This window comes from Amycolatopsis orientalis DSM 40040 = KCTC 9412 (genome assembly GCF_000478275.1).
In the GTDB taxonomy this organism is placed as follows: domain Bacteria; phylum Actinomycetota; class Actinomycetes; order Mycobacteriales; family Pseudonocardiaceae; genus Amycolatopsis; species Amycolatopsis orientalis.
In genome coordinates this window covers 115,344-171,750 of the sequence record NZ_ASJB01000062.1, presented here as the reverse complement: position 1 = coordinate 171,750, position 56,407 = coordinate 115,344, and the positions used below count along the sequence as shown (strand labels likewise).

The 56,407-nt window shown below is 68.9% G+C and carries 53 protein-coding genes (2 of these 53 only partly in view); 21 read left to right on the top strand and 32 right to left on the bottom strand.

The genetic code is table 11. The features are described from left to right. A protein-coding gene (locus L324_RS21195; protein ID WP_037311151.1) for a hypothetical protein crosses the window boundary here: on the bottom strand, positions 1 to 833 show its 5' portion. 16 nt of this gene lie to the left of the window's left edge; only the first 833 of its 849 coding nucleotides appear in the window; it begins with the start codon at positions 831 to 833; its stop codon lies off the left edge, out of view. Positions 834 to 844: 11 nt separating this feature from the next. After that, positions 845 to 1,339, bottom strand: a complete 495-nt coding sequence (locus tag L324_RS21190; RefSeq protein WP_037311148.1) for a SigE family RNA polymerase sigma factor — start codon at positions 1,337 to 1,339, stop codon at positions 845 to 847. A 105-nt stretch (positions 1,340 to 1,444) separates the two neighbouring features. Between L324_RS21190 and L324_RS21185 the strand changes: the two genes are divergently transcribed. Both L324_RS21185 and L324_RS21180 read left to right on the top strand, forming a co-directional pair. Then, positions 1,445 to 1,873, top strand: coding sequence for a GNAT family N-acetyltransferase (locus L324_RS21185; RefSeq protein WP_051174012.1), 429 nt, complete (start codon positions 1,445 to 1,447; stop codon positions 1,871 to 1,873). A gap of 24 nt (positions 1,874 to 1,897) precedes the next feature. After that, positions 1,898 to 2,569, top strand: a complete 672-nt coding sequence (locus L324_RS21180) for an NAD(P)H-binding protein (RefSeq protein ID WP_037311145.1) — start codon at positions 1,898 to 1,900, stop codon at positions 2,567 to 2,569. Between the two features lie 15 nt (positions 2,570 to 2,584). On the opposite strand, the gene L324_RS21175 is transcribed toward L324_RS21180, so the two are convergent. Beyond that, positions 2,585 to 3,412 carry an alpha/beta fold hydrolase gene (locus tag L324_RS21175; protein WP_037311142.1) on the bottom strand — a complete coding sequence of 276 codons (828 nt, stop codon included), beginning with the start codon at positions 3,410 to 3,412 and terminating at the stop codon, positions 2,585 to 2,587. Positions 3,413 to 3,626: 214 nt separating this feature from the next. Here L324_RS21175 and L324_RS21170 point away from each other — a divergent pair, with 214 nt between their 5' ends. From L324_RS21170 to L324_RS21155, 4 genes are all read left to right on the top strand, one after another. Further along, positions 3,627 to 4,367, top strand: a complete 741-nt coding sequence (locus L324_RS21170; RefSeq protein ID WP_037311140.1) for a lipase family protein — start codon at positions 3,627 to 3,629, stop codon at positions 4,365 to 4,367. Between the two features lie 263 nt (positions 4,368 to 4,630). Then, entirely contained in the window at positions 4,631 to 5,473 is an 843-nt protein-coding gene (locus tag L324_RS21165; protein ID WP_037311138.1) for a hypothetical protein, read from the top strand. A gap of 428 nt (positions 5,474 to 5,901) precedes the next feature. Beyond that, on the top strand, positions 5,902 to 7,113 hold the full coding sequence (locus tag L324_RS21160) for an amidohydrolase family protein (RefSeq protein ID WP_037311332.1): 1,212 nt from the start codon (positions 5,902 to 5,904) through the stop codon (positions 7,111 to 7,113). 152 nt (positions 7,114 to 7,265) lie between these two features. Then, on the top strand, positions 7,266 to 11,825 hold the full coding sequence (locus tag L324_RS21155) for a DUF6531 domain-containing protein (RefSeq protein WP_051174011.1): 4,560 nt from the start codon (positions 7,266 to 7,268) through the stop codon (positions 11,823 to 11,825). A gap of 20 nt (positions 11,826 to 11,845) precedes the next feature. On the opposite strand, the gene L324_RS21150 is transcribed toward L324_RS21155, so the two are convergent. The 4 genes from L324_RS21150 to L324_RS21135 all read right to left on the bottom strand — a co-directional run bounded on the left by L324_RS21150 (position 11,846) and on the right by L324_RS21135 (position 14,298). Continuing rightward, on the bottom strand, positions 11,846 to 12,313 hold the full coding sequence (locus L324_RS21150) for a DsrE/DsrF/DrsH-like family protein (protein WP_037311135.1): 468 nt from the start codon (positions 12,311 to 12,313) through the stop codon (positions 11,846 to 11,848). A gap of 13 nt (positions 12,314 to 12,326) precedes the next feature. Continuing rightward, positions 12,327 to 12,644 carry a TusE/DsrC/DsvC family sulfur relay protein gene (locus L324_RS21145; RefSeq protein ID WP_037311132.1) on the bottom strand — a complete coding sequence of 106 codons (318 nt, stop codon included), beginning with the start codon at positions 12,642 to 12,644 and terminating at the stop codon, positions 12,327 to 12,329. A 21-nt stretch (positions 12,645 to 12,665) separates the two neighbouring features. Further along, positions 12,666 to 13,913: a type III sulfide quinone reductase, selenoprotein subtype gene (gene sqr / locus L324_RS21140; protein ID WP_037311326.1), complete on the bottom strand. Its 1,248-nt coding sequence runs from the start codon at positions 13,911 to 13,913 to the stop codon at positions 12,666 to 12,668. Positions 13,914 to 14,031: 118 nt separating this feature from the next. Further along, a complete protein-coding gene (locus tag L324_RS21135; protein ID WP_037311323.1) occupies positions 14,032 to 14,298 on the bottom strand; it encodes a DUF1876 domain-containing protein in 267 nt (88 codons plus the stop codon). A 192-nt stretch (positions 14,299 to 14,490) separates the two neighbouring features. Here L324_RS21135 and L324_RS21130 point away from each other — a divergent pair, with 192 nt between their 5' ends. The 4 genes from L324_RS21130 (at position 14,491) to L324_RS21115 (ending at position 17,735) form a co-directional block, all read left to right on the top strand. After that, on the top strand, positions 14,491 to 15,666 hold the full coding sequence (locus L324_RS21130; protein ID WP_037311130.1) for a site-2 protease family protein: 1,176 nt from the start codon (positions 14,491 to 14,493) through the stop codon (positions 15,664 to 15,666). Between the two features lie 138 nt (positions 15,667 to 15,804). Further along, complete coding sequence (locus L324_RS21125; protein WP_063624606.1) at positions 15,805 to 16,518, top strand: phosphoribosyltransferase; 714 nt, start codon at positions 15,805 to 15,807, stop codon at positions 16,516 to 16,518. Continuing rightward, positions 16,515 to 17,147, top strand: coding sequence for a DUF2267 domain-containing protein (locus L324_RS21120; RefSeq protein ID WP_037311127.1), 633 nt, complete (start codon positions 16,515 to 16,517; stop codon positions 17,145 to 17,147). Before L324_RS21125 ends, L324_RS21120 begins: the two co-directional genes overlap by 4 nt. Before the next feature lie 42 nt (positions 17,148 to 17,189). Further along, entirely contained in the window at positions 17,190 to 17,735 is a 546-nt protein-coding gene (locus L324_RS21115) for a nitroreductase/quinone reductase family protein (RefSeq protein WP_051174010.1), read from the top strand. Between the two features lie 15 nt (positions 17,736 to 17,750). Here L324_RS21115 and L324_RS21110 read toward each other — a convergent pair whose 3' ends face one another. Continuing rightward, positions 17,751 to 18,065: a hypothetical protein gene (locus L324_RS21110; protein ID WP_152546940.1), complete on the bottom strand. Its 315-nt coding sequence runs from the start codon at positions 18,063 to 18,065 to the stop codon at positions 17,751 to 17,753. 347 nt (positions 18,066 to 18,412) lie between these two features. Between L324_RS21110 and L324_RS21105 the strand changes: the two genes are divergently transcribed. Then, entirely contained in the window at positions 18,413 to 18,841 is a 429-nt protein-coding gene (locus L324_RS21105) for a nitroreductase/quinone reductase family protein (RefSeq protein WP_037311122.1), read from the top strand. A 143-nt stretch (positions 18,842 to 18,984) separates the two neighbouring features. After that, positions 18,985 to 19,965 carry a universal stress protein gene (locus L324_RS21100; RefSeq protein WP_161780871.1) on the top strand — a complete coding sequence of 327 codons (981 nt, stop codon included), beginning with the start codon at positions 18,985 to 18,987 and terminating at the stop codon, positions 19,963 to 19,965. A 71-nt stretch (positions 19,966 to 20,036) separates the two neighbouring features. On the opposite strand, the gene L324_RS21095 is transcribed toward L324_RS21100, so the two are convergent. Further along, positions 20,037 to 20,429: an Hsp20/alpha crystallin family protein gene (locus L324_RS21095; RefSeq protein ID WP_037311116.1), complete on the bottom strand. Its 393-nt coding sequence runs from the start codon at positions 20,427 to 20,429 to the stop codon at positions 20,037 to 20,039. Positions 20,430 to 20,700: 271 nt separating this feature from the next. Here L324_RS21095 and L324_RS21090 point away from each other — a divergent pair, with 271 nt between their 5' ends. The 7 genes from L324_RS21090 (at position 20,701) to L324_RS21060 (ending at position 27,688) form a co-directional block, all read left to right on the top strand. Then, a complete protein-coding gene (locus L324_RS21090) occupies positions 20,701 to 22,029 on the top strand; it encodes a nicotinate phosphoribosyltransferase (RefSeq protein ID WP_037311113.1) in 1,329 nt (442 codons plus the stop codon). Positions 22,030 to 22,132: 103 nt separating this feature from the next. Continuing rightward, complete coding sequence (locus L324_RS21085) at positions 22,133 to 22,420, top strand: DUF4342 domain-containing protein (RefSeq protein WP_037311110.1); 288 nt, start codon at positions 22,133 to 22,135, stop codon at positions 22,418 to 22,420. Next, complete coding sequence (locus tag L324_RS21080; protein WP_037311108.1) at positions 22,417 to 23,067, top strand: LiaF transmembrane domain-containing protein; 651 nt, start codon at positions 22,417 to 22,419, stop codon at positions 23,065 to 23,067. Before L324_RS21085 ends, L324_RS21080 begins: the two co-directional genes overlap by 4 nt. Further along, positions 23,067 to 24,554 (top strand): GyrI-like domain-containing protein, encoded by a 1,488-nt coding sequence (locus tag L324_RS41010; RefSeq protein ID WP_051174008.1) that lies wholly within the window; start codon positions 23,067 to 23,069, stop codon positions 24,552 to 24,554. The genes L324_RS21080 and L324_RS41010 overlap by 1 nt, the downstream gene beginning before the upstream one ends. A gap of 130 nt (positions 24,555 to 24,684) precedes the next feature. Next, positions 24,685 to 25,323 carry an MFS transporter gene (locus tag L324_RS42455; RefSeq protein WP_152546939.1) on the top strand — a complete coding sequence of 213 codons (639 nt, stop codon included), beginning with the start codon at positions 24,685 to 24,687 and terminating at the stop codon, positions 25,321 to 25,323. Next, a complete protein-coding gene (locus tag L324_RS21065) occupies positions 25,314 to 25,613 on the top strand; it encodes an MFS transporter (RefSeq protein ID WP_161780870.1) in 300 nt (99 codons plus the stop codon). Before L324_RS42455 ends, L324_RS21065 begins: the two co-directional genes overlap by 10 nt. A 614-nt stretch (positions 25,614 to 26,227) precedes the next feature. Further along, positions 26,228 to 27,688 carry a trypsin-like serine protease gene (locus tag L324_RS21060; RefSeq protein ID WP_173426385.1) on the top strand — a complete coding sequence of 487 codons (1,461 nt, stop codon included), beginning with the start codon at positions 26,228 to 26,230 and terminating at the stop codon, positions 27,686 to 27,688. A 62-nt stretch (positions 27,689 to 27,750) separates the two neighbouring features. Here the strand turns inward: L324_RS21060 and L324_RS21055 are convergent, their stop codons facing one another. Next, positions 27,751 to 28,428 carry a response regulator transcription factor gene (locus L324_RS21055; RefSeq protein ID WP_051174007.1) on the bottom strand — a complete coding sequence of 226 codons (678 nt, stop codon included), beginning with the start codon at positions 28,426 to 28,428 and terminating at the stop codon, positions 27,751 to 27,753. A 94-nt stretch (positions 28,429 to 28,522) separates the two neighbouring features. On the opposite strand from L324_RS21055, the gene L324_RS21050 reads away from it, so the two are divergent. Continuing rightward, positions 28,523 to 29,440, top strand: coding sequence for an oxidoreductase (locus tag L324_RS21050; protein WP_037311102.1), 918 nt, complete (start codon positions 28,523 to 28,525; stop codon positions 29,438 to 29,440). Between the two features lie 6 nt (positions 29,441 to 29,446). On the opposite strand, the gene L324_RS21045 is transcribed toward L324_RS21050, so the two are convergent. The 15 genes from L324_RS21045 to L324_RS20975 all read right to left on the bottom strand — a co-directional run bounded on the left by L324_RS21045 (position 29,447) and on the right by L324_RS20975 (position 46,795). Then, a complete protein-coding gene (locus tag L324_RS21045; protein ID WP_152546938.1) occupies positions 29,447 to 30,538 on the bottom strand; it encodes a 3-deoxy-7-phosphoheptulonate synthase in 1,092 nt (363 codons plus the stop codon). A gap of 298 nt (positions 30,539 to 30,836) precedes the next feature. After that, complete coding sequence (gene dpgD / locus L324_RS21040) at positions 30,837 to 31,634, bottom strand: enoyl-CoA-hydratase DpgD (RefSeq protein WP_037311097.1); 798 nt, start codon at positions 31,632 to 31,634, stop codon at positions 30,837 to 30,839. After that, positions 31,631 to 32,935, bottom strand: coding sequence for a (3,5-dihydroxyphenyl)acetyl-CoA 1,2-dioxygenase DpgC (dpgC, locus tag L324_RS21035; RefSeq protein WP_037311095.1), 1,305 nt, complete (start codon positions 32,933 to 32,935; stop codon positions 31,631 to 31,633). The genes dpgD and dpgC overlap by 4 nt, the downstream gene beginning before the upstream one ends. Beyond that, positions 32,932 to 33,585 carry an enoyl-CoA-hydratase DpgB gene (dpgB, locus tag L324_RS21030; protein ID WP_235783600.1) on the bottom strand — a complete coding sequence of 218 codons (654 nt, stop codon included), beginning with the start codon at positions 33,583 to 33,585 and terminating at the stop codon, positions 32,932 to 32,934. Before dpgB ends, dpgC begins: the two co-directional genes overlap by 4 nt. An 11-nt stretch (positions 33,586 to 33,596) precedes the next feature. Then, positions 33,597 to 34,697, bottom strand: coding sequence for a 3,5-dihydroxyphenylacetyl-CoA synthase DpgA (dpgA, locus tag L324_RS21025; protein ID WP_037311089.1), 1,101 nt, complete (start codon positions 34,695 to 34,697; stop codon positions 33,597 to 33,599). 107 nt (positions 34,698 to 34,804) lie between these two features. Next, on the bottom strand, positions 34,805 to 35,422 hold the full coding sequence (locus L324_RS21020; protein ID WP_037311086.1) for a dTDP-4-dehydrorhamnose 3,5-epimerase family protein: 618 nt from the start codon (positions 35,420 to 35,422) through the stop codon (positions 34,805 to 34,807). A 23-nt stretch (positions 35,423 to 35,445) separates the two neighbouring features. Continuing rightward, positions 35,446 to 36,555: a DegT/DnrJ/EryC1/StrS family aminotransferase gene (locus tag L324_RS21015; RefSeq protein ID WP_037311083.1), complete on the bottom strand. Its 1,110-nt coding sequence runs from the start codon at positions 36,553 to 36,555 to the stop codon at positions 35,446 to 35,448. Continuing rightward, complete coding sequence (locus L324_RS21010; RefSeq protein ID WP_037311081.1) at positions 36,552 to 37,529, bottom strand: NAD-dependent epimerase/dehydratase family protein; 978 nt, start codon at positions 37,527 to 37,529, stop codon at positions 36,552 to 36,554. The genes L324_RS21015 and L324_RS21010 overlap by 4 nt, the downstream gene beginning before the upstream one ends. Before the next feature lies 1 nt (position 37,530). Further along, entirely contained in the window at positions 37,531 to 38,943 is a 1,413-nt protein-coding gene (locus tag L324_RS21005; RefSeq protein WP_037311078.1) for an NDP-hexose 2,3-dehydratase family protein, read from the bottom strand. Positions 38,944 to 39,374: 431 nt separating this feature from the next. After that, on the bottom strand, positions 39,375 to 40,727 hold the full coding sequence (locus L324_RS21000; protein WP_037311075.1) for a cation:proton antiporter: 1,353 nt from the start codon (positions 40,725 to 40,727) through the stop codon (positions 39,375 to 39,377). A gap of 30 nt (positions 40,728 to 40,757) precedes the next feature. Continuing rightward, positions 40,758 to 41,834, bottom strand: a complete 1,077-nt coding sequence (locus tag L324_RS20995; protein ID WP_037311072.1) for an alpha-hydroxy acid oxidase — start codon at positions 41,832 to 41,834, stop codon at positions 40,758 to 40,760. Continuing rightward, positions 41,831 to 42,889, bottom strand: coding sequence for a 4-hydroxyphenylpyruvate dioxygenase (gene hppD / locus L324_RS20990; RefSeq protein ID WP_173426384.1), 1,059 nt, complete (start codon positions 42,887 to 42,889; stop codon positions 41,831 to 41,833). Before hppD ends, L324_RS20995 begins: the two co-directional genes overlap by 4 nt. Positions 42,890 to 42,999: 110 nt before the next feature. Further along, positions 43,000 to 44,190: a cytochrome P450 gene (locus L324_RS20985; protein ID WP_037311066.1), complete on the bottom strand. Its 1,191-nt coding sequence runs from the start codon at positions 44,188 to 44,190 to the stop codon at positions 43,000 to 43,002. A gap of 14 nt (positions 44,191 to 44,204) precedes the next feature. Continuing rightward, positions 44,205 to 45,968: an amino acid adenylation domain-containing protein gene (locus L324_RS20980; RefSeq protein WP_235783599.1), complete on the bottom strand. Its 1,764-nt coding sequence runs from the start codon at positions 45,966 to 45,968 to the stop codon at positions 44,205 to 44,207. Further along, positions 45,965 to 46,795 (bottom strand): alpha/beta fold hydrolase, encoded by an 831-nt coding sequence (locus tag L324_RS20975; protein WP_037311064.1) that lies wholly within the window; start codon positions 46,793 to 46,795, stop codon positions 45,965 to 45,967. Before L324_RS20975 ends, L324_RS20980 begins: the two co-directional genes overlap by 4 nt. A gap of 361 nt (positions 46,796 to 47,156) precedes the next feature. Here L324_RS20975 and L324_RS20970 point away from each other — a divergent pair, with 361 nt between their 5' ends. Next, complete coding sequence (locus L324_RS20970) at positions 47,157 to 48,443, top strand: aminotransferase-like domain-containing protein (protein WP_037311061.1); 1,287 nt, start codon at positions 47,157 to 47,159, stop codon at positions 48,441 to 48,443. Here the strand turns inward: L324_RS20970 and mpaM are convergent. The 7 genes from mpaM to L324_RS20935 form a co-directional block, all read right to left on the bottom strand. Beyond that, complete coding sequence (gene mpaM / locus L324_RS20965; RefSeq protein WP_081736414.1) at positions 48,424 to 49,272, bottom strand: daptide-type RiPP biosynthesis methyltransferase; 849 nt, start codon at positions 49,270 to 49,272, stop codon at positions 48,424 to 48,426. The two genes, L324_RS20970 and mpaM, sit on opposite strands and share 20 nt — an antisense overlap. Before the next feature lie 52 nt (positions 49,273 to 49,324). Beyond that, positions 49,325 to 50,137: a PIG-L deacetylase family protein gene (locus L324_RS20960; protein WP_037311303.1), complete on the bottom strand. Its 813-nt coding sequence runs from the start codon at positions 50,135 to 50,137 to the stop codon at positions 49,325 to 49,327. Between the two features lie 5 nt (positions 50,138 to 50,142). Next, positions 50,143 to 51,369 (bottom strand): class I SAM-dependent methyltransferase, encoded by a 1,227-nt coding sequence (locus L324_RS20955; RefSeq protein WP_037311054.1) that lies wholly within the window; start codon positions 51,367 to 51,369, stop codon positions 50,143 to 50,145. Positions 51,370 to 51,411: 42 nt separating this feature from the next. Continuing rightward, on the bottom strand, positions 51,412 to 52,641 hold the full coding sequence (locus L324_RS20950; protein ID WP_037311052.1) for a glycosyltransferase: 1,230 nt from the start codon (positions 52,639 to 52,641) through the stop codon (positions 51,412 to 51,414). Between the two features lie 67 nt (positions 52,642 to 52,708). Continuing rightward, complete coding sequence (locus L324_RS20945) at positions 52,709 to 53,935, bottom strand: glycosyltransferase (protein WP_037311049.1); 1,227 nt, start codon at positions 53,933 to 53,935, stop codon at positions 52,709 to 52,711. Between the two features lie 31 nt (positions 53,936 to 53,966). After that, a complete protein-coding gene (locus tag L324_RS20940) occupies positions 53,967 to 55,442 on the bottom strand; it encodes a tryptophan 7-halogenase (protein WP_037311046.1) in 1,476 nt (491 codons plus the stop codon). Positions 55,443 to 55,486: 44 nt separating this feature from the next. After that, positions 55,487 to 56,407, bottom strand: partial view of a cytochrome P450 gene (locus L324_RS20935; protein WP_037311043.1) — the 3' portion only. The gene runs 300 nt beyond the window's last position; the window shows 921 of its 1,221 coding nt (coding positions 301-1,221); its start codon lies beyond the right edge, outside the window; the stop codon is at positions 55,487 to 55,489.

The following is a 56,407-nucleotide window of genomic DNA, read 5'->3' as shown; positions in this document are numbered from 1 at the left end:
ATCCCGGGATCGAGCGCGATCTCGGTCAGCTGCTCCAGGGTGAGGGGCGGCACCGGGCTGTCCGGTTTCCGGTCCCGCTTGGCGTCGACGGTGTTCGCGGCCTCGAGGACCACCCCGATCTTGTCGGCGCGGGCGACGTCGACCCGATGGATCGTCGGCCCGCCGCGCACGGTCAAGGTGGCCGCCACGATGACCTCACCCTTCGGCCCGAACGACCGCCGGCACACCTGTTCCATATCCACGGGTGCCTGGTCCGCACAGTCGGCGGGCAGGTTCAGGCGGCCGCCCATCCGCCCCAGAATCGCTTGGACACTCCCCTTTTTGCCCGACCGGACGGTGGCCGCCCCCGCGAGGAACTCGTCCTCGCCACCACTGCACACGCCACCGCCGTCGTTGCTCACCGGCCTCGCCGAATGGACGACCTGCAGCGGTCCGCGCCCGGGGTCTCCCACGGGGTAGGCCACCGCGTTGGGCGCCAGTGTCGTGCCCGCCGCGAGCCGGGCGGTCACCGCCGCGGACAGCACCCCGGTGAGCCGCGTCGTCGCGTCGGCCGGTTTCTCCGCCGGCACCGGGCCCATCAGGGTGGGGATCTTGCAGGGTTCCGGCAGTTCCGGCGCCGAGGACGGTGGAGCCGCCGCACGCACCGTGCCGGATGATCCGGGGGCGAGGACGAAAGCCGCCCCGACGGCGACGGCGGCCACGCCCGCGGCCGTCACCACCCAGGGATTCGGCCGGAGCCAGGCCGTCTTCCGCTCCCGCGCCACGATCGCGTCGACGTCCACAGTGGACGGAGGAGTCGCGCCGATGATCTCGTCGATCCGTTCCTTGGTCATCTCGATCTCCTTCAGCTCAGGGTGGTTTCGGCCAGCCGCGCACGCAACGTGACGAGGCCCCGGGCGGTCTGGCTCTTCACCGTTCCCGCCGAACAGCCGAGGATCGCGGCCGTCTCCTCGACCGAGAGGTCGCAGTAGATCCGCAGTACGACAGCGGCGCGGCGGCGCGGCGGCAGGGCTTCGAGCAGGGCGAACAGCTGCGCCCGGTCCAGTACCTCCGAATTCGGCTCCATCGCCGGTTCGGGCAGATCGCCCGACAGCTCTTCCCGCCGCCACGGCCTGCCGCGCTCGTCGAGCCAGGTGCGCACCAGGATCCGGCGCACGTAGGCGTCGAGGTGGTCGACGCCGCTCGCCCGCTTCCAATGCCGGTAGAGCTTGGCGATCGTGATCGACACCAAGTCGTCCGCGAGATGCCAGTCGCGGCAGAGCAGATAGCCCGTCCGCCGCAACACCTCCATCCGGGACGTGACGTACTCCCGGTACGCCGTTTCGTCGGACCGCTTCACCCAGGCCTCCCATGGTTTTCGCTCACACCTCCTACAACCGGGGGTGAGCGCGCCGGGGTTGCCCGAAATGGCCCGGAACCTCGGAGAGTGCCATAGAGTCGGGCGATGCCTGTGTCGTTGATGCCGCTGTCCCGTGAGAACGTCCGCGCGGTCTGCGAACTTCGCTTGGCCGAGGACCAACGCCATCTCGTCGCTCCTGCCGCCTACACCGTCGCCGAAGGCAATTACGAGCCCGGCGCGGTCCTGCGGGCCATCCACCACGACGACACACCGGTCGGCGTCCTGCTCGTCGAGGTCGAGAACGGAACCCCGCACCTGGTCAGGTTCATGGTGGACGCGGACCACCAAGGCCGCGGGATCGGCGGCCGCGCCGTCGAACTACTGGTGGACGAACTGCGCGCGAGTGGCTGGAAGACGCTGGAGACCAGCGTCGTACCGGTCAAGGGCGGCGCCGAAGGCTTCTGGCGCCGCTGCGGTTTCCAGGGCACTGACCGCACCCACTACGGCGAACCGGTCTTCGTTCGACCGCTGTAGCCCCGGAACCCGATCGGGAACACCATGAAGATCGTCATCGCCGGCGGCCACGGCAAGATCGCCCTGCGGCTGACCCGGCTCCTCACCGCACGCGGCGACTCCGTCGTGGGCATCGTGCGCAACCCGCGCCACGTCGACGACATCGAACGCGCGGGCGGGGAAGCCGTCGTGCTCGATCTCGAACAGGCCACGGTGGACGAGGTGGCGGCGGCCCTCGCCGGCGCGGACGCCGCCGTCTTCTCGGCGGGCTCGGGCAACAGCGCCGCCTCCGCCCGCCGGGACAAGATGGACCGGGCCGCCGTCGTGCTGGTTATGGACGCGGCCGAAAAGACCGGTGTGCGGCGGTTCCTGCACGTCAGCTCCATCAACGTCGGCGGTGCCGACGACAGCGGCATCGGCGAGGGGTACGCCACCTACCTGCGGGCCAAGCGCGCCGCCGAGGAGCACATCTTCGCCCGCGAGAACCTCGACTGGACAGTACTGCGGCCCGGCGTGCTCACCGACGAAGACGGCGACGGCACCGTCGAGCTCACCGCCGGGGAGAGGATCGGATCGAAACGGGTCCGGTACGACCAGGTCGCCAGGGACGACGTCGCCGCCGTGCTCGTGGCCCTGCTCGACCGGCCCGGCACCGTCGGCCGTATCTACGTCGTGGTCGGCGGCGAGACCCCTATCGAAAAGGCGATCGACGGTTAGCTCGGCCTTCGCTCATCAAGTCGTGAAGAAGTCGATGAGTGCGCGGGCGATCCGGCCGGGAGCGTTCTCGGTGGGAATGTGGTCCGCTTCCGAAATCCGGATGAGCGTGGTGTGCGGGATCTCCCGAGCGAACTTCTCGGCGTACTCCACCGTCTCGAATTCGTCGTCCTCGCCCCAGATCAGCAACTTGGGTGTCGTGGACCGCTTCAGCGCGGGAATGAGTTCGAGGGTGTAGCGGCTTTCCGCCGCAGCCGCCAGAGCCACCCAGGAGCGGCGGACCCGCGGGTCGGTCCACGGGTCCAGATACTCGGCGATCAGCTGTTCGGTGGCGGCCCCGGCCAGCGCCGACGCCACGGCCCGCCGCCGGGCGGCGAGGAGATCGTCGCCGGTGGCCGCCGGGTCGCGGAACCGGGCCACGTGGGGCGCGGGCCATGAGTCGTAGGTGACCGAGTTGACCAAGGCCAGCCGGGACACCTCCAGCTGCCCGTGGACGAGGAGACGCTGGGCGATGGCGCCGCCGATGTCATGCGCCGCCACGGCGACCGGCCCGGAGATCTCCATCGCGGACGCGAAGCGCGCCACCCACTCCGCGAGGGCGGGGACGGTCGCCGTTTCCCGGGTGAGCTCGCCTCCCGAGCGCCCCAGTCCGGGGAGGTCGACCGCGATGGGCCGCAGGCCCGCCTCCGCGAGCCGGCCCAGCACCGGAAGCCAGACCCGGCTCCAATACGTTCCGTGCAGCAACAGCACGACCGGGCCGTCCCGGCCCGCGGTCAGGTAGCTGGCCGATTCGCCGTCGACCTGGACTTCGCTCCTCCGCACGCTTGTTTCGGTGGTTCCGCTCATAGGCCCACTGTGACCGGAGTCCGGCCCACGGCCGAGAGTCTGAAAAGACATCTTTGGGTACTATTCTGCCACGGGTTTGTCTGGTTTGTCCATGAAGGAATCGGGACATCGAATGTCCCGATCCCTTCCGACCTGCGCGAATCCTTCTATTTCATCGGTATTTCATCGGCCCTCATTACCGTTCATCCGGGAATTCGACAGCGGGGAGAAACCGATGAAAAAAGGCAGAGCACGCTTACTCGCGACGGCCGTCCTGTCCGTCGTCACCCTGGCAGGCGCGATCGCCGGTGCGGGGGCGGCGCAGGCGGCCGCGGCCCGGCCGGACGGTCCGTGCGGGCCGGTCATGTTCGTCGTGCCGGGGTATCAGGACGGCGGCGCCCAGAAGCTGCTGGACCCGGCGCTGGCGCCTGGTGGCGCCGATCCGGTGCGCATCCCGTACCCGAACGGCGCGGGTGACATCAATCTGTACGCCGATGTCGACGCCGGTGTCGCGAACCTCAGGACCGCGCTTTACAACCTCTACGTCACCTTCGGCTGCGACCTCGACACCAAGGTGTACATCGTCGGGTTCAGCCTCGGCGCGCTCGTGGCGGGGACCGTGCTGGAGACCGAGCCGCCCGGACGCAACATCCAGGGTGTCCTGTTCGCCGACGGGCGGCGGCAGCCCGTGGAGTCGAACTGGCCGGGTGATCCCGGCGGCCTGATCGGGCATCTGCCCGTACCCGGGCCCGGCGGCGCCGGTTTCCGGCCGCTGGACTCGTTCCGCTATCCGACGCTGAGCCTGTGCAACGGCCCCAATTCGGGTGGCGGGGCGGATCTGATCTGCTTCGGCGGCACCAATCTGGACAGCTATTTCACGTCGCACCCGTATTACAGTTTCGAAGTGGGCAACGAGCTGAACATCCACGGCGAAGGCCCGTACCCGAACAACCTGCGCAACCGCGTCATTCCGTAACCCGTCGCGGCGAGATCCACACCGTCGCCGGTGCGTCGCCCGGACTCCCGGGCGGCGCACCGGCTGCTCGTCGCAGGTTACGAGCGACTGGATTGTGTCTTCCACCAGGGGGTTGCTCGGCCAGTCGAGGTCCTGCCCGAGTGGACAGGCCGGATCGAACCTTCGGGCAAGTCTGTGGCGAGACGACTCCGCAGAGCAACCCGATTCCATTCCCGGCGTCTTCCGGACAAAGCTTCACCAAAGTCTGCGAGAGGGGCGCTGAAATGGAATTCACCGCGAAGAAGACGATCAAAACGCTCATTGTCGGCGGGGCTGTCGCGGCCACCGCACTCCTTTCCGCGTGCAGCGGAAACAATGTCGCCGGAAATGGTTCGCCGGTGAAGAACGCGGCGGCCGCCGGACAGGCATCGGTGGGCGGCGCCCAGGGTGCGGCCACCGGCGGAACCGGCGGCGCGGCGGAGGGCGACGTCAACTGCAGTGAGCACGGTGGCCAGGTCGGTGCGCCGGGGCGGCCGAAGATGGACCTGATCGCGGTGGCCGCCACCGACGGCACCACACCGGGCTGCACCGAGGCGTTCAACGTGATCACCGAGTACTACGAGAAGCTTCCACAGGCCGAGGGGCCCGGCGAGCGGGTGCTGGACGTCCAGGGGAGGTGGACCTGTGCCCGGCAGGCGGGGTCCGCGGGCGGCCAGGGTGCGGTGGTCTGCGGCGTGCCCAACGATTCCCTGCAGCTGGAGACCAGGCCCTCGGGCGGTGCCGGGAAGGCACCCGACCGGCAGGCCCGCAAGTTCCCGAACTCCACGCAGCGGGTGCAGTTCAGCGGGTACGACGCCGTGGTGCGGATGGTGCGCTTCCAGCTGATCGACGACGCGCGGAGCGGCCAGACCTACCGGCTTCCGCTGCAGGAGGGCGGCCAGGTGTTCAGCGCGGCCACGCTGTGCCCTGGCGACTCGGTCACCATCGATGACGAAGGCTACGGCGACCTGCCTTGCGGTCAGGACCAGCTGATCCAGCAGCTGAGGGACGGCAACCCGGTGCTCGCGCGGATCAGCGTGAACGGCGACGACGAGATCACCATGGTCAAGGAGATCTACCACCCCTGACCCGAGGGGGTGAGTTCGTCGGCGGTCGCGCGTGAAGGCCCCTTCCCCAGTACATGATGGCCCCCTTCCTTGCGCCTGGCGCAAGGAAGGGGGCCATCATGTACTTCACCGCGAGCAAAGCCGCAGGCTACGAGTAGGTCCCCAAGTGAGGGTTGGTTATTGAGGGGTGAGGCAAAGTTGTCGTGACCGACACCCCAACTCCGCGTTCTCCCGAAGCCGCAGCTGCCGATCATGTCGGTAAAGACTCCGGGAGCCGGGCATGTCTCCAATGTGGCATTGGGGACACTGAGTGCCCCCAATGCCACATTGGAGACATCAGACCGCGGCACGAGCCGATAGCGCGCGCAACACGCCACCTTTGCCTTACCTCTCAACAGAACCATCATTACCACTCACGAGACCTGGCCCCGTCGAGAAAGGTGCTCTCCGTGTTGATCCGTGACGTCCGCCCGTGGGGTGGACAGCGCAGTGACGTCGAGGTGGCCGACGGCCGGATCACCGCGGTGCGGCCGCACGATCCCGCCGTCACCCCCGCGCCGGACACGGTCGAGGGGCGCGGGCGGCTGCTGTTCCCGTCGTTCAGCGACGTGCACGTCCATCTCGACTCCACCCGCATCGGCCTCCCGTTCCGGCCGCACACGGGCGCGCCGGGCGTCTGGGCGATGATGCTCAACGACCGCGAGAACTGGCGCGACGCCGAGGTTCCGCTGCCCGAGCGCGTCGCCGGGACGCTGGAGCGCATGATCGCCAACGGGACCACGCGGGTGCGCAGCTACGCGCAGGTGGACGTCGACTGCCGGCTGGAGCGGCTCGACGCCGTGCTCGCCGCGAAGGAACGGTTCGCCGGGCACGCGGACGTCGACGTGATCGCGTTCCCGCAGGCCGGGATCCTGCGCGAGCCCGGCTCCGCGGACGTGCTGGAGGCCGCGCTGCGTTCGGGTGCCGCGGTCGTCGGCGGGATCGACCCGTGCTCGCTGGACAGGGATCCCAAGGGACATCTCGACGTCGTGTTCGGGCTCGCGGAGAAATACGGCGTGGAGGTGGACATCCACCTGCACGAGCCGGGGCACTTGGGCGTGTTCTCGACGGATCTGGTGATCGAGCGGGTGCGTGCCCTGGACATGCGCGGCAAGGTGACCCTGTCGCACGCGTACGGGCTGGGTTCGGTCTCGGAGTCGGTGAGCCGCCGCCTGATCGACACGTTCGCGGAGCTGGACATCGCGATGGCGACCGTCGCGCCGTCCGTCGACGGCCAGCTGTCCCTGGCGGACCTCACGACGGCCGGTGTGCGTGTCGGCCTGGGGGAAGACGGCCAGCGGGACTACTGGAGCCCGTACGGCAACTGCGACCTGCTCGACCGCACCTGGCAGCTGGCCTTCACGCACGGTTTCCGCCGCGACGACCTGATCGAAATGGCGCTGGCCGTCGCGACGACCGGGGGCGCGTCGATCATGAGCCACGACGTCCCGCGGCTCGCGGGTATCGCCGACCGTCCCGGCGTGGACGTGGGTGACCGCGCCGATCTGCTGCTGGTGGACGGCGAAACGCCGACGAGCGCGGTGATGGACCGCGGCAAGGATCGCACGGTGCTGCACGACGGCGTCGTCGTGGCGGACGGCCTGTCGGTCGTGAGCTTCTGAGCGACCCACCCGGCCAGGCGTGATCCTCGGGCGTTGCCCTTCAGTTCCATCCTCCCCGGTGAAGGGGCATGATCTTCTCAGGGTCGTGGGGAAGCGCTCCCGGAGATGGTATGGATGGCGGTCAAGGATCCCGAGGAAGAAGACGACACCGCATGGCGAACCCCCTGATCGCTGAACGCCAGGATTCCACCAAGGGCTACTCCGGCATGCCCTTGCTCGAGTCGGCGAACGACCTCAAGGAAGGCATCGAGAAGGGCGACTGGGCGTCGGTCGCGATGGGGGCCGTCGGCACGGCCCTCGACGCGCTGTCGATGGCCATGGACCCGTTCGGCTCGATCCTCGCCGCGGGTGTCGGCTGGTTGCTGGAGCACGTCGGCCCGCTCTCCGACGCGCTCGACGCCCTGACCGGCGACGCGGACCAGATCAGGGCACAGGCCGAAACCTGGGCCAACGCCGCCAAGGAACTCGGCACCATCGGCACGGACCTGACCGGCATGGTCGAGGCCGATCTGCAGTCGTGGACGGGCACCGCCGCGGATCAGTACCGGCAGCGGACCACGGACATGACCGACGTCCTCACGGCCGCGCAGAAGGGCTGCGAAGGGGCGTCCAGCGGGGTCAAGACCGCGGGTGAGGTCGTCGCCGCCGTCCGCACCCTCGTCCGCGACATCATCGCCGAACTCGTCGGCCACCTCATCAGCTGGGCGCTGCAAGTGCTGTTCACCCTGGGCATCGGGCTGACCTGGGTGGTGCCGCAGGTCGTGACCGCGGTCGCCAAGACCGCCTCGAAGATCGCCGACATCACCACCAAGCTCGTCAAGGCGCTCAAGGGCCTGATGCCGCTGCTGAAGCGGGCCGACACGCTCTTCGACGACGCCGCCAAGGCCATGCGCAAGCTCCAGGGCGGCAAGGTGGACACCCCTCCCCCGGTCAAGACCAGGGACCGCGGGCTCGACAACGGCAAGGACAAGCACGACGAGAGCACCACCTCCTCCGGCGCCGACCACAACGGCAAGGGCGACGGCGGCGGCAGGAACGACGGCGGTGGCAACACCGGCGACAAGGGCAACACCAAGCAGGACAACGACCAGACGAACGCCAGCGGTAGCGGCAACGGTGGCAATGGTGGCAGCGGCGATCGGGGCGGCAACCGCGACGACTCCACCAAGAAGGACGGCAACAGCGACCGCTCGATTCCGTCCGATTCCAAGAACTACTGCGGCGACCCTGTCGATGTCGCGACCGGCGAGGTCGTCATGACCCAGGTCGACGTGACGTTGCCTGGCGACGCGGCGGATCTGGAGCTGTCCCGCACGCATCTGTCGTCCTACACCGCGGGCCGCTGGTTCGGTCCATCATGGACGTCCACAGTGGACCAGCGACTGGAACTCGGCGGCGACCTGATCCGGTTCCACGCCGAAGACGGCATGGTGCTGGACTTTCCCGTCCCCGCGGGCGAACCTGTGCTGCCGCGGCAAGGCCCACGCCACCGGCTGCACCGCACACCGGACGGCTACCGCCTCTCGGCCGGCGATCGTGAGCTGCATTTCGCCGGTACCGCCGGCATCCTGCCGCTCACGGCCATCGAGCAGGACGGCGCCCGCACGGAATTCGACTACGCCGCCGACGGCACGCCTGTGAAGCTCCGGCGTGACGACGGTGTCGAATTCGTGATCAGCACCGCGAACGGGCGGATCGTCGCTTTCGGCGCGCCGGAACAGGTACCGCTGGTGCGCTTCTCGTACAACCGGCACGGCCAGCTGAGCGCCGTCCTGGACTTCGCCGGCCGTCCGATGACCCTCGACTACGACTTCGGGCACCGGCTCGTCGGCTGGCGGGATCGCACGGGCACCTGGTACCGGTACGTCTACGACGACGCCGGGCGCTGCGTCCGTGCCGTGGGGGCGAACGGTTACTACAACGCCACGTTCGCCTACGAGCCCGGCGTGACCCGGCACACCGACGCCGTCGGTCACACGTGGACCTACCGCCTCAACGACGCCAACCAGCTGATCGAGCGCATCGACCCACTGGGCAATTCCCGGCGCTACCGGTGGAACCACCGCGACGAACTACTGTCCCAAGTGGACGAACTCGGCCGGGAAACCGGCTACGAGTACGACGAGGACGGCGAGCTGGTGGCCGTCAACCGTCCCGGGGGTTCCACCGTGCGGCTGGCGCCCGCCGACGGCGGCGAGGTCCGGCTGCGGGCGGACGACGGGGAGACCGAACGGGTGGTCCCGGCGTTCGACCCGGCCACCACACTCGTCGGCGCCGGGTTGCCGGTGGCCGTCCCCGACGCGCCCGATCCGCTCGGCGACGCCCCCGTGACGGACCGCTCGGTCCGCCCCGGCGATCGCGATCCGTACGGCCGCCCTCGCGTGGTGCACACGGCCTCCGGCGGCACGGTGAAACTCGGCTGGACCATCGACGGCCGTCGTGCCTGGCGGCTCGGGCCGCACGGCGAGCGCGAGACGTGGGTGCACGACGCGGAGGGCCAGGTCGTCGAGTACCGCGACGCGACGGGTGCCGCGCGGCGCCGGAAGTACGGTCCGTTCGGCCTCGTGCTGGAGGAGACCGACGCCGCGGGCGGCCGCACGCTCTACGGCTACGACGGGGAGCTGCGGCTCAGCTCGGTGACCAATCCGAACGGCCTCGTCTGGCGGTATGTCCGTGACGCCGCGGGCAGGCTCGTGGAGGAGGTCGACTACGACGGCCGCCGGATCGGCTACGCCTACGACGCGGCGGGGCAGCTGCGCCGCATGACCACCGGCCTTGGCCAGGTGACCGAGTACGACTACGACCTCCTCGGCAACGTCGTGGCACGACGTACCCCGGACGACGTCACGCGGTACGAATACGACGCGCTCGGCAGGCTGACCGTCGCCGAGAACGCCGAGTCGCGGGTCGAAATCCGCCGTGACGGCACGGACTCCGTCGTCGTCGACACCATCAACGGGCTCGGCGTGTGCTGGCGCTACGACGGTGAGACGCTCGTCCGCCGGACATCGTCCGGAGTGGACAGTGAGTGGCGCTTCCACGATTCGGGGCTGCCGCGGTCGCTGCGGATCGCCGGGCACGAGGTCGCCTTCACCTACGACGACGCCGGACGCGAGATCAGGCGTGACGTCGACGGCTCCGCGGTACTGCGGCGGCGATTCGACGCGGAGGACCGGCTCGCCGAGGAAGACGTCGCGGGCGTCGGGACCCGCACCTACGGCTACCGCCCGGACGGCAGGCTCGCCGCGGTCGGCGACGCGATCCGGCCGTGGCGGTTCTCCTTCGACAGCGCCGGAAGGGTCAGCGAGGCGCGCGGCCCCGCCGGTGTGGAGCGGTTCACCCACGACGCGGCGGGCAACATCACTTCGGCGGTGACGCCGTCGCTGCCGGGACCGCGGATCTACGACCGCAACCTGCTCGTCTCCGCCGGCGAAACCCGCTACGGCGCCGACGAACAGGGCAGGGTCACCGGTTGGCAGCACGCCGACGGGTCCTGCGTCCTCACCTGGGACCACCTCGACCGGCTGCGCTCCGCCCGGACGTCCGACGGCGCGCTCTGGACCTACCACTACGACCCGCTGGGGCGGCGGTTCGCCAAACGCCGCTGGACGACCGGCCCGGACGGCGAGCCCGAGCTCACCGTGGACGTCCGGTTCCTGTGGAGCGAGATGACCCTCGTCGAGCGGGTGGAACACCGTCCCGCCGACGGGTCCTATCGGTTCCTCACCTGGGAGCGGTATGACGACGATCGCCCCGTCGTGCAGGTCGAGCACACCGGCGACGTCGGCGAGGCGCGGTTCCGGGCGGTGATCACGTCGCCCGCGGGAACACCGACCGAACTGCTCGACGAGCGGGGCACCCTGGTCTGGCGGGATCACAGCAGTTTCTGGGGCGCGCCGGTGCCCGGCGCCGATCCCGCGGCGATGCCGCTGGCGTTCCCCGGCCAGTACCGCGACGAGGAAACCGGGCTGCACTACAACGTCTTCCGGTACTACGACCCGCGGACCGCGCGTTACCTCAGCCAGGATCCGCTCGGGCTCGCGGCCGCGCCGAACCCCGTCGGCTATGTCGGCCAGCCGCTGCTCGCCGGCGACCCGCTCGGCCTCGTCGGCTCCTGCGGCAAGAACGGGCCGGGCAGCCAGTCGCGGCCACAGCCGGTCGGTTCCGGCGGGCAGCCCCAGCCGCCGAGAAGGAGCCCGCGGGGCCACGTCCGCGTCGACAAGATGTCCAAAGAGGAATTCGAGAAGTTCAAGCCGGAACTCGACAAGATGCTGAAAGCCGACAAGCACTTCTTCTGGTCCGGTGGCCACAAGAAGCGCAAGCGCGGGGAAGAGGACGAGTACCTCGGCTCGGTCGAGGAGAAGGCCACCAAGATCGCGAAGCAGAACGGCGGCAACACGCTCGAAGGGACTCTCAAGGACAACGGCGTGAGGATGCCCGGGTGGATCAACGATCCGAACGACCCGAGGAAGCCGCTCGTCCAGGAGAAATGGGACTACGTCTCCGAGACCTTCGCCAAGAACTCCAACAAGGACACGCACGTGGTGTTCCCCAGCTGGCCGGGCAAGGGACACGACATCTACCCGCACCGCCGCGACGACAACGTGTTCAAGGTGACCGAGTACCCGCGGCTCGAGGCGAGCGGGATCGATCACATCACCAAGCACAACGCCGAAACCGGCCACACACGGCCGTACCGGCACACGAAGTGACGGAGAGCGGACGCGCTCGCTCAGGTGAAGATGATCTGACCGCCCGCGGCCCGCTCGTAGAACTCTCCGACGGTGATGATGTCCTGCACCTGCTCGATCAGGTCGTCTTTGTCCAGCCCGAACAGATCGACCGACGCTTTGCAGGCGAAGAGCCCCGCACCGGTGTCGGAGATCATTTCGACGAACTCCGGGATGGACGGGATGTCCAGCTTCTCCATCTTGTGCGCCATGAACCGGGTCATCACCGAAGCTACGCCGGGGAAGCCGCCCGCCCACGTGGCCAGGTGCAGTCCGGGATTGCCGACGGTGGCGAGCTTGATGTGCTCGTGGTGGGCCTTGTGCACGGCGTCCAGGCCGAAGAAGGTGAAGAACAGATTGGCTTCGATGCCCTCGGCGCGGGCGCCGTTGGCCATGATCAGCCCGGGGTAGATGGCCTCCAAGGAGCCCTTGGAGATGATGATGGAGACCTTTTCGATCTTGTCGCTCATGATGTGCCGCCTGTCAGATACAGCCGCGAGGCTTCGGGATGCCGGCGATCTTCGCCGCGATCTTGGCCGGGCCCTTCGGAAAGAGCCGGTAGAGCTGCTTGATGGTGACCCCGGACGTCCGGCCCAGGGCTCGTACGGTCGGCCCCGTGCCCTTCTCGGCGTACTCGCGCCGCATGTGTTTGATCACCTGCCAATGCTCATCGGTCAGCGCCTCGATGCCGGCTTCGCGGGCGATCTCTGGGGCCATCTCTTCGGTCCAGCTCCGCGGGTCGGTGAAGAACCCCTCGTCGTTCACAGGCACCGCGGTACCCGCGTAGGTCGCCGTGGGCATGTCTGCGTCCTCCTTGGCTTGTCAGTGGTCGGCGGTGACGGGAAAGTGCTTGCCCGCGCGGGGCATCCGCGTGGAGATGCCGGGAATGTCACGACCGGGCAGCAGACTGTGCCAATACAGCCAGGAGAACATCAGCTTCCCCCAGTGATTGAGCCGCGACTCCTTCAGCAACGGCAGGCCCACCGCCGCCGGGAAGTGTCCGGTCAGCGGCTCGGTGTCATAGTCGAAGTCGATGAGCATCGCCTTGCGGAATCCGCTTTCGATGAAGCAGTTCGTGTGCCCGTCGAAGCCGGTGTCCAGTGGCCGCCCCGCCAGGTACCGCAGGACATTGCGGGTCAGCACCGTTCCTTCGAAGTGGGTGACCGAACCGGCTTTCGACGTCGGCAATGCCGCGGCGTCCCCGATGACGAAGATGTCCGGCCGAGCCTTGGCCTGGAGGGTGTGCGGGTCCGCGGGGACGAAACCGAGTTCGTCTCCCAGCCCCGGCGAACGATCCACATAGGACTGTCCACTGTGCAGCGGGACCAGGACGGCGAGATCGAACGGGACCTCGCGGCCGTCATAGGAGACCAGGCGCCCGCCCGCACCGTCGACCTCGCCGGTGTTGAACTCCGTCACGAGCTCGATGCCCTTCTCCGCCAGCAGGCCGGCGAGGGCCGCCGCGGCGACGGGTTTGGTGAACGCCGCGTCCAACGGCGTGACGTAGGTCAGCCGCACCCGGTCACGGATACCTCGCTCGGTGAAGTACCAGTCGGCGAGGAAGCAGAACTCCAGCGGCGCGACCGGGCATTTGATCGGCAGATCGACCACGTTCACGACCAGCCGGCCGCCGGTGAACCCGTCGAGCGCGGCCTCCAGTGCCATCGCCCCGTCGTAGTCGTAGAAGGTGTGCACCGTGTCGCGCCAGCCCGCACCCGTCAGCCCCTCGGTCTCCTCGGGCACCAGCCGGGCGCCGGTCGCGACGACCAGCGCGTCATAGGCCAGTACCGTCCCGTCCCGCAAGTACACCCGTGCGGCGTCGGGGTCGACCCGGTCGACGTCGCCGCGGTGGTACTCGATGCCTCGGCGCAGCTGGCGAGGCCGCGAGCGGACAAGGTCTTCGGGGGCGGCCAGGCCGAACGGCACGAACAGCAACCCGGGCTGGTACACGTGGTCGTCGTCGCGGTCCACGACGGTGATCTTGACCTGCTCACCCGATGCCCGCCGGAGCCGGTTGGCCGCCAGCGTACCGCCGGTACCACTGCCGAGGATCACGATGCGTTTCGTCACCCTCTCAGTCTTCTGGCGGCGCACCGGCGTCCGTAGGGTCTTCCGTCCCCCGCCCGGGCGGCGAAGGGCCGCGATGATCAGTCCCTCGCGACCTGGTCGGGCGGCGTCCCTGACCGGGTCAGCGAGTGAGACGTGCCGGTTCGCGGGTGACTCCTTCGATATCCGACGCGGCGGCTTCGAGCAGCCGATGCGCGAGTTCACTCAACGCGCGCGAGGTGGCCAGTTCGTCGCCGATCTCCGGAACATCGGCATCGACGGGGTTCAGCCGCGCGAGCCCGGTCCCGGTCAACCCGGTCTCGTCCCGGTTGTGCAACCGCGCCGTCGCCCGCGTCCGTCCTTCGTGCTCGTCGATGAAGATCTCCACAGTCCACTGCTTCTCTTGCATTCCGGCCTCCTTGACCATGCGACGTTCCGACCCTCCCACCGTCTTCCCGCCGTGGTGACCGCGGAAAGTGCCGAAGGTCCCGTGGGCGGCGAACGGCCTGCCGATCGAGGCTGTTCGGCCCTGGTCACTCATTTCCCGCGGCCCGAACGTGGATCAGGTCCGTTGCACAGCAGGGCCGAAGGAAGGATTCCGATGTTCCGTACCGCCATCCCCCTCGGCCACTGGGCGGGAATCCGCGTGGGCGCCCACTGGTCGGTCTTCGTCGTGCTCGTCCTGATCGCCGATCTCCTGGCGTCCACGGTCCTCCCGCAAGCCGCCCCCGGCGAAACGACCACGTCGTACTGGGTCGCGGCGGGACTGACCGCCATCGGGTTCCTGATCTCGCTCCTGCTGCATGAGCTGTCCCACGCCCTCGTGGCGCGACGGTACGGGGTGGGCGTCAAACGGATCACGCTGTGGATGCTCGGCGGTGCGGCCGAGCTCGAGGACGAGCCGCCGAGCCCGCGAGCGGATCTGCGGATCGCGGTCGCGGGGCCGGTTGCCAGCCTGGTGATCGGCGGGACAGCACTCGGCACGGCGATGCTGGCCGCTCGCACCCTGCCCCCGCTTCCGGTCGGCGGCCTGGTCTGGCTCGGCGTCAGCAACCTCGTGCTCGCCGTCTTCAACCTCCTGCCGGGCGCCCCGCTCGACGGCGGCCGGATCCTCCGGGCGCTGGTCTGGCAGTGGCGCGGCGACCGGGTCAAGGCGGTCGCGGTGTCGGCGAAGGCGGGGCAGGTCCTCGGCGCCCTCCTCGGCGCGGCAGGTCTCGCGCAACTGATCCTGCTCCGGCAGTTCGGCGGTCTCTGGCTCATGCTGCTCGGCTGGTTCCTGGTCTTCGCCGCCCAGGCCGAGCTCACCACCGGACTGCTCCGTGAACGACTCGAAGGACTGCGGGTCGGCGACATCATGAATCCGGCACCGGTGATCGCACCCGGCTGGTGGACGGTGGACGCTTTCGCCACCTACGCCGCGGGCAAGAGCCGCGACCGCGTCTACCCCGTACTGTCGTTCGACGGCGTCCCCATCGGCATCGTCAGTCTCGGCGACCTGGCCCATCTGTCCGAAAAGGACCGAAGGGTGACCAGGGTCGCCGACGTCGCGCGAAAAGAGCCGACGGTCACCGTCGCCGATGTCGACGCCCCAGTCACCGAGCTGATGTCCGGCGCCTTCGTCGGGCACGGCCGCGACCTCGTCCTGGTCACCAAGGCCGCGGGCTTGGCCGGAGTGGTCAGCGCCGAAGACCTCGCGCGCGCGGTCGAACTGGCCGCACTCGGCCATGCGCCGCGCGCCGCGAACCCGGACTCCGCCGGCGACGTCATCGCGGGGTGAGGCTTCGCTGAGGACGAAAAGGCCGGTTCGGAAGGACCTACGCCCCTCGCCGCCACCCGGATCCGTCGGCGATGCTCGTTCTCCGGTCAGGGTTCGGCTGATCCCGGCCGCCGTCGAGTAGCCGCGTGAGGAGCCGTTATGCGTTTCCGGGACCGTCGAGAAGCCGGCCGAGCCCTCGGCGAGCGACTCCGGTATCTCCAGGGCCGCCACGTCATCGTGCTCGGCCTGCCCCGAGGTGGCGTCGTCGTCGCCAGGGAGATCGCCGACATCCTCCGGGTTCCGATGGACATCCTGCCGGTCCGCAAGGTGGGAGTCCCCGGCCGGCCCGAACTCGCCATGGGCGCGCTGGGGGAGGGCGGTGTCCTGGTCACCGACCACGATGTCGTCGGCGCATGCGGGATAAGCCCGGATGAGCTGGCCGCCGCCGCCCGCACCGAACGTACGGAGCTGGCCCGCCGCATCGCCGTCTACCGGCATGGCCGCCCGCCGCTCCCGGTGGCCGGGCAGACCGTGGTGCTCGCCGACGACGGAGTCGCCACCGGCAGTACCGCGCACGCGGCCGTCCGGGTGCTACGCGGCCGACGAGCAGGCAAGATCATCCTCGCGGTCCCGGTCGGTCCGGAACGCGTCCTCGACCGGCTCAGGAACGAGGTCGACCAAGTGGTCTGTCCATACTCGCCGCGCTCGATCCCCTCGATCGGCCAGTGCTACGACGCCTTCCCTCAGCTCCACGACGAGGAGGTGCTCGACTTGCTGGACGACACGTATACGGTCCCGCGGCGAGACAACGCTTTGCCGTCCACAGTGGACGAAACGGACCGGATCGCGAACAGAACGGGAGATATCTTGTGACACACCAACCAAACCCATTCGCCCCCGCGGAGCAGAAAGCGCATGATTGGCTGGCGGCCGTCGCACGCGGCCTCGGTACCGAGGACCGCCGCCATGCCTTCCGCGTGCTGCGCACGTGGCTCCGCCTCGTGCGCGATCGGCTCACCGTCGACAGTGCGGTGCATTTCGGCGCTCAGCTTCCCGAGTTGTTACGCGGCGTCTATTACGACGGGTGGACTCCCAGCCGGGTGCCCGTGCGGTACGACCGCACCTGGTTCATCGACCACTTCGCCGAGGAAGCCGGCATCTCCCCCGCCGATGTGCCCGCGGTCGCGGGCGCCGTATCCGCGAGCCTGGGCGCCTTGTGTTCACCCGGACAGCTCGAACATGTCCTCACGCTCATGCCCGCCGGGCTGCGCGGCGAACTCGAGGGAGCGGCGACCGCCCCGTCCGGTCGGCCCGAGCTGGCCGGGGAACAAGTGCGGATCGACGAACTGGAGGGCAAGGTCCAGGCACTCACCGAAGCCGTCAGCGCACTCGCCCACGGCCTCGAGTGTCTCCCCGCCGGTGAACCCGCACCGGACCACACCGGCAAGGCCGCGCAGGAAGCCCATCGCATCCTGTTGGAGCACAACGCCGTCAAACGGTGATCCTCGTTCGGACCACCACAGATACCCGTAAGGAGGTCACGCATGCCAGGCGCGGACGAACACCGGATCGTCGAAGGCATCATCGGGCCGGTCGACTACACCGCATCTGTTCGGTACCGCCGGACGCCCTGGCTGTACCGACGGCTGCAACCACTGGGTTGGTGGTTGATCGGCCATGGGCTCAGCCCGGCGTACGCGGTGGTTCTGGAGGTACCAGGACGCCGGAGCTCGGTGATCCACCGGACATCGCTGGTGCGGGTCACGCTCGACGGACAGCACTATCTCGTGTCACTGGCCGGTGAATCGGACTGGGTCCGCAACGTCCGCGCCGCCGGCGGCCATGCGGTGCTCGGCCGCCGGGAACGCCGCGCGGTGACGTTGCTGGAGGTCCCTGCCGAGGAACGGCCGCCGGTGATCCAGGCTTACCTCGGCCGGGCCGGGCGATCCGGCCGCTCATGGGGACGAGCGTCCGAGGCGCGACACTACTTCGGTGTCAGCGCGGAACCGTCAAGGGACGAGCTCGCCACCGTGGCCGCGCGGTATCCGGTCTTCCGGATCGTCGAGCACCGTCCGGAATCCGGCCGGTGACAGCAGAAGGTCTGATCACGACCGGCCGTCACGCTGCCGGGGAACGGCGGGTTCACCCGTGGTGCGATGGCCGGTGAGGCGGGCGACCCGGACCCGCAGACCGTTCTCGAAGACCGTGGCATTCCGCTGACGGGTGGCGACGGGCATGACGGGTACGCGGTGATCCGGGTACGTCATCGGGTACGCGATCCCCATGCCCGTGATGGTCCAGCCGCCTGCCCCGTGGCGATCGAAGTGAGAGAATTCGGCGGTGACGGGCCGGAGCGCGGCGGCATGGAAGATCGCCGAGGAGTCTCCGCCGGGCATGAGCAGATCCCCGTCGTCGAGCATGAAGCAAGGCAAAACCACCTGAGCACGTCCGTCGACCGCGACGAGCGCGTTCCGGCGTCGTCCGGGTGATCGGAGCAGCTTGACGCATTCGGAATGGGTCAAGCGCACCAGCCCCATCTGTCTCTTCCTCTCGCCTGGCCGATTCCGGGAACAGAGGACGGAGCACTGTCCATTATGGACACGGGGACGGACCGAGCCACGTCATCTTCGCCGTGGTTCCCACTGTCCGATCCAGGGTGGGTCCCGGCTGCGGCCGGAGGACCCACCGACGAAGGTCTTTCGTCCCTCACCCGCTCCGGGTGCCGGCCGGGACCATCGCATGGTGCACCCGAACCCAGGAGGCAGGAATGGTGACAGGGAACCACATCCGCACCGGACGCGACCGTGGAAGAGACGTCGTGCGCACCTTCAACAAGCGTGTCCTGAATCCGGTGATGCTGCGGCTGGCCGGCAAGCGATACTGGTACGCCGCCGTACTCCGGCACACCGGCCGCCGTTCCGGGAAACGGTATGCCACCCCCGTGGTGGTGGAGCGCACCGCGAACGGCTTCATCATCCCCTTGCCGTACGGCACGCGGGTCGACTGGTTGAGGAACATGCTCGCCACGGGCGGGGCCACCATCGAGACGAAGGGCGAAAGCCATGAGGTCATGGCTCCCACGGTCATCGACGCGGACGCCGCTCTCCCGCAGCTTTCCCGCAGCCGGGCCCGCGCGTGGCGGTTCTTCGGCATCCGGAACTACGTCCAGGTGCGCGACCGCGTCGCACGGTCTTGAGCCGCGGCGGAACCGGTTCTCGGGCGAACGGTCACCGCGCCGCAGGGGCGAACATCAGACCACGGTGAAGGGAGACGATGGTGTCAAGACAGGAATCGGCCACGATGACCTCGACCGGCGAACCGCCGGCCGGGTGGAATCCCATGCCCCGGCACACCCACACCCCGCTGTGCGGCAGCCGCGATCGGATCGTCGTGGGAGTCGACGAGTCACCGGAATCGGTTTCCGCGCTCCGGTGGGCGGCTGCAGAGGCCCGGCTCCGTCACACTCACCTGCACGTCGTGCACAGCCATCCCGAAGGCACCGAAGGCGTCGATCTGGACAAAGTGCTGAAGCTGGCGTTCACCTCGCCACCGCCGGTGGAAATCGAATCCCTCTCCGTGGCCGCGAAGGCGCCTGAAACTCTCGTCGCCGCCTCGCATGGCGCGGCATTGCTCGTCGTGGGATCGCACGCACACGGCGCGTTCGCCGAGGTGTTCAGGTCGGTGGCCTGGCGGAGTGTCGCGTTCGCGACCTGCCCGGTCGCGGTGGTGCCCAGCGGAGACACTTTCCCGGAACAGACGCACGGTCGTGTCGTCGTCGGCGTCGAAGACAGCTTCAGCGCGAGGGACGCCCTGTGGTGGGCCGCCAACGAAACCCTGTTCCGGAGTATCGGAGGCGGCCGATGTGTCCTGCATGTCGTCCACGTCGCCGCACCGACTGTCCTGATCCCCCGCCGTCTTCCGCCCGCCGAGTTGATCATGGATGCGACCGCCACGGCCGGGGAACTGACCGGTCCCGAACGGCTCCTTCGGTCCCTGGCGACGGAAATCCTCACCGGTCCGCTCGCCAAGGTCGAGGTCCTGTTCGAGATCCGGCAGGGAGACAGCCACGAACGAACGGGCACGGTGACCGGAACGCTGGGAAAGCTCGCCCGCGAGGCCGATCTCCTTGTCGTGGGCGCCCGCGGCTACGGCGTCTTCAGCGACGCGCTCTCCATGTCGATCACGAGTGGTGCCCTGCACGGCGCTCGTTGCCCTGTCGTCGTCGCCCCGGACACGCGGGAGGACTCCCGAGGTCGCATCCGGACCGCCACCTTGGCCATGGAGCACGAGCTCGCCCGTGGCGGAGCGGTGCGCTGGTGACCCCGCCGTCGACGTGAGGTGACCACGCTCCGGCCACCTCGACGATATCGCCGAGGTGGCCGGAGCCGTCGTCAACCGGCTTTGACGGGGATGGTGTGCGTCTTCCCGACGCCTACCATCGGCACCGAAATCTCCAGGATCCCGGCGTGGTAGCGGGCTTCGATCCCGGCGAGGTCGGCCTCCACCGGCAGTTCGACGTCGCGGGAACGCTCGCCATGACGGAATTCGCCGGCGCCTTCGGCCTTCTCCTCCTTACGGCGCTCGGCCACGATGGAGAGGTTGCGGCCGGTCGCCGAGACCTTGATGTCGCGCTGGGGATCCAGCCCCGGTAGCTCGGCTCGAAGCACGTAACGGTCATCGGCGACGAAGTCCTCCAGCGGGATGGAAGGACGACCTCCGATACGTGGCTTGAGCCAGTGGAAGACCGCGGGCAAGCGTGAGGTTCTGGGCAGCAAGGATGCCATCGTCGTTCCTTCCTCTCGCGGAATCGGGTATGCCACCCAACGTCACGTACCGAGGTCCCGCCGGGCCAGAGTCCGCCTTCTCTCCTTACCGGGACGAAGGTCCCGTCGTGACGGTGTCCGCGAACACGGGTGACCAGCGAAGACCCAGCGGGGCCGGCAAGGGACCAAGGACGCCGGCAGGAGAGACCTAGGGACCTGGCTCGACGCGGCGACCCAGGTTTCCCTTGACACGGGAGGTGGTTCGGGTGTCCCCGCAGCCGAGGATCAGGCCATGACCGGATCGCACACCGATCTGTACGAGATCAGGATGGCGGCGAGCTACCTGCGCCGGGGGATGACGCAGCCCGCGACCTTCAGCCTGTTCGCCCGGCGACTTCCCCCCGAGCGGGGCTTCCTCGTCGCCGCCGGGCTCGCCGATTGCCTCGACTTCCTGGAGACGTTCAGCTTCGACGAGTCCGAATTGGACTATCTGCGGACGAGCGCCGGCCTGGTGGATCGAGATCGTGAAGCGCTGGCACGGTTGCGCTTCACCGGTGACGTCATGGCGGTTCCCGAGGGGCGGGTCGTCCTCGCCGACGAGCCGCTCCTGGAGATCACCGCCCCGCTCCCTGAGGCACAGCTGGTCGAAACCGCGATGCTCAACTTCGTCACCTCCGCCACCGCGGTGGCCACGAAGGCCGCCAGATGCCGGATCGCCGCCGGGAACGCCCGGTTGATCGACTTCGGCGCCCGCCGCACGCACGGGCGTGACGCCGCCTTCACCGCCGCGAGGGTTTCGGCGATCGCGGGATTCGACGCGACCAGCCATGTCGCCGCCGCTCAGCGATACGGGCTGACAACGGCGGGCACGATGGCCCACTCCTATGTCCAGGCCTTCCCTCGCGAGTCGGACGCGTTCCGGGCCTTCGCCGAGGATTTCCCCGCCGACCCGATCTTCCTGGTCGACACCTACGACACCGTGGGCGGAATCCGCGCGGCCGTCGAAGTCGCCGAGGGCCTCGGTATCCCCGACCGTCATCTCGGCGTCCGGCTGGATTCCGGCGATCTCGGCGCGTTGGCCGGTACGGCGCGGGTCATGCTCGATCGGGCCGGGCTGACGAAGGCCCGGATCGTGGCGAGCGGCGGGCTGGACGAATACGAACTCTCCCGGCTCACCGCTGCGAAAGCACCCATAGACGCTTACGGCGTCGGCACGAAGATGGGCGTTTCCGCCGACGCGCCGTCTCTCGACACCGCATACAAACTCGTCGAGTACGCGCAGAGGCCGGTACTGAAGCTGTCGGAGGGCAAGGCCACCGCGCCAGGCGCGAAACAGGTCCACCGGGGCGCCGTCGACCTGCTCGCGCTCAGGACGGAGCCGGCTCCCGACGACACGGAAACGCTGTTGTACCCGGTAATGCGGGCGGGCAGGCGGCTCGATGGACCCGACACCATCGACGCGGCGAGGCAGCGGTGCCGACGGGATCTGGCCCGGTTGCCTTCGGCGGCGCTGACGATCTCCGCGCCTCGGCCACCGACGGTCGTCCGCTCCGCACGGTTGCTGAGCCTTACCGAGCGGCTGACTCAGGACGCCGCACGGGTGATCGCCGGGCCACGGTGATCCCGCGTGCGCACTGACGACTCTGTGCCCACCGTGAAGGACCGAAGGTCACTGCCGCCCGGCACGGCGAACGGCTCATTGTGGTGAGGGAAGGGAGAAAACCATGCCTGTGCACCAGGAAAACGATCGGACGGCAGAGCCGGCACGTACCCGGAACGAGGTCCTCGCGGAGAAGGCGAAGCACCTTCTCCGTGAAGGCAACGTCCGGCGCATAGTGGTCAGGGACAGCCGTGAACGCACCGTCCTCGACATCCCGGTGAACGCGGGTCTCGTCGCCGCGGTCCTGGCCCCGGCCGTCGCCGCGGCCGGCGCGATCGCGGCCATCGTGGGACCGTGGTCGATCGAGGTCGAGCACCGCGACGACAACACGCCGGAAGAGCGGGCGTCATGAAACCCGTCCGTTTCTGGGTCGGACTCGTCCTGGTCACGCTCGGCGTACTCGGCATCCTCGACGCGACCGGTGTCCTCGAATCCGGAGACGTGATCGCGAGCTGGTGGCCGGCCGCCCTCGCCGGCCTCGGAGTCGTCGCCATGCTCTCGCAACGCCGCGTCTCGATCGGGCCCGCCATGGTCACGGTGATCGGCCTCGTTCTGCTCGCGGGCACCCTCGACCTCACCACCGGGGACCTGTGGTGGCCGACGATCCTGGCCATCGCCGGTCTCGCCGTGCTCACCGGGCTACGCCGTCAGCACAGCAGCCGGACCCCGCTCGTCATGTTCGGCGGAGCGACCACAAGGGAACAGTCCAGCCACCTACGCCACACCGACGTCTCGGCGATCTTCGGCGGCTCGACCCTCGATCTCCGCCAAGCGCGGATCGACCCGGGTGCGACCGTCGACGCGTTCGCGTTGTTCGGCGGGGTGAAGGTGCTGGTGCCTCCCGGCTGGCGGATCGAACTCGGCGGCCTGCCGTTCATGGGCGGCCTCGAAGACAAGACCAACGGCTCCGGGAAAACACCCGAAGACGCCCCCGTCCTCACCGTGAACGGCACCGCGATCTTCGGCGGCGTCGAGGTCACGAACACTCCGGACGAGTAATGGCACTCACGACCCGCCAGAAGCACGCGCTGCGGCACCTCACGATGACGGGAACGCTGTCTCCAGCACAGGAACAGGCCGTCCGCGAGGCGTTTGACGAGCCCGGCCCAGCACGTGCCACGTCGCCCCGGCTCCTTGAGGTCGCGGGTTACCTCGGCGGAAGTCTTCTGCTCGGCGGCGCGGCCCTGCTCATCGGCACCTCATGGGAGCAGCTGCCGCGCGCCGGGCGGCTGGCCCTGCTGGGGGCCGCCACGGCGACGCTCGTCGTGACGGGTCTGGTCTTCGCGGGCGGCCCTGCCGCGGTGCACGGGCTCACGCACTGGCGGCGGCGCGTCGTCAGCGCCCTGTTCTCGCTGTCGGCGGTGACCGCGGCCTTCGCCGCCGGTACCGCCGTGGGAAGCCACGAGTTCCTCGCCGCCACGACGACCTGCCTGGTGATCGCGGTCCTCGGGCAGCTCCTGCTGCCGACCCCCGTCGGGCATCTGCTCCTGGTCGTGGCGGGCGCGGCCACGGCGGGCGTGTGGACCAGCGATCTCATCTCCGACACTCCCGTCGCGGTAGGTGCCGCGCTCTTCATCGTCGGCGGTGTCGAGATCGTCCTGGCCGCGGGAGGCCTGCTCCAGCAGGCGGAGTTCGGGCTGGCGCTGGGGTCGGCCGTGGCGTTGCTGGGCGCGCAGCAGGCACTGGGCAAGCCAGAAACCGCGTGGATGGCATACGCGCTCACCGCCGCGCTGGCCGTCTCGGGTTTCGTGCTTCATTGGCGGACACGCCGGATCGTGCCGCTGATCACCGGGATCGTGTCGACCACCATCGTTGTTCCCGAAGCGATCGGCGACTGGACGGACGGGGCCGTGAGCGGCGGTGTACTGCTCCTCACCGCCGGCGCCGTCCTGCTCGCGACGGTCGGCGTGGCGCTGCGGTTCCGTCGCCGATCTCCCTCGGGGGCACCAGGTCCCGGCCCTCCGGGCCATTCGGCACTGCCTGTCGCCGAGACGGCGGCAGATGCTCATTCCATGAGCTATCAAGTGAATCTCACCGACGTCGAACCCGTGACCACCGCCCATCTGCACCGGCACACCACGACCGAGGAGATCGGAAAGACAGTGGGTGCCGGTTTCGAGGAGCTCTACACCTTCGTGACCGGTGCGGGCGCGATACCGGCCGGGCCGCCCCAGGCCGCCTATCCGGGCGATTTCCAGCCGGGCGGCGAGGTCGACGTCGACCTCTACGTGCCCATCGACGGCGCTCCCCCGGCACAGGGCGGCATCGACTTCGTCACGTTGCCCGGTGGCCCGGTCGCGAAGACCTCGCACCGTGGACCTTACGACCGGGTCGGTGCCGCGTACGAGGCCCTGTTCACCTGGGTCCGCGAACACGGACGCACTCCGGCCGGGCCGCCGCGTGAGCTGTACTTGACCGGTCCGGACACGGTGACGGAACCGGCGGATTACCTCACCGACGTGATCTTGCCACTGCGCGCGGAATGAACGCCGGCGTCCTGGAAGGCGGAGACGCTTCAAGCTTGCTGGTACAACTGAAAAGGGGTGAGGGGGGAGTTCGTGCTCGCTGCGATCCGGTCATCTCGGGCGCACCACGCTCGCGGCGGAAAGCCGTGCGATGGGGCCTGAGGAAGACGAAGTTCCGCGGCGCAAATCGGTCAATCCCCGGCTGGCGGCCCTGACGGCGGGCGCCGGACTGTCCGAATTCGGCGATGTGGTGTTCCTCGTCGCCTTCATCGCCTCCCTTTCCCTTTCCGCCGGTTCGCCGCGCACGCTGGGATTCGTGCTGGTCGCTTTCGGCGTCGGCAATCTGCTCGGTGCCGTCCTCGGCGGCGTGCTCGTCGACCGGCTTCCCGCCCACGCCCGGCTCGTCTCGGGAAACCTCGCCACCGCGGCGCTGGTCGTGGTCTTCGCCTACGCCACCCCGCTCCCGGTGGTCCGGCAGGAGGATCGGTCAGCTCGCCGGACCGCTCCTCGGCGGCTCCCTCGTCGCCGTCGGCCACGCCCGCGAGGCGTACCTCGTCAACGCCGCCACGTTCGTCCTGGCCGCCGTCGCCACGCTCGTCGCCCTGCCGTCCGGCGCCCGCGTCCACCGGCCAGACGACGACACCGGCGCTCCGCCGAGGCGGCTTCACCACCGGGATCCTCGCGCGCCACACGTCGCCGAAACGAGCGGCCGTGGTCTGCCTCGCCGTGGCCGCGTGCGCACTCGGACTGCTGCCCGCCGTTCCCTGGCTCGCTCTCGCGGTGGTGCTGAGGGCCGCCGGTGGATGGGCTTGGAACGTTCTCAACATCATCCTGCTGAACGTGCTCCACGAAGGCGCGCCGTCGCATCTCCAAGGCCGTGTCATCGGCTTCACCCGCAGCGGTCAGGACATCTGCTTCATCGTCTTCACCGCACTCGCCGGTACCGCCGCCACGCTGATCGGCACGGCCGGCGCTCTCGTCACGGGGGGCGTCCTCGGCGTCCTCGCCAGTGTCGCGCTGGCGCTGACCGCACATCCCTTCGACTGGACACCCGCGCGCCGGAAAGCCGCGGTCCGATGACGGTGTCCAAGTGGGTTCGGCCTGGCTGACGGCGGCCGAGCGATGGCTCCGCGAGATGGTCGTGACCGTGCATACAGGCATCAATCGGACGCCTAGGCGCAGGGAATTGTCCTTTGTGGACATTTTCGCTTCATTCGGGACTCCCATGCCCGCCGTTATTTGAGGAGTGAGGCAAAGATGTCGTGCCCCGGCGAGCGTCCGGACTGGCTGGCAGAAGCCGGGCCGCGGCTCCGAGAGACACTCTCCTGAAGACAAGTGTCCGGCTTGGGTCGTTTGTGCGGTTTCGCGGGGTGGTCGTGAGTGGCAAGGAGCGTTAGAACGCTCTTTACCACTCACGACCCCGTTCGGGAACGTGCATTCAGGCATCAACCGGACGCCGAGTCGCCGAAAACTGTCCTTTGTGGACAGGCCCCGGTCTCGTGAGGGAGTCCCACGTAGGTCGCCAAGTGGTGAAGGCCTCCTTCACTACCTTGAGGGTAGGCAAGGGGACCTTCACGGCAGTGAGCCGATCGCGCCACGTCTGCCTTCCGCTTAAATGTCCCGGGAAAACCGCCCCTTCGCCGGGTGTACTCCGGTTGAATGGTCACGAAGTCCCCGACAGGTGAGGAGATCTCGTGCGGAGAGCTAGAAGGCTGGGGGCACTGGCCGTTGCGGTTCTGGCGGCGACGACCGCGCTGGGCGGCCCCGCGTCGGCCGAAACCGTGCCGTCGTTCCATATCTCGCTCGACCCCGCCGCGGTGCGGGAATCGGTGCAGTACCTCGTCCGGACCTACCAGGTGGACGAGCAGGAAGCGTTACGTCGCTTGGAATTGCAGACGGACGGCGTCAAACTGGACGAGCTGCTGAGCCGTGATCGCGGCGCGGAGTACGGGGGTATGTGGCTCGACCAGGGCAAGGGTCAGCTCGTGGTGGCCATGACCGAACCGGCGGCGGCCGAGCCGTATCTGAAGGCGATGCCCGACCGGTCCGGCGTCCGTACGCAGCGGGTCCAGCATTCGTTGCGGCAGCTGACGGCGGCGAAGGAACGCGTCGCGGCGAAGGTCGGTGCGGGGCCGGAAGCGGTCTACCTGCCGGCGGTGAGTGAGTCCGAGAACCGCGTCGTGCTGTGGGAACGTGCTTGGGTGGCGCAGGAACGAGTGTCCACGCGCGCGGCCTCCGAAACGGACACCGCGCGCCGGGCGACGGCGGCGGAATCCGGCATGGTCGTCTCCCGTGTGCTGGCGAATCCGAACGCGCTGTCCACGCCGAATGTGGACCTCGGTTTCTGTCATCCGCTCTACTGCAGCAATTACGGCCCCATGCGGGGTGGTCTCCGGCTGGACATGAAGCGGGACGACGGCACCTGGGGCGGCTGCACGAGTGCCTTCAACCTGCGGTCCACCGGGGGCGGTTTCCCCGGCAAGGGCTGGGTCCTGACCGCCGGTCACTGCATGCGGACCAAGACCAACAACACGCCGACCCAGCACAACGGCAACGATGTCGTACAGCAGCACGGTATCGAGAAGAGTTCCTATCCGTACGACTACGCGGCGCTGCCGTACGTGAACGACGCGGCCGCCACGAAATGGCTCGAAGGCCAGACGGGGCGCAACCGGGTGCTGAAGTACTGCCGCAACGGTGGCATGGACAGCAACAGTGACACCCCGTGCGGCCGGCAGGCCACGTCGGTGGACGAGTACATCACCGGCACCCACAAGCTCGCCGAGATCAAGGCGGGCTGGGTCGTCTGCGCCAGCGGGACGGCGTCGAGCGCGGTGAACTACCCCGATTCCGTCGACAGCGGCGCGGGCGCGGGCTACCTCGTCGGCACCCGGTGCGGCCGTGTCCTGTCCACGGACGTCGGCATCAACACCGATCTGTGCGCCCGTCCCGGCGACAGCGGCGGACCGCTGTTCAGCCAGGCCGATCACACGGCGCTGGGCATCCTGATCGGCAACCAGCAGTCCCGGTCGGGCCCGTGCCAGGCCGGGGAACTGAACAACTACGCGCCGATCGAGACGATCACCACCGATCTCAGCGAGCGGATCGCCAGTCAGGGCTCGAAGTTCGCGGTCATCACGGCTCCGAACGGCTGACGGACTCGTGAGTGGTAATGACGGTTCTAACCGTCATTACCACTCACGACCCGACTTGCGGCCTAGACCAGGCCCAGTTCCCGTGCCCGGACGCCCGCCTGGAACCGCGATTCGGCGCCCAGCGCGGCCATCAGTTCGGCGACCCGGCGCCGGTAGGTGCGCACGCCGAGGCCGAGGGACCGCGCGGCGGCTTCGTCCTTGACGCCGCTGCCGAGCAGGTCCAGCACCGCGGGCGCGAGCTGACGGATTTCGGAGACGCGCGCGTCGAAGACGGCGAGATCAGTGGCCGATCGCCAGGCCGTCTCGTACAGCGAAATCACGCCCTGAACGGTTTCCGGCTGGGTGATGACGCTGTAGCCGCGTTGCCCCGCGATGAGGTCACCGGCCAGGATCACCACCCTGCCGTCCATGATGATCGTCTCGTTGAGGTCCTCGGTGGTGATGCGGATCTGCGCGCCGAACCGGTCACGCCGCCGCGCGAGTTCCTGCGCGGACACCGAATCGAGCAGCACGCCGGACCGGTAGATCTTGCGGATCCGCAGGTCACCCGCACGGCGTTCCGCCGGCTCGGGGACCTCGTCCGACCGGCGATCGGCCACCCAGGTCGCGAGGTCGTTGGCGGCGCATGCGAGGTCGGTCACGGTGGCGAACAGATGCCCCACCCGCCGGAACAGCTCTTCCTCGCCTTGCACGACTGTGACCGCGTCGCCCGCCCGAGTGAGGCCGTCATTCGTCCGCATACCCCGATACTGCCCCAGCATCGTCGTCCGCGACCAGGTGGCAGCTTGTTGCCATTTCCTGACTTCCGGCTTCCCCGTCACGACTCTGGTCGGCATGACGAACCTTCACGACACCGCACCGTCCGCCGACGCCGCCGGCACCTGGCGGCTCGGCGACCTCACCGTCAACCGCCTCGGGCTCGGCGCGATGCGGTTGACCGGGATGCCCTGGGACGAGAAACCCAAGAGCCGCGACGGCGCGATCGCCGTCCTGCGCCGCGCGATCGAACTCGGCGTCGACCATATCGACACCGCGTCGTTCTACTTCACCGCCACGCGTTCGGCGAACGAGCTGATCAGCACCGCGCTCCAGCCCTACCCCGAAAACCTGGTGATCACCACGAAGGTCGGCCCCGGCCGTGACCGCGACGGCGAGTTCGCGTTCGCGCGGCCCGACCGGCTCCGCGGGCAGGTCGAGGAGAACATCCGCCAGCTCGGCCTCGACCACCTCGACGTCGTCAACCTGCGCTGGGGCGCCGCGATGGGCAAGGAACCCGGTTCGCTGGCCGAACACTTCGGCGTGCTCGCGGACCTGCGCGAGGCCGGGCTGATCCGGCACCTCGGCGTCTCCAACGTCGGGGCCGACCAGCTGACCGAGGCCATGGCGATCGCGCCAGTGGTCTGCGTGCAGAACCGGTACGGCCTGACCGACCGGCAGGACGACGCCCTGCTCGCCCTGTGCGCCGAGCACGGCATCGCGTTCGTGCCCTTCTTCGCCGTCACGACCGAGGTTCCCGGTGCCACCCCGCAAACGGGCGACACCGTTCCCGGCGAGGCCGAAGTCGCCAGGGTGGCCGCCGCGCACGGCGCGACCCCGGCCCAGATCCGGCTCGCCTGGACGCTGCACCGCGGCGAGCACGTCCTCGCCATCCCCGGCACCGGAGACCCCGCCCACCTGGAGGAGAACGTCGCGGCGGGCGCGCTCCGGCTCGGCGAGGACGAGCTGGCGCTGCTCGACGCCGTCGGGACCTGAGGCCCGCTACCGGTCGTCCGCCCGCTTGCCGCTGCGGCGGCGGGCGGCGGTCGCCGTGGCGAGGGTCTGGAGCACGTTCTGGGTGGCGGCGATGTCGATACAGGCGTCGGTGATCGACTGGCCGTAGGTGAGCGGCTGGTCGGGGTGCAGGTCCTGGCGGCCCGCCTTGAGGTTGGACTCCAGCATGACACCGGCGATCCCGCGCTGGCCGGTCCTGATCTGCTGGGCGATCTGCTCGGCGACGACGGGCTGCTGGAGGTGGTCCTTCCGGCTGTTGTCGTGGCTGGCGTCGATCACGACCCGGCGGGTCAGCCCGGCGTTCTGGAGCGTGGCGAGCGCCGCGCGGACCGAGGCGGGGTAGTGGTTGGGCGCGCTGTTCCCGCCGCGCAGCACGAGATGACAGTCGGGGTTGCCGACGGTGTGCAGGATCGCGGGCAGGCCGCTGGGGTCGACGCCGGGCACCACATGACGTGCCTCGGCGGCACGGATCGCGTCGACCGCGACGGTGACATCGCCGTCACGGCGGTTCTTGAAGCCGACGGGCATCGACAGTCCGCTGGCGAGCATGCGGTGGTTCTGGCTTTCGACGGTGCGGGCGCCGATCGCGCCCCAGGAGACGGTGTCGGCGAGGTAGGCCGGAATGGTGGTGTCGAGCCATTCGCTCGCCGTGGGCAGGCCGCCTTCCGCGAGTTCGAGAAGGAGATCCCTGGCGATGCGCAACCCGTGGTTGACGTCGCCGCTGCCGTCGAGATGGGGATCGTTGATGAGCCCCTTCCAGCCGCCGACCGTCCGCGGCTTTTCGAAGTACACGCGCATGACGATCACGAGGTCGTCGACGAACCGGGCGCCGATGGCGGCGAGTCGGTCGGCGTACTCGAGTGCCGCGGCGGGGTCGTGGATGGAACAGGGCCCGGCGATCACGATCAGCCGGTCGTCCTCACCGTTGAGGACGCGGACGACGGTTTCGCGGCCTTCCCGCACCGTGTCGGCCGCGGTGGCGCTGAGCGGGAGTTCGTGGTGCAGGAGGGCGGGAGTGACCAAGGGGACCATCCGGTCGATGCGCTGGTTGTCGAGATCGACAGCGGCAATGGTTGTCATCACAGATATCCAAGGTTTCTGCCGGCCCGGCCGGCGGTCTCGGGTGAACGACGAAGAAGGAGCGTGGAAAGCCACAACGGACTTTCGATTCCGGGATTACCGGGTCATCCAGCACTCAAAATATCGGAAAAGGCCGTGTCCAGTGTCGCCCTACTTCGGGCAGTCACCCATGAGCCTTTTCATCCTGGTTCGCGCTGAAGGGCGCTTTCCCCGCATCCGATGCGGGGAAAGCGCCCTTCGCCGCGTGAGATGAGAGGAAAGGCCCCTTCAGCCCCCGAGCCTGGGCCTCACGAAAGGTTCACTGCCCCGTCCATATCGGATCGCGTTTTTCGGCGAAGGCACGGACACCCTCGATCGCGTCCGCGCTCCGGCGTCGGCGCTCTTCCCAGTGATAGGACGTCGTGAACGCTTCTTCGAGCGGAAGGTCCACCGACCGCAACGCGGCCTCCTTGATCGCGCGGACCGAAAGCGGGGCGGCCCGCACCAGGCTGTCGGTCCAGTCCGCGACGCACTGGTCCAGCTCGGCCGCCGGGACGACCTCGTTGACCAGCCCGTGGCGCAGCGCCGTGGCCGCGTCCATCCGGCGCCCCGTCAGCAGATAGCCCATCGCCACCTTCTGCGGCAGCTGCCGGGGCAGCCGGAACACGCCTCCCGCCCCGGCGATCAGGCCGAGCCGGACCTCCGGCAGCGCGAAGACCGCGTCCTCGGCGGCGATGACGATGTCGCAGGCGAGCACCAGCTCGAAACCGCCGCCCAGCGCGTACCCGCGCACCCGGGCGACCACCGGTTTGGACAGCGTGAACCGGTCCGTCAGCCGGGGATGTCCCGCCTGTCCCCCGCTGCCGAACGTCGTGGGCGCGACGCCCGATTCGTTCAGCCGGGCGCGTTCCTTGAGGTCCTGCCCGACGGAGAACGCGCGGTCCCCGGCGCCGGTCAGCACCACCGCCCTGACGTCGTCGTCGGCCTCGACGTCGTCCCAGATCCCGGCGAGTTCCTCGTGCATCCGCCGGTCCATCGCGTTCAGCACGGCGGGCCGGTCCATCGTCACGTAGGCGACGTGGTCCTTCTTCTCGTACCGCACCCGGGTTTCGCTCATCGCGACCCCGCCGCGAAGCCGCCGACCTTGCCGATCACGTCGGCGCCGTAGATGCGCAAAGCCTGTTGCAGGGCGAACTCGGCCATGTACCGGCGGAATCCGTCCGGCGGTTCCTCGGCGAGATTCACCATGCGCCGGTTGGCGCGCACCGCGTCGCCGTCGAGGGCGGCGAGCGCGCTCTCGATCGCCGCGTCCATCTCCTCCGGCGGGACGACCTGGTCGACGAGCAGCCGGGCGTCCGGCTCGTCCGCCGTGATCCGGCGGCCGCCGAGGATCACCTGCCGGGCGAGCCGCGGCCCGGTGAACCGCGAAAGCCGGTAGTTCGCGGCGCCGGGAATGATCCCCTCGGTCGCCGCGGGCAGGGAGAAATAGGCGTCGGACGCCGCCACCACGTGGTCGAAGACCAGCAGGAGCTGGGCCCCGCCCCCGATGGCGAAGGAATCGACGGCCGCCAGCCAGGGCTTGTCGATCACCCGTGCTCGCCACGAACCGTCCGTGGCCACCCCGCGCACGATCTTGTGGATATAGCCCAATTCCCGCCGCAGGAGGAAATCGACGAGCGGGATGTCGCCCGAACTCAGCTTCTTGAGGTTGATCCCCGCGCAGAACACCCGGCGCCCCGCGTACCGGGGATGGCTCATCACGCCGCCCCGCAGCATCCCCACCCGGACGGCCGGGTCGAGCAGCGCCAGATCGACCGCGGTCTCCATGTCGTCGACCTGCTGGGCGTCCTCGGCGTTCAGGCAGTCGTCCCGGCACAGGGTCAGGTACGCGACGCCGTCACGGCGCTCCAGGGAGGCGGCCTCCATCCGCACCACACCGGTCTCGACGAACTCCGGCAGCAGCTCCAGCGCCCTGGCGGTGGGCCTGAGCATGGCGTCGAGCAGATGCGGCCCGGCTTTCGGCGCGCTCAGGATCCCGCGCAGGAAAATGCCCTGATCGATCTCACGGCCTTCCTTCTCCGCCTGCCGTCGGGACCGCTCGGCCGCCATCTGCGCCTCCGTGGGCACCAGGCCGGGATAGGCCGACGCGGCGGCCCGGACGAGTTCGTCGAGGCGTAGATAGCGGGTGCGGCCGTCGGTGAGCCGGTCGTAGATCTCCTCGGCGTGCGCTTCCACGTACTCCGTCCGCGCCGCCCTGATCTCGTCCAGCGCCGAGGACGCGGCCTCACGCTGCGCGGGCGTCCTGGCCGAGGGCGACGGCAACCCGTCGAGCAGCTCGTCGACACGCTGTGCCGCCTTCGCCAGGGCTCGATGGTCGAGCCCCGGCGAAAGCGACAGCGTCGGGGAATCCGTGGTCACGACGTGGCTTCCCGTCGCAAAGCCCGGTCCGCGGCGGCCAGATGCGCGCCGAGCGCGTCCTCGAAGGTGGTCGAGCCGTCTTCGAAGATCAGCTGACGGCGGATCGCGGTCTCCGCGCCGTCGAGGGCGGCGGCCGCCTCGGCCAGTCCGGCCAGCGTCTTCGCCGGATCGTCGGACACCTCGTCGACCAGGTTGAGGGCGAGCGCGCGGTCGACCTCGATCGGGGTTCCGAGCAGCACGGCCCGCCGGATCCCCGCCGCACCGGCTTGCTGGGTGAGCCGGTACACGGACATCCCAGGCCAGGTCGAACCGCCGACGGGGGCGAGCCGCAACCGGGTCCCCGGGGTGACGATCCGGAGGTCGGCGGCGAGGAGGAGGTCCAAGGCCGTTCCGGCGCATTCGCCCGACGCGACGGCGATCGTGAGCCTGCCGAGCCGCTCGAACCGGCGCACCACCCGTTCCCATTTGGAGACCAGCCCGACCGTCAGCCCGGCGGTCCATCCCGCCGACGGGACGCCCGTGACGTGGACGGTGACCGGACCCGCTTCCCGGTCGTCCTCGGCGCGGTCGCAGAGCGCGCTCAGCTCCTCGACCGACGCGGGGGAAAGCGGACGGGCGCCGTCGAGACGCAGCACAAGTTCGCCGTTCATTTCGCCATGCCTCACCATTGGATCAGCGCCATTTCGATCGTGGACCCGGGCCCCATGGTCATGAGCACGCCGTAGTCTCCGGGGCGGGTGACGTCCTCTTCGGACAGTCGCTCGTAGGAGAAGAGGAAGGAGCCGCTGGACAGGTTCCCGTAGTCACGGAGCACCCCGGTGGTGTGCCGGACGTCGTGCCTGCTCAGGCCCAGATTGACGACGACGGCGTCGACCACCTTCTTGCCGCCGGAATGCACCAGCCAGTGGCCGATGTCGCTGCGGCGCAGTCCCGTCCCGGACAGGAGCCGGTCGACGACGATCTCGGCGTGCGCACCGACCACGTAGGGGATCTGCGGGTCGAGGAAGAAGCTGAAGCGGTCCTGGTCGCGGTCCCAGTCGTACCGCATCGCGTCGACCGCGTCGGTGATGATGTAACTCGCGAACTTGAGGACACGCGGGCCGGCCACCCGGCCGTCGCCCGAGATGACGGCGAGGGCCGCGGAGCCGTCGCCGAAGAGGCTGTTGACCACCGCGGTCCGCATGGTGCCGTCCAGGGCGTAGGCGGCGGAACACGCCTCGCTGCACAGGACGACGCCGAGTTCGCCCGGATGGGCCGCGGACCAGCCGGAGACCACGTTCAGCGCGTTCAGTCCGGCGTTGCAGCCCATGCCCACGATGTCCGAGCGGCTGCAGTGCGGGTCGATGCCCATCTCGCGGATGATCAGCGCGCTCAGGCCGGGGGTCAGGAACCCGGTCGAGGTGACGCAGCACAGGTGACGCAGGTCCGAAAGCGTCGCCCCCGCCGACTTCAGGCACGCTTCGAGCGCGCGGCAGCCCATGTCGACGGCGATCTTCTTGTGCTTGTCGAGGAGGTCGCCCTGCGGTTCCGCCAGACGTCCCCCGCCGGGGTTCTCCGGTGGCAGGGTGAGGAAACGCCGGTCGATCGCGCTGTTCAGGAAGACCGATCGGATCTTGGGATCCTCGACGTCGAGGATGTCCAACAGCTCGGTCTGCGAATAGGACGTCTCGGAGACCGCGGTCCCGACGCCGGCGAATCTGGTGATCTCGGTCAGTCCATTGAGGACGGACAGCTCTTCGGTGAGTTCGATTCCGGTAGTCATCGATACATCCATCCCCAAGTTCTGAGCTTGCTTCGGAGCAGCTGCTTGACCTGCGCAGCGGGCATTGATCTCACCTTTCGGATCGAAATGGGCATTTGGCGGGAAAGTCAGGCGGTGAGCGGGACTTCGGAAAGCCGTCGCTCGAGTTCCAGGCTGGTGGCGTAATCCGGCAGCAGCCCCTGCCGCTCGGCCTCGGCGAGGGTGATGGCCACCTTGTCCCGATCGGACAGGATCGGCTCGACACTCGCGTCGATGGGCAGGTCCAGCGCGGGATCCAGCGCCGAGAGGGCGAGTTCGTTCCGCGGTACGTAGCTCGCGGAGAGCATGTACCACATGACGCTGTCGTCTTCGAGCGCCACGAACGCGTGGCCGACGCCGACCGGGAAGTACATCGCCCGGTGGTCCCGCTGGTCGAGCAGGACCGCGTCCCACCGGCCGAACGTCGGCGAACCGACCCGGATGTCGACCACGATGTCCAGGACACTGCCGCGGGCGCAGTAGACGTACTTCGCGATCCCGGGCGGCGTCATGGTGTAGTGGACTCCCCGCACCACGCCGCGTTTGGACATGCTGTGGTTCGTCTGCGCCACCCGGAAGAGCGGACCGCCGCGGGCCTCGGCGAAGGCCTCTTCCTGGAACGGCGAGACGAACAGGCCGCGGTCGTCGGGGAAGACCCGGGGAGTGAACTCGATCGCGCCCTCGACGGCCAGTTTGCGTGCTTGCACAGCTACTCCTGATGGTGGAGCGGTCAGAGGGCGGACAGCACTTCGCGGACCGCGTGGACGACCTTGTCCTGCAGATCGGTGGAAAGCGCGGGATACATCGGGAGCGAGAAGATCTCGCCCGCCAGCTTCTCGGTGACCGGCAGCGAACCCGTGCCGTAGCCGAGGTGGGCGAACCCGGTCATGGTGTGCACCGGCCACGGATAGCTGATGTTCAGGTGGATGTCGTACGCCTTGAGGCGTTCGAGGATCTCGTCGCGCCGCGGGTGGCGTACCACGTACACGTAGTACACGTGCTCGTTGCCGGGGGTGGTCTTCGGCAGTTTCAGCTCGGTGTCGCCGAGGCCTTCTTCGTAGCGCCGGGCGACGGCACGGCGTCCGTCGACGTAGGCGTCGAGCCGCTTGAGCTTGCGCCGCAGGATCTCGGCCTGGACCTCGTCGAGACGGCTGTTGTGGGCGGGCGTTTCCACCGTGTAGTAACGCTCTTCCATGCCGTAGTACCGCAGCCTCCGCAGCTTGCGCTCCACGGCTTCGTCGGACGTGATGGTCGCGCCGCCGTCGCCGTAGGCGCCGAGCACCTTGGTGGGATAGAAGGAGAACGCGGCCGCGTCACCGGTCGAACCGGCGACCGTCCCGTTCTGCCGGGCCCCGTGTGCCTGGGCGCAATCCTCCAAAAGGGACAGTCCGTGCTTCGCGGCGAGTTCCTTCAGCGGGGCCAGGTCCACGCACTGGCCGTACAGGTGCACGGGCAGCAGGCATTTGGTCCGCTCGGTGATCGCGGCCTCGACCTGTGTGGTGTCCATCAGGAAGTCGTCCTCGCGGACGTCGACGAAGACCGGGGTGGCGCCGGTGCCGTCGATGGCGACCACGGTCGGGGCGGCGGTGTTCGACACCGTGATCACCTCGTCGCCCGGTCCGACCCCGAGGGCCTGCAGGCCGAGCTTGATCGCGTTCGTGCCGTTGTCGAGGCCGACACAGTGACCGACCCCGTGATAGGCGGCGAACTCCGCTTCGAAGCCGCGCAGGCTCGCGCCGAGAACGAGCTGGCCCGAGTTGAAGACCGTCTCGACCGCGTCGAGCAGGTCGAGCCGCTCGGCCTCGTATTCGGCCAGGTAGTCCCATACACGCGTGGTCATGTGCGAACCTTTCCCTCAACTGATGACGTCAAAGCGGCGACGGTGCGGCGTACTCCGTCGGACAGCGAGATCTCCGGGCGCCAGCCGGTGATCTTCCGGAACGGCGTGGAATCGACGACGAGGTTCAGGGAATCCGTCACGGGCGCGTGTGCCGGTGGTTCCGCGCGGATCACCTCGACCGGATGCCGTCCGGTGTGCTCGGCCATTTCCCTCGCCACCAGCCGGAAGACCTCCCCCAGCCGATCGCCCCGTCCGGCGCCGAGCAGCCAGTGGGCGCCCACCAGCGAATCCGGTGCGGCCAGCGCGGCCGTGAACGCGGCCGCGACGTCGTCGACGTGGACCAGGTCGCGCCGCACCGTCCCGTCGCCCCAGATGGGGAGCGCCTGGCCTTCGAGCGCGCGGCGCGCCATGGCGGACACGACACCGCTGTCGTGCTTCCCGCCTTCCACCGTGTTCTCCCCGAAAACGGTCGGCAGCCGCAGGCTGATACCGCGCACCCGGCCGTTCGCCGTGGCCTTCTTGAGGATCTCTTCCGCCGCCAGCTTCTGCATGGCGTAGGGAGTCACCGGGAGGTCGGGCTCGCTGCCGTCGAGCGGCTCCCGAGGGGGCACGCCGACCTGCATGCTGGTGCCGCTGTACACCACCAGCGGGGGCGTTCCGCCGCCGCTTCCGATGACCTCGACGAGATCCCGCATCACGCCGACGTTCACGCGGGCGGCATCCGTGGTTTCGGCCGCCCGCCAGCCGCCGTCGGCGAGGAGCAGGTACACGACCGCGTCCGATCCCGCGACCGCTTCGGCGAGCGCCGCGCGGTCGGTGAGATCGGCGGCGACGACGGTGGTCTCGGCCCGGCCCGCCGGCGGCGTGAAGTACCTGCGCGCCACCGCGCGCAGCCGGATCGGCTGCCGCACGAGCGCGCGCGTGACGGCCGAGCCGACGAAGCCCGACGCGCCGAGGACGGTGATCGTCTTCATCTCACGCGCCGATCCGGGGCTGTGCCGCCGCGGCGTGGAGGCAGGCGAGCAGCGTGCGCGCCTCGACGTTGACGTAATGCCCGTGCCGGGTGAGCGCGGTGAGCTGGGCCGGGGTGACCCAGGCGTAGCCGGGCGGTGCTTCGACCGTGTCGTCCGCCTCGACCGCGAGATAGCGGGCCCTGACGTTGAGGAAGCGGCCGCCCTCTTCGGAATGTATGGCCTCGTAAAGGATCCGCGACGGCGGAGCGTCGAGGACGGTGTCGAGGAAGGGCGGTTGGCTTTCCGGTGGCAGGTGCGCGTAATTTTCGGGCGTGCACTGGACTGTCGGCGCCAGCTCGACCGTGTCCACGAAACCGCCGTCGACCCGGGCGTGCACGAGAACGTGCGGTACGCCGCCGAAGTCGCGTACGAGGAAAGCGGCGACACCCAGCCCGACCGATTCGAGCAGCGGCTGGGTCCAGCTGACCTTCTCGCGGTTACTGCCTTTCACGGCCACCGCGAGGACCTTGAAGTAGCGGCCGTCCTCGTGCTCGATAGCTTCGGCGCCCTGCTTCCAGCCGTGGACGTCCTTGAGCGGAATGCGGCTGACGCGCACGTCGTGCCGCGAACGCTCGTTGGTGAACCACGACAGCAGCTGGATGTCGGAGAGCACCGCGCCGGGAGCCGTGTCACGGTAGGGAAGACACGACAACACGCTCCGCGCGTTCATGTTGATCGTCTCGTCCTCGTGCATCAGTTCCGCGATCTGGCCGAGGGTGAGCCAGCAGAAGTCGTCCCACAGCGGCACGTCGTCGACGGTCTCGACGATCATGTTGCGATTGGACTTGCGGTAGAACCACGAGCCCTGCTCCGCCTGGAGGACGTCGACGATGATCCGGTCGGGGTCGGGCGGGGCGAAGTACTCGATCAGCTTGACGTTCGAGCCGCCGTGCGCCTTGGTGTAGTTGCTGCGGGTGGCCTGCACGGTCGGCGAAAGCTGTACCAGATTGGGGTTTCCCGGCTCCATCTTGGCCTGCATCAGGAAATGCAGGACACCGTCGAACTCCTTGGCGAGGATGCCGAGGATCCCCACCTCGGGCTGTTTGATGACCGGCTGCCGCCATTCGCGGTAAGGGCCGTCACCGTGCGGGCCGTCGTGTTCGACGACGTGCAGGCCCTCGATGGTGAAGAACCGTCCGCTGGCGTGCACGAGATTGCCTGTCCCGCCTTCGAAACGCCACTGGTCCAGCTCCGCGAACGGGATGTGCTGGACGTGGAAGACGTTGGCCTCACGGCGTTCCGCGATCCAGGCGCGGACGTCCTCGGTCCGCATCTGCACACCGGCGGTGTTCGCGGCCGACAAGGCGATGCGCTCCTCGTGGTCGCGATCGTCGCGGGGACGCACCGTGCCGGGAGGCTCCAGCCAAGACAGCATCACAGGGCTCCTCGCCATGACCGTTTCGCGGTACTCGGGCTTTCGACGCGGGTACCGACCGTCGTCGCTACGTCACCCCCGTGTCCCTTGAAAGGTAGCTTCGAGCGATCACAGTGGTCCAGATCGTCCAATCCCCTTGAGGGACAAGACAAAGACCGCGAAAGGGGTCGTGAGTGGTAAAGAGGGTTTTATTGAGGCTAAGGCAAACGTGGCGGGTCGGCACGCTCCGGGCCGGGTGCGTTTTTCGCGGCCTGAGGTGTCCTGAAGGCTCCCTTTCGGACGTTGAACGTCTCGAAAGTTCCCTTCAGAACGGGCATTTGGGCCCGCGTCGTGGAGCCGCTGCCCCCAATGTGGCATTGGAGACACTCAAGGTCTCCAATGCCACATTGGGGGCACCGAACGCGCCAGAGCCGCGACGCCGGGCTCACTCCTCAATGGAGCGGCTGTTCCTGTTCACTCACCGTCGTTTGCGTGCTCCAGGCCCGCTGTTCGGTTTCGCGCACCTGTTCTTCGGCGGTCTGCTCGAGTCTCTTCATCGCGAACCGCAGGATCGGCGGCGCCATCAGCGGGGTGACGATCGCGACGAGGATGACGATCGTGTAGATCTCCACGCCGAGGATGCCCAGCCGCAGGCCGACCGTGGCCACCATGATCCCGATGACCCCGCGCGCGTTCAGCCCGGCGCCGAGCGCCAGTCCTTCCCATTTGTTCAGGCCGCTGAACCGCGCACCGGCGAACACTCCGACGAACTTGCCGATGATGGCCAGCAGCAGCACCGCCAGCCCGGTGAGCAGGACCTCCGGCCGGACCAGCGCGGTGAGGTCCATCCGCAAACCGGCCGTGGCGAAGAAGAGCGGCGCGAACACCGACAGGATCACGGTGCGCAGCGGGGCGAGCTTGGCCGGGTCGACCTTGCCCGCCGTGCCGATCAGGATGCCGCAGACGAAGGCACCGAAGAGGGCCTCCATCCCGAGGGCGTGCGTGCCGGCCGAGGCGAGGAGCAGCAGGGCGACGACGGTGCCGACCGTGGCCCACGGACCGTCGGACTTGCCGGCGATACGCAGCACGCCTCGCGTCAACGGTCTGCCGAGAGTGAAGGCGAAGGCGACGATGGCGACCAGGTACGCGAGGGAGAGCAGCACCGTTCCGGCGCTCGCCGCCTGGACCGCCATCGCGCTGACGACGGACAGCATCAGCCAGCCGAAGACGTCGTCGATCATGCCCGCCGCGAGCGTGAGCTGTCCGACGTTGCGGTGCAGCAGATTCATGTCGATGAGCGTCTTCGCGATGACCGGGATGGCGCTGACGCACATCGCCACGCCGAGGAACAACGCGAAGACGGTGATGTCCGTGCCTCCGGGGATCAACGTCTTCGGCAAGACGAAACCCGCGCCGATCCCCAGCCCCAGCGGGATGATCAGGCCACCGAGGCCGACCCCGGCGGCGGCACCGAACCGCCGCCGGACCATGCGCATGTCCATCTGCATCCCGGTGAGACCGACCAGCAGCAGGACCCCGATCTGGCCGACGGCGTCGAGAAGGTGGTACTGCTCCGCGACGGCCGGGAACAGCCAGCCGTGCAGCCCCGGCGCTGCCCAGGCCAGCAATGACGGGCCGAGGATCACCCCGACGAACAGTTCGCCGACGACGGCGGGCATCCCGAACCGGGCGGCCAGCCGCCCGAAGGTGACCGCGAGCAGGAGCAGCAAACCCGCCTGGAGCAGGAAAAGCAGGAGACTGTGCGCGGCGATCGGCGCGATCGGCGCGGGAAGCGAGAGAAGCACTTTCCTCCTTCGGGAAAGGTCTGATCGACGTCAGCGGCTGAGGACCCTCGTGCCCAGCCGCCGGGCAGCGCTCACCGAGTCACAGCCCGCGAGACCCAGCGCGTTCCGGAATTCGACGGCGAGCAGCTCGAGCGACTGCCGGGCGCCGTCCTCGCCGCCCGCGGCCAGTCCCCACATCACCGGCCGCCCGACCAGGACGGCCGACGCCCCCAGCGCGAGCGCCTTGAGGATGTCGCCACCGCTCCGGATTCCCCCGTCCAGCAGTACTTCGCCGTCCCATCCGGAGAGGGCGGCGGCGATCTCACCCAGCATTTCGATACCCGGCACGGCACTGTCCAACTGACGGCCTCCGTGGTTGGACACCACGATGCCGCCGACACCCGCGTCGACGGCGCGGGTCGCGTCCTCGACCGCGAGGATCCCCTTGAGCACCACCGGAAGGTCCGTATGCGCCCGGACCGCTTCCACCGATTCCCAAGTGGCGGGCGCGAATTCGCGCGCGGTGTGCTCCGCCACCGCCGACTGCCCGCGGGTCCGGCGGTGCGCGGCGTCCCCGGCGTCGAAGTTGGCCGCGGTCACCGAATCCGGCAGCGCGAAGCCGTTCCGGAGATCCCGCAGCCGCCGCCCCATCCACGGCACGTCGACGGTGAACACGATCGCCTCGCAGCCGGCGTCCTCCGCGCGGCGCACGAGTTCCAGCGAGCGTTTCTCGTCGCGCAGCCAGTACAGCTGGAACCACGGCCGTCCGCCGACGGCCGCGATCTCCTCCAGCGGGACACTGCTCAGGGTGCAGATCGTGTACGGCACACCCGCGTCCCGTGCCGCGCGGGCGGCCGCGAGTTCGCCCTCGGGATGGAACAACCGCTGGTACGCCACCGGAGCGACCGCCATCGGCACCGCGGCGGGCCGTCCGAGGACCTCGGCCTCGCCGGTGGCGCCGGTCAGGTCCCGCAGCATCCGGGGGATGACGAAGATCCGCTCGAGCGCGGCGCGGTTGGCCTCCAGGGAGGCCTCCGCGCCGCTGCCCCCGGCGAGAAAGTCCCAGATCTCGCCGGGGAGGACGGTCCGCGCCGCCCGCTCGAGGTCGTCCAGGCACAGGTGGGTCATCGACGGGCGGGGCCGAGCTTGCTCTGCCCGGTCCGCTCCAGCTCCACGGCCTCGTACAGGGCCTTGATGTTGGAGCTGCCGAAGGTGCCGGCGCCCTGCCTCTCGATGATCTCGAAGAAGATGGTCTTACGCGGATGCGTGGACGCGGTGAAGATCTGGAACAGCTGGCCGCCGTGGTCCTCGTCGGCGAGCAGCTTCGTCTCCCGCAGATCGTCCAGCGAATGCGTCTCCAGCTGGATCCGCTCGCCGAGCAGGTCGTAGTAGGTGTCCGGGGTCTTCAGGAATTCCACGCCCCGCGCGGAAAGCTCCTTGACCGCGCGGACCGCGTCCGCACTGGTGAAGGCGATGTGCTGGACGCCCGCACCGTGGTGCTCCTTGATGAAGTCGTCGATCTGGCCGGGGTCGGCGGTCTTGTCGGGCTCGATCAGGGTGAGGGTGACCTCCCCCGACGCGCTCTGCACGACGGTGGAGTTCATCGCCTGCGCACCGACGACGATGTGCTCCTCGAAGATCTGCTTGAACCCGAGGGCGCGCTCGTAGTAATCCACCGTGGGGCCGAGATCCCCCGCGTTCAGGCAGACCGCGAAGTGATCGATCGCGAGCAGGTCGATACCGCCCCTGCCGCGGAAGGCTTCCGGCGATTCGACGGTGTCACGCTGGATCAGGGTGTGCACGACATCGCCGAAACCGCCGACGGTGGCCGTGATGACCCCCTCCGCGCGCTCACCCGGCTCCAGGATCGGCTGTGCCCCGGCCCGCACCGCGGCCTCGAAAGCGGCGGCCACGTCCGAAGTCCGCAGCGCGATGTCGGCCACCCCGTCACCGTGGGTCTGCAGATAGGTGGCCGCCGGGTGCCGGTCCGACGTCGGCTCGGTGAGGACCAGCGCGATCGGCCCCTGCCGCAGCGTCACGCTCCGGTGGTCGGCCGACCGGTCGGTGGAGGCGACGGAAAACCCGTACTTGTCCATCCAGCCGGACGCGGCCGCCTCGAGGTCGGCCACATACATTTCCACCTGGTCGATCTCGAAATTCTGCATGCTCTCTTGAGAAGACAAGACATTCCTCCGTGGAATAGATGTGATCCTCATGGTCAGGATGACGCGAACCCCATTTCGCATCAACGCTGTCCGTTTGACAGTTCCGTCCACATCGGACGGACGTGGGCTCAGCGCCCGGTGAACCGCACCGGGAGTTCCCGGTAACCCTGCACGACGATCGCGCGCAACCAGGCCGGTTCCTTGGCCAGTTCCACTCGCGACACCCGTTCGGCCAGTTCCCGCACCACGACCGCCAGTTCGATGCGGGCGAGCGCGGAGCCGAGACAGTGGTGCATCCCGTGCCCGAAAGCGATGTGCCGATTGGGTTTCCGCCCGGGGCGGAACGTGTCCGGATCGTCGAACACGGCGGGATCCCGGTTCGCGGCGGGCAACCACGCGACCACCGGCGTCCCGGGCGCGAGGTCCCGTCCGTTGATCGTGACCTCGCCGGTCGTCACCCGCAGCACGTGCATCGCGGGCGAGGTCCAGCGCAGCACCTCGTCCACCACGGTGTCGACGTCTTCGTCGCCGTCCCGCACCCGCGCGAGCAGGCCCGGCACGGTGGCGAAGGCGTGCACCGCGCCGGTGATCGCGTGCCGGGTGGTCTCGTTGCCGCCGATCAGCACGTTGTCGCAGTTGAGCACCACGTCGTCGATCGTGAGCTCGTCGTCGGTCAGCAGCGTGCTGACGAGGTCGTCGCCGGGACGCTCGCGGCGGGCGGCGATCAGTTCGTCGAAGTAGACGAGGATCTCGGTATGCGCCTGCCTCGGCGTCATCCCGTCGAACAGTTCGTCCTCGCCGCCGAACGCGTGGTTGGTCAGGTCGATGAGCATGTCCTCGTCCTCGGCCGGCACACCGAGGATCTCGCAGACGACCGCGGCGGGGATACGCGGGCCGATCGCCGCGGCGACGTCGCACACCTCGCCGTCGAGCACCTTGTCGAGCACACCGCGCACCTCGGTCCGCACCCGCTCCGCGAGTTTCCGCGCGGCCGCCCGCGAAAGCAGTGGGCCGACCAGCTTGCGCAGTCTGCGGTGCTGATCCTGTTCGGAGACCACCATCATCTGGCCACCCGAGGTGTCAGGATGCTCACGGTCGAAGCCGATCATCATCCCGTACTCGGAGGTGAACGGCGCGGACGGCCCGAGGACCGCCGCGCACGCCCGGTGCGAGAAGACGGACCAGAAGCCGGTGGGCGAACTGCCCGGCTCGCTCCACACCATCGCGTCTTCCGTCGCGAACTCACGCCAGCGGGTGTGGCGATCCAAGGTCGTGTACAGATCCGGGTTGCCGAGGTCGACGGCTGTGGTCGTCTGCATCAAGGGTCTCCTGGTCAGGTGAGTGCGCCGTCGAGCACCTTGGCGAGCTGTGCCACGGTCGGCGCGTCGAAGAAGGCCTGCACTCTCAGCCGGGTCTTCAGGCGTTCGCGGATCCGGCTCACCAGCCGGGTCGCGAGCAGCGAGTGGCCGCCGATCTCGAAGAAGCTGTCCTCGACGCCGACGCTGCCGACGCCGAGCACTTCGGCGAACAACTCGGCCAGGATGATCTCCGTGGGGGTGAGCGGCGCCCGGCCCGAGGCCGACCGCCCGGCGTGCTCCTCTTCGGGAGTGGGCAGGGCGGTCCGGTCGACCTTGCCGTTCGGCGAGACCGGCAGGCTCGGCAGGCTGACGACCACGTCGGGGACGAGATACGAGGGCAACCGCTTTCGCAGCGGTGGCAACAGTTCTTCGGCCGAAACCCGTTCGCCCGCGGTACCGACCACGTAGGCGACGAGCCGGTTCTCGTGCTCGGTCACGACGGCCTGCGCCACCCCGCCGGCCGCGAGCAGCGCCGTCTCGACCTCCCCCGGTTCGATCCGGTGGCCACGGACCTTCAGCTGGTCGTCGACGCGGCCGACGAAGACGAGCTGGCCGTCCGGCCGCCTCCGCACCCTGTCGCCGGTGCGGTACATGCGGCCGCCCGGTTCACCGAAGGGATCCGGCAGGAACCGCACCGCGGTCGCGCCCGGCCGGCGGAGGTAGCCCCGGGCGAGGCCGGGACCCACGGCGTAAAGCTCGCCCTCGTCCTCGTCCGGGACGGGCCGCAGCCGGTCGTCGAGGACGTACGCGCGGACGCCGGTGATCGGCTTCCCGATCGGCGGGGTGCCGTCGCCGGTCAGCGGGTCGCTCGCGGTCACCGCGACCGTGGTCTCGGTGGGGCCGTAGGCGTTGATCATGACGCGGTCGCTCGCCCAGCGTTTCGCGACCGGCGCCGGGCACGCCTCGCCCGCCACCAGGAGCGTCACCCCCGGCGGCAGGCCGCCGGCGTCCTCCAGCGGCGCCAAGGCGGACGGCGGCAACGTGACGTGGGAGATGGCCTGCTCCCGGACCAGCCGGGCGAGCGGTTCGCCGGGGACGAGATCCGGCGCGGGCGCGAGCACCAGGCAGCCACCGGCCGCCCACATCGGCCAGAACTCGGCGACGGCGGCGTCGAAACTGGGCGACGCGAAGGCCAGCAACCGGTCGTCCGGCCCCAGTCGCTGGCGGCGCACGTAGTCCGCGGCCAGGTTCGGGATGCCGCGATGGGTGACCACCACGCCCTTCGGCCGTCCGGTCGAGCCCGAGGTGTAGATGACGTAGGCGGGGTGATCGGGGAGCAAGGGGCCGAGCCGGTCCTGATCGTCCAGGTTCGGCTCGGACGCGCCCGGCTCCCGCACCACGCTCATGATGTCCCCGGCACCCGAGACGTCCTGTCCAGGCAGGCACAGCAGACAGTGCGCGGACGCGTCGTCCAGCATGTGCCGCCGTCGTTCCTCGGGATAGTCCGGATCGACGGGCACGTACGCGCCGCCCGCCTTGTGCACGGCCAGCATCGCGACGACGAACTCGATCGACCGCGGCATGGCCAGCGCGACCAGCCGTTCCGGGCCGACCCCGTGCGCCACGAGCCGCCGCGCGAGCCGGTTGGCTTCCGCGTTCAGCTCGGCGTAGGTCAGGGTGGTGGTGCCCATCGCGACGGCGGGCCTGTCCGGCACCGAGGCGGCGGTCGCCTCGAACAGCGCGGGTGTCGTGCCCGCCGCGGGTACGGCGAGATCGGGTGACATGGTCGTCTCGGTCATGCGGTCTCCCCCAGGCGTGCGCCGGACCCGGAACGCAGGAACCCGAGCAACTCGTGGTTCACCGCCTCCGGGTTCTCCAGATAGCCGAAATGCCCACCACCCGGGATCGTGTGGTGTGTGGCGCCAGGGATCACGGTGGCCAGCTCCCGTCCCGCGGCCGGCGGCGCCACGAGGTCGTGTTCGAAGGAAATGACGTGGCAGGGCACCTTGATCGCGCGATAGGCCTCGCGGCGGTCGGGCAGCGCGCTCAGCAACAACTGCGCGCGGACCCCGGGCCCCCAGTTCCCCGACGCCTCGAACAGGTCGAGCCAGTCGCCGGCGAGATCGTCGTCGGCGAGGGTGGCGGGCCCCAGGTTGTGCATGGCGCGCACGGCGGCGAGATACCCCGGCGGCAGTTCGGTCCCCCGCCCGATCAGCTCGGCCTCGCTCTCGGCGAGCACCCGCTGGACGAGGCTGCTCCGGCCGCACGCCGCCATCAGCACCACGGACTCCAGCAGCTCCGGATGCGCGAGCGCCAGTTCCTGCGCGATGTACGAGCCCATCGACGTGCCGATCACGTGACACGGCGACGCGTCGAGGTAGTCGATCAGGGCGGCCACGTCCGCGACGAGGTCTTCGATGGTGAACCCGCCGGCACCGTCGTCGCTCGGCGGGATCCCCCGGTTGTCCATGGTGATCACCCGGAATCCGGCGGCACGGAGCGCGGGCACCTGATGCAGATCCCATACGGAACTCGGCGCCCCGGTCCCGGTCAGCAACAGGACAGCCGGACCGGAGCCTTGGTCGTGGTAAGACAACCGGATCCCGTTCTCGGTTGTCATCAGCATGATGGTCCTTCCCCGCTCACCGCGTATTCGCGGCGCGCAGCAACATGACCGCCGGCGAATGCCGCCGGCGCCGGGGTTCTGTCTGATGTGGAGCGTGCGGTCCAGCGCCACTTACTCGGCCGGTGACCGTGGAGAACGTTTTCTCCCCGGTCTACAGCGCACAGATGTGACCGTACCTTCGGATATCGATTATCTGGAGAAGCCGGTGATGGACAGGCACTGCCCGCGCACCCGGGTCGTGAGTGTTAAGTGTCGTTCTAACGACACTTAACACTCACGACCAACGGCACTCACGACCAACGCGCGCCTCGTCCACGAACCTCGCTTGACACTTCGGCGGCGGATGGAAATCCTAGTATTTATGGATTCGAACGGTTTGTCCACTCAGTTGAGCATGGAAACACTGCATGGATCACTCACCGATCCGGCCATCTCGTCGATGAACCTGCTCAACGAGCTGATCGACGAATATCCTGTCGCCATTTCCATGGCGGCGGGCCGCCCGTACGAAGAGTTCTTCGACGTGCGGCTCATTCACGAATACATCGACGCTTATTGTGAACACCTCCGCGGTGACCGGAAACTGAACGAAGCGGCGGTCACCCGCACGCTCTTCCAATACGGGACCACCAAGGGCGTCATCGCCGATCTCATCGCCCGCAATCTCGCCGAGGACGAGGACATCGACGCCGCCCCCGAATCCGTGGTCGTCACCGTGGGCGCCCAGGAGGCGATGTTCCTGGTCCTCCGCACGCTGCGGGCGGGCGAGCGGGACGTGCTGCTCGCCCCCGCCCCCACCTACGTCGGCCTGACCGGGGCGGCGCTGCTCACCGACACCCCGGTCTGGCCGGTCCGGTCAGGTGAGAACGGCATCGACCCCGACGACCTCGCGCTCCAGCTGAAGCGCGCCGACGAACAGGGAAAACGGGTCCGGGCCTGCTATGTGACGCCGAACTTCGCCAACCCGACCGGCACGAGCATGGACCTGGCTTCCCGCCACCGTCTCCTCGAAGTCGCCGAAGCGCACGGGATCCTGCTCCTGGAGGACAACGCGTACGGGCTCTTCGGCGCCGAGCGGCTTCCCTCGCTGAAATCCCTCGACCGGTCGGGAAGCGTGGTCTACATCGGTTCCTTCGCCAAGACCGGCATGCCGGGCGCCCGGGTCGGTTACGTGGTGGCGGATCAGCAGGTGCCCGGGGGCGGTCTGCTCGCCGACCAGCTTTCGAAGCTCAAGGGCATGCTCACGGTGAACACCTCCCCCATCGCGCAGGCGGTGATCGCCGGAAAGCTCCTTCTCAACGGTTTCAGCCTGGTCAAGGCCAACGCCCGCGAGGTCGACATCTACCAGCGCAATCTCCGGCTCACCTTGGGCGAACTCGACCGCAGGCTCGGCGCGTTCCCCGACGTCACCTGGAACACGCCGACCGGTGGCTTCTTCGTCACCGTCACCGTGCCCTTCGTCGTCGACGACGAATTGCTGGAACGCGCCGCCCGCGATCACGGCGTGCTGTTCACGCCGATGCATCATTTCTTCGGTGGCAAGGGTGGATTCCACCAGCTCCGGCTCTCGATCAGCCTGCTCACGCCGGAACTGATCGAAGAAGGCGTCTCGCGGCTCGCGGCGCTCATCACTCCGCGCCTTCCGTGATTTCGCGGGCGACCGCCTCCACCAGCACCATGTCGTCACTGCTTCCCTCGATGGACCCGAATGAACTCGGCGCGGTCACCTCGAAGCCCGCCAGCGTCAGTTCCTCCATGGCCTGCTCCACCCCGATATGCCAGATTCGGTGCGTGCAAACGAGAAGGGGATCCGCCGTCACGTCGGCGGGGTGGATGGTGATCTCCTGGGTCTCCTCCGCCGGAATGTTCCTCGCGTGCAGCACGTACCGCCGTCCGCTCCGGCCCGTGAACTCTTGCCGGCGCTCCAGCGGCTCGGGCTCGGGTTTGGCCGGCGGCGGCTTGGGCACGCCGAACAACAGTTTCCCGCCGGGCTCGAGATGGTCCCGGACCGACGCGTACAGGCCGGGTCTGCGGGATCTGTCCAGGACGTTGAGCGAGCCGGCGCTGATGACCACCGTGCCGAAACGCTTGCCCAGCGCGAAATCGCTCATGTCGCCCTGGACGACCGTGCATCGATCACGGACGTCCGCCGTCGCTGCGGCCAGCCGGTCCCGGAAGGCGGTGATCACCGCGGGAGCCAGTTCCAGCGCGGTCATTTCCCAGCCGAGCTCCAGGAACGGGAACGTCAGCCTGCCCATACCCGCCGCGAGTTCCAAGACGGGCCCGGAGCCCGGGCGGACGCGGGCGGCGATCGCCCGCACTTCCGGGCCGCCGTCCCCGTCCTGTACCAGATCCCGGTAGATTTCCGCGGCGGCCTCGTCGTAGAAACCGCACAGCACGCCTCGCTCGCCTGCCGAAGCCAGCAGGACGTCGGCGTACGCGGTCCGCAACGGGCTACGCGTCAACTGTTCACTCATGAGGACAACCCCCCTGATCGATGTTCTTCTCCGGAATGATTCGGCCGTTGTCTCAGCGAGAGACGACAGGCCAGGTCAGTTCGCCGTAGCCGGGCTGCGCCGAGCTCTTCCGAGCATGCCCGTCCAGTTGAGCGAAAAGATCCTTGTCGGGTCCGTGAAGCATCAACATCTGCGATGGATAGCGCCGCAGAGCCTCGAATTTCCGCGTCCGAAGGTCGGGTTCGACGGAGGCGTGGATCGGAGGGCCGAGCTGAAAGCCCTCCGGCAGTTCCGGTGTGTCCGGTGCGAAGAGCGCGTGCGGAAGGTCTTCCCACAGCCGCACCGGGATGCCCTTGTCCCGCGCGACGAGCAGCGTGGCGTCCCGCGCGATCTTGTTGTCGATGTGACCGCTGATGGCGCCACAGGTCAGGATCAGCGTCGGCTCGCACTCTTCGACGACGGCCTCGATGTCGTCCTTGACCGCGGAGAACAGCTCCGGATCGCTCTGCGGCGACAGTTCACCGATGGCCAGCTTCTGCCGTCCCGGGACGTGGTCCGCCAGCCACCGGCCGTCCGGGAGTTTGCGGTAGATGGCGTCCAGGAACCGGCCGTGCCGGTATTCGGCCCCCAAGTGGCCGAGCGCGGCGATGTCCTCGTTCCGGCGATGAAGCGACGCGTCCTGCTCCGGGGAGAAGCCCCAGATCGAATGCAGCCGGTCCGCCGCCGGCGAGAAAGGTGCCACCGCGGTACCGGCGAACACCGTGTGGACGGTCACCTTCGCGCCGTCCCGCGTGGCCCGGGCGAGACCGGCCCCGAAGGACAGCACCGCGTCGTCCAGATGCGGGGAGATCGCCACTATCCGGCCCGTGTGGAGGTCTTGGGACATGGCGATCAGCTCACGTGCACGTTCGGCACGTACCGGATCCACTGCCCACCGGCGTCACGGAAAGCCTGCTCCGCGTTCATGATCTCGTCGGCGTGGTTCCAGGCGAACAGCAGCGCGTAGTCGGGGTGATCGTCGGCGAACTCCCGGTACTCGCGGACCGGGATGTGCTGCCCCGGGCTGAGCTTGCCCTGTTTGGCGGGAGTGGTGTCCGAGATGAACTCGACCAGATCCGGGGTGATGCCACAGAAGTTGGTCACCGTGGCGCTCTTGGCCGTCGCGCCGTAGCCGACGACGCGTTTGCCCTCGGCGCGGAGCTTGGTCAGCAGCGCGATGAGGTCTTCCTTGACCTTCTTCACGTTGGCGGCGAAGCGTTCCAGCGTGGCGAACTCGGACAGCTTGCGCTCCGCCTCCCACGCCAGGAGTTCCGCCACGGCCTCGGTCGGCTTGCGGGCCCCGGCGAGGGCGAGGGTGTAGCGGACCTCGCCGCCGTGCACCGGGATGCGCTCGACGTCCACGAGTTCGAGCCCGTTGCGCCGGGCCATCTCCTGCACCGAGCGCGCGGTGAAGAAGAAGAAATGCTCGTCGTAGATCTGGTCGAACGACGTGCGCTCGACGATGTCACCGAGGTACGGGTCCTCGAACACGAACACGCCGTTCGGGCCCAGCAAGGTGGTGACGCCCTTGAGGATCGAGTCCATGTAAGGGATGTGGCACAGGGTGTTGGCCGCGTAGATCACGTCGGCGGGGCCGTCGTTCTTCCGGATGTCGGCCGCCGTCGCCTCTTCGAAGAAGTCCTTGCGGACGCGGATTCCCTTGGCCGCGGCCAGATCCGCGACACCGCCGGAGGGTTCGACGCCGAGCTGGCGCACTCCCGCCTCCGCGATGGCCTTGAGCATGATGCCGTCGTTGCAGCCGAGTTCGACGATGAACGGGTCCTCGCCGGTCAGCTCCGTGGTCAGGAAGCGTTTGGCCAGATCGTGGAAATGCGTGCGCATGACGGCCGAACCGGACGAGTGGTAGGGGTATGCCTCGTGGAACATCAGGTCCCGCGGGACCTCTTCCATCAGCTGCACCATCGTGCAGGACTCGCAGATCCCGGTGGCGAGCCGGAAGAAGAACTCCTTCTTCTCGTCACCGGGAACCACGAACGCGTCCGAAAGCGGCTGACGTCCGAAGTCGATGAACTCGGTGACGGTGCCGTCACAGATACGGCACTGGGACGTGGTCGACATGGGTCTCCTCTGTGCTTGTGCTCGAAGAATTCGTGGGGCGGTTCACGCGGGAACGGCGGGCTTCTCCTCGCCGACCGCGGCGAACAACAGATCCGCGGCAGCCGCCGCCCCGTCGGTGAGGACGGTGCCCGCCACGGCCTCCGCCCGCACCCGCGTTTCCGGCGCGAGGGCCGTGGTGAGCGCGGCCGAAAGGGACTCGAAGGTCGGCGTCGGGCCGTCATGCGCGACGCCGATCCCGAGTTCGGCCACCCGGCCGGCGTAGTACGGCTGGTCCGCGATCTGGGGCACCAGGATCTGGGGTGCGCCCGCCCGCGTGGCCACATGCGTCGTCCCCGCGCCACCGTGGTGGATGACGGCGGCCACCCGGCGGAACAGCACCTGCTGGTTCACCTCACCGGTGGCGAAACAGTCGTCACGGTCGTCGGGCAGGACCAGATCGGCCCAGCCACGGGAGAGGATCACGCGGCGGCCGTGGGCCCGGATCGCCTCGATGGCCACCTTCGCGGCGTCGGCGGGGGCACGCAGGCTGCCGAATCCCAGGTAGACCGGCGGTGTCCCGGCGTCCAGGAACGCTTCCATCTCCGGGGAAAGCGGCCGCTCGTCGGGGAGGATCCACGCGCCGGTCTGCACCGCGTCGAGATCCGTCGGCTGCAGCGGGGCCAGGACCTGGTCCGCCGCCATCCACGGGTGATCGGTGTAGCCGTGTTCGAAGATGTCTTCCACCGGCGGAAGGCCGATCGCGGCCCGTTGGCTGTTGAGCGGGGCCCCGTACCGGCGGAAGGCGCTCTGATTGTTCCGCTCCCACAACGCCCGGATGTCGGTCCCCTCCGGCGCGGGCGGCTCGCCGAGTGGCGGCGGCGGCGCGTAGTACGGCGACGGCACGTAGCTCGGGCAATGGAAGGCGTAGAAGTAGGGGATCCCCAGCTTCTCGGCCACCGACCGGACGCCGAGCGCGGCGGCCAGCAGCCCGGTCGTCACCACCGCGTCGCACCCCTCGGCGGCCGCCGGGATCCGGTCGAACTGCATGGCGATCGTCTCGGTCGTGAACCGGAGCATGTCCTCGGCCGTCAAGGGCTTCGCCTCCCCCGCCGCCGCCGGGCGCGCCGACCGGCCGAGGGGCAGATGCGGCACCCCGACCTCGGCCAGCCGGTCCGCGCAGTCCGGCGGCGCGCACATCCGCACCTCGGCACCGCGCGCCCGCAGCCGGACCGCCAGCGCCACCAAGGGTTCGACGTCCCCGCGACTTCCGCACGTCGCCAACAGCACACGCATCACGTATTTCCCCGTTTCCTGGGTTCTGGGCCGTCAGCCGGGTCCCGGCGGGCCCGCTCGGTGTGGTTCACGCGGGAACGGCCGGCTTCTCCCGGCCGACCGCGGCGAGCACCAGATCCGCGGCCGCCGCCGCCCCGTCGGTGAGGACCATGCCCGCCACGGCCTCCGCCCGCGCCCGCGTCTCCGGCGCGAGCACCGTGGTGAGCGCGGCCGAAAGGGACTCGAAGGTCGGCGTCGGGCCGTCATGCGCCACACCGATCCCCAGCGCGGCCACCCGCCCGGCGAAGTACGGCTGGTCCGTGTTCCGGGGGATCACGAGCTGGGGGACGCCGGCCCGCGTGGCCACGTGCTCCGTACCCGCGCTGCCGTGGTGGATGACGGCGGCCACCCGGCGGAACAGCGCCTGGAAGTTCACCTCGTCGATGGCGAAACAGTCGTCACGGTCGTCGGGCAGGACCAGCTCGGTCCACCCCCGCGAGAGGATCACCCGCCGGCCTTGGGCCCGGATCGCCTCGACGGCCACCTTCGCGGCGTCGGCGATCCCGCGGCCGGACGAGCTGCCGAAACCGATGTGCACCGGCGGTGACCCGGCGGCCAGGAACGCTTCCAGCTCCGGGGGAAGCGGCCGCTCGTCGGACAGGAGCCACGCACCGGTCTGCACCGCGTCGACGTCCGGCTGCAGGGGCGCCAGTACCGGGTCCGCCGCCAGCAGGGGCCGCTCACCGTGGCCGTAGCCGAAGACGTCCTCCACCGGCGGCAGGCCGATCTCGGCCCGGCGACGGTTGAGCGTGGGCCCGTACCGGTCGGCGAACCGGGCGGCCCGCTCCTCCCACAGCACCCGGATGTCGGTCACGCCCGGCGTGGTCGGCTCGTCGTAAGCCGGCGGAAGGTGCGGGGACGCCAGATAGACCGGACTGGGGACGGAATAGAAGAAGGGCAGGCCCAGTTTCTCGGCCACCGACCGGACACCGGTCGCGGCGGCCAGATCGCCGACCGCCACCACCGCGGCACACCCTTCGGCGGCCCCGGGGACGGCGTCGAACTGCATCTCGACCGTCATGGCCGCCAGCCGCTGTTCCTCTTCGGGCGGTGGCGGCGGCATGCCCTCCTGCAACATCATGTGCTGCGGCAGGCCGACCGGCACATGCGGCACCCCGACCTCCGCCAGCCGCTCCTCGGCGGCGGGCGGCGCGCACATCCGTGTCTGGACGCCGAGCGCCTTCAATCGGTCCGCCAGCGCCACCCCGATTTCGACGTCCCCGCGGGTTCCGCACACCGACAACAGCACACGCATTTCGCTTCCCCTGTTTCCTGGGTCCGAAGGTTCAGGCCGGGTGGTGCGGCAGCCACTTCATGCCGTCGGGCGAAGTCACCAGTCCGCCGGGGAACAGCGGCAGCTCGGGTTCGGCGTCCTCGCCGAGCAGCGCCTTCATCTGGACCTGGCCCGCCTCCTGCATCGCCTGCTTGACGACCGTCGACTTGAACATCGGCACCATGTTGTCCCCGTCGCCACCGGCCATCTCGTCCACCGCGGCGGCGAATTCGGCACTGCGCGCGGCGATCCGGTCGGCGGCCGTCAGCGCGGTCTCCCCCGAGGACACCCCGCCGATCAGTTCGACGAACGACTCGATGTCGGTGCTCTGGTTCTGGGTGACCTTCTTGGCCTGCCAGAAGTACGACTCCTCGTTGACGTTCATCTGATAGAAGGAAACGAGGAATTCGTAGAAGACGCCGTATTCCCGGCGATACCGCGCTTCGAACTCGTTCAGCGCGGTCTTCTCGTCGAGATCGCCGGCGAGGACGCTGTTGATCGACCGGGCCGCGAGCAGCGCGCTGTAGGTCGCCAGGTGCACCCCGGAGGAGAACACCGGGTCCACGAAGCACGCGGCGTCGCCGACCAGGACCATGCCCGGCCGCCAGTAGGTCTCCTGCTGGTACGAATAGTCCTTGCGGACACGCAGTTCCCCGTACTTGCCGGTCGTCACCCTGGTCGCGTTCGAGAGGTATTCCGAGATCAGCGGGCATTCGGCGATCAAGGCGTTGAGGGCCTTCTCGCGGTCACCCTGGATCTTGTCGGCGTCCTCCCGGCGCACCACCGCGCCGACACTGGTGAGCGTGTCGCTCAACGGGATGTACCAGAACCAGCCGTTGTCGAAGGCCACGCTCAGGATGTTCCCCGACACCGGCTCCGGCAGCCGCTTGCCGCCCTCGAAGTAGCCGAACAACGCGAGGCTGCGGAAGAACTCCGAGTAGTTCCGTGAACCGCCGACCTTGGAATAGAGGCGGCTCTTGTTGCCCGACGCGTCGATCACGAAACGCGCCGACACCTCACGCTCGTTGCCGTCGGGGTCGGTGTACTTCGCGCCGGTGACCCGCTCACCGTCTTCCACCACATCGTGGACAGAGCAGCCTTCCCGCACGACGACGCCCTTGCTTTTGGCGTTGTTCAGCAGGATCTCGTCGAACCGCGCCCGCTCGACCTGGTAGGCGTGCGACGTCGAGCCGGCCATCTTGGCGGAGATGCCGAAGTGGAATGTCCACGGCTCCGGCCGGGCACCCCAGCGGAACGTGCCGCCCCGCTTGATCGGGAACCCCGCCCCCGCCAGCTCGTCGGCGACGCCGAGCATCCGGCACACGCCGTGCACCGTGGCGGGCAGCAGCGATTCACCGATCTGGTACCGGGGAAAGACCTCCTTCTCCAGCAACAGCACCCGATGGCCCTGCATCGCGACCAGTGTGGCCACGGTCGAACCACCCGGCCCGCCACCGGCAACCACCACATCGAAATCTTCGACCGACATTTCCCACCATTCCTCTGTCGTGTGTCATTTCGCCGGGCCTGCGGTCACCAGGTGACCGGTACCTGATCAGGGCAATCTACGAACGCGCTGCGGTACTTCACTTCTTCGATGGGCACTGCCAGCCGCAGTCCCGGGAATCGCCGCCACAAAGTCTGATAAGCCATGCGCAGCATGGATCTGGCCAAGGCCGCGCCGACGCAGTAATGGATGCCGTGCCCGAATCCGACGTCCGACACCGCGGCGCGATTCGCGTCGAGGACGTCGGGATCCGGGGTCAGCGCCTCATCCCGGTTGGCCATGAGAATCGAGCACAGGACGTAGTCCCCCGCCTTGATCAGCTGCCCGTCGATGACCACGTCCTTGATGGCGAGACGCGGATTCGGCGCCTGCACCGGGGACAGATACCGGACGAGTTCGTTGACGACGCGTTCGGCCTTTTCGGGGGACTCGAAAAGCAACTCGATCTGTCCGGGATTGTCCAGGAGGGCGAGGACACCGAAACCGATCATCCCGGCGACGGTTTCGACACCGCCGAGGATCAGCGCCGTGCAGAGGCCCTTCAGTTCCTCGTCCGTGACGTTGTCGCCGTGGTCCCGCACGATCATGCCGAGGAGACCGTCGTCGGGGTCGGCGCGCTGCCTGGCGAGGAGGTTGTCCAAATACCGGTTGAACGCCGCGCTGTCGGCGGCCCGTGCCTTGAGTCCCCGGCTCAGGTCGGCGTTCCGCCTGATCCGCCGGACGAACTCACGCTGGTCGTCGCGCGGGATGCCGAGCAGTTCGCACAGGGCGTGCGCGCCGACCGGATCGGCGAACAGGCCCTGGAGGTCCGCGGACGGCCCCTCGGCCTCCAGCAGATCGAGGCGATCATCGATGAGACTTTGGATCGCGGGCTCCATCCGGCGGATCCGGCGGACCGTGAACTCCGGCGTGAGCATTTTCCGCAAACGGGTGTGCTCGGGTGGGTC

Bases quoted from the DNA above. Each gene is read 5' to 3' on its own strand.
- L324_RS21185 (WP_051174012.1), top strand. From the start codon at position 1,445: ATGCCTGTGTCGTTGATGCCGCTGTCCCGTGAGAACGTCCGCGCGGTC.
- L324_RS21180 (WP_037311145.1), top strand. From the start codon at position 1,898: ATGAAGATCGTCATCGCCGGCGGCCACGGCAAGATCGCCCTGCGGCTG.
- L324_RS21175 (WP_037311142.1), bottom strand. From the start codon at position 3,412: ATGAGCGGAACCACCGAAACAAGCGTGCGGAGGAGCGAAGTCCAGGTC.
- L324_RS21170 (WP_037311140.1), top strand. From the start codon at position 3,627: ATGAAAAAAGGCAGAGCACGCTTACTCGCGACGGCCGTCCTGTCCGTC.
- L324_RS21165 (WP_037311138.1), top strand. From the start codon at position 4,631: ATGGAATTCACCGCGAAGAAGACGATCAAAACGCTCATTGTCGGCGGG.
- L324_RS21155 (WP_051174011.1), top strand. From the start codon at position 7,266: ATGGCGAACCCCCTGATCGCTGAACGCCAGGATTCCACCAAGGGCTAC.
- L324_RS21150 (WP_037311135.1), bottom strand. From the start codon at position 12,313: ATGAGCGACAAGATCGAAAAGGTCTCCATCATCATCTCCAAGGGCTCC.
- L324_RS21145 (WP_037311132.1), bottom strand. From the start codon at position 12,644: ATGCCCACGGCGACCTACGCGGGTACCGCGGTGCCTGTGAACGACGAG.
- L324_RS21135 (WP_037311323.1), bottom strand. From the start codon at position 14,298: ATGCAAGAGAAGCAGTGGACTGTGGAGATCTTCATCGACGAGCACGAA.
- L324_RS21130 (WP_037311130.1), top strand. From the start codon at position 14,491: ATGTTCCGTACCGCCATCCCCCTCGGCCACTGGGCGGGAATCCGCGTG.
- L324_RS21125 (WP_063624606.1), top strand. From the start codon at position 15,805: ATGCGTTTCCGGGACCGTCGAGAAGCCGGCCGAGCCCTCGGCGAGCGA.
- L324_RS21115 (WP_051174010.1), top strand. From the start codon at position 17,190: ATGCCAGGCGCGGACGAACACCGGATCGTCGAAGGCATCATCGGGCCG.
- L324_RS21110 (WP_152546940.1), bottom strand. From the start codon at position 18,065: ATGCTCGACGACGGGGATCTGCTCATGCCCGGCGGAGACTCCTCGGCG.
- L324_RS21105 (WP_037311122.1), top strand. From the start codon at position 18,413: ATGGTGACAGGGAACCACATCCGCACCGGACGCGACCGTGGAAGAGAC.
- L324_RS21100 (WP_161780871.1), top strand. From the start codon at position 18,985: ATGCCCCGGCACACCCACACCCCGCTGTGCGGCAGCCGCGATCGGATC.
- L324_RS21095 (WP_037311116.1), bottom strand. From the start codon at position 20,429: ATGGCATCCTTGCTGCCCAGAACCTCACGCTTGCCCGCGGTCTTCCAC.
- L324_RS21090 (WP_037311113.1), top strand. From the start codon at position 20,701: ATGACCGGATCGCACACCGATCTGTACGAGATCAGGATGGCGGCGAGC.
- L324_RS21085 (WP_037311110.1), top strand. From the start codon at position 22,133: ATGCCTGTGCACCAGGAAAACGATCGGACGGCAGAGCCGGCACGTACC.
- L324_RS21080 (WP_037311108.1), top strand. From the start codon at position 22,417: ATGAAACCCGTCCGTTTCTGGGTCGGACTCGTCCTGGTCACGCTCGGC.
- L324_RS41010 (WP_051174008.1), top strand. From the start codon at position 23,067: ATGGCACTCACGACCCGCCAGAAGCACGCGCTGCGGCACCTCACGATG.
- L324_RS42455 (WP_152546939.1), top strand. From the start codon at position 24,685: ATGGGGCCTGAGGAAGACGAAGTTCCGCGGCGCAAATCGGTCAATCCC.
- L324_RS21055 (WP_051174007.1), bottom strand. From the start codon at position 28,428: ATGCGGACGAATGACGGCCTCACTCGGGCGGGCGACGCGGTCACAGTC.
- L324_RS21050 (WP_037311102.1), top strand. From the start codon at position 28,523: ATGACGAACCTTCACGACACCGCACCGTCCGCCGACGCCGCCGGCACC.
- L324_RS21045 (WP_152546938.1), bottom strand. From the start codon at position 30,538: ATGACAACCATTGCCGCTGTCGATCTCGACAACCAGCGCATCGACCGG.
- dpgD (WP_037311097.1), bottom strand. From the start codon at position 31,634: ATGAGCGAAACCCGGGTGCGGTACGAGAAGAAGGACCACGTCGCCTAC.
- dpgB (WP_235783600.1), bottom strand. From the start codon at position 33,585: ATGAACGGCGAACTTGTGCTGCGTCTCGACGGCGCCCGTCCGCTTTCC.
- dpgA (WP_037311089.1), bottom strand. From the start codon at position 34,697: ATGACTACCGGAATCGAACTCACCGAAGAGCTGTCCGTCCTCAATGGA.
- L324_RS21015 (WP_037311083.1), bottom strand. From the start codon at position 36,555: ATGACCACGCGTGTATGGGACTACCTGGCCGAATACGAGGCCGAGCGG.
- L324_RS21010 (WP_037311081.1), bottom strand. From the start codon at position 37,529: ATGAAGACGATCACCGTCCTCGGCGCGTCGGGCTTCGTCGGCTCGGCC.
- L324_RS21005 (WP_037311078.1), bottom strand. From the start codon at position 38,943: ATGCTGTCTTGGCTGGAGCCTCCCGGCACGGTGCGTCCCCGCGACGAT.
- L324_RS20995 (WP_037311072.1), bottom strand. From the start codon at position 41,834: ATGACCCACCTGTGCCTGGACGACCTCGAGCGGGCGGCGCGGACCGTC.
- L324_RS20985 (WP_037311066.1), bottom strand. From the start codon at position 44,190: ATGCAGACGACCACAGCCGTCGACCTCGGCAACCCGGATCTGTACACG.
- L324_RS20980 (WP_235783599.1), bottom strand. From the start codon at position 45,968: ATGACCGAGACGACCATGTCACCCGATCTCGCCGTACCCGCGGCGGGC.
- L324_RS20975 (WP_037311064.1), bottom strand. From the start codon at position 46,795: ATGCTGATGACAACCGAGAACGGGATCCGGTTGTCTTACCACGACCAA.
- L324_RS20970 (WP_037311061.1), top strand. From the start codon at position 47,157: ATGGATTCGAACGGTTTGTCCACTCAGTTGAGCATGGAAACACTGCAT.
- mpaM (WP_081736414.1), bottom strand. From the start codon at position 49,272: ATGAGTGAACAGTTGACGCGTAGCCCGTTGCGGACCGCGTACGCCGAC.
- L324_RS20960 (WP_037311303.1), bottom strand. From the start codon at position 50,137: ATGTCCCAAGACCTCCACACGGGCCGGATAGTGGCGATCTCCCCGCAT.
- L324_RS20955 (WP_037311054.1), bottom strand. From the start codon at position 51,369: ATGTCGACCACGTCCCAGTGCCGTATCTGTGACGGCACCGTCACCGAG.
- L324_RS20950 (WP_037311052.1), bottom strand. From the start codon at position 52,641: ATGCGTGTGCTGTTGGCGACGTGCGGAAGTCGCGGGGACGTCGAACCC.
- L324_RS20945 (WP_037311049.1), bottom strand. From the start codon at position 53,935: ATGCGTGTGCTGTTGTCGGTGTGCGGAACCCGCGGGGACGTCGAAATC.
- L324_RS20940 (WP_037311046.1), bottom strand. From the start codon at position 55,442: ATGTCGGTCGAAGATTTCGATGTGGTGGTTGCCGGTGGCGGGCCGGGT.